The following is a 48329-nucleotide window of genomic DNA, read 5'->3' on the forward strand; positions in this document are numbered from 1 at the left end:
ACCTCGATGGTGCGCCATGCGTTCCGCGTGCTCACGCAGGACAGGGTCGCCACCAAGCTGCTGTGCTTCTCCGACGATATGGATGGGATGCGCAAGATACCCGACAACGTGCCGGATCGCGCGGCACTCGAGCCGCATCTGCACAAGCCGCTGTCTTCGGTCCCCAATCCGTTCGGCGGCGACTATGCGAGCTTCGCCCACCACAACAATGCGATGCTCTGCCGCTTCCTCGACACGTTCGGCTTCGACTACGAATTCGCCAGCGCGACGCAGTACTACAAGTCAGGCCGTTTCGACGCGATGCTGCTGCGCGCCGCCGAACGCTACGACAAGATCATGGCGGTGATGCTGCCGACGCTCGGGCCGGAGCGGCAGGCGACCTACAGCCCGTTCCTGCCAATTTCCCCAAAGAGCGGCCGCGTGCTTTACGTGCCGATGAAGCATGTCGACGCCAAGGCCGGCACCATCACCTTCGACGACGAAGGCACCGAGACCACGCTTTCGATCACCGGCGGCCGGGTGAAGCTGCAGTGGAAGCCGGATTTCGGCATGCGCTGGGCAGCGCTTGGCGTCGATTTCGAGATGTTCGGCAAGGACCACCAGACCAACGCGGTGGTCTATGACCGCATCTGCAACATTCTGGGCGGGCGCGCGCCGGAGCATTTCGTCTACGAGCTGTTCCTCGACGAAAATGGCCAGAAGATCTCGAAGTCGAAGGGCAACGGCCTGACGATCGACGAGTGGCTGACCTATGCGCCGACCGAAAGTCTCGGGCTCTACATGTACCAGCGGCCGCGGCAGGCCAAGAAGCTCTATTTCGACGTCATTCCGAGGGCGGTGGACGAGTATTACACCTTCCTGGGCGCCTACCCCAGGCAGGACTGGAAGGAGCGGCTGGGCAATCCTGTCTGGCACATGCATGACGGCAACCCGCCAGCAATCGACATGCCGGTGCCGTTCTCGCTGCTGCTCAACCTGGTCAGCGCCTCCAATGCGCAGAACAAGGACGTGCTGTGGGGCTTTATCTCGCGCCATACGCAGGGCGTGACGCCAAAGACGCATCCCGAGCTCGACCAACTGGTCGGCCACGCGATCCGCTATTTCGACGATTTCGTGCGGCCGACGAAGACCTTCCGTGCGGCCGACGAGGTTGAGCGCGAGGCGCTTGAGGCCCTGGACGCGGCACTTGGTGCATTGCCGGCGGATGCCGGCGGCGAAGCGATCCAGAACGCTTCGCTCAACGTGGCGCGCAAGATCGAGCGCTATCAGGATCATTCCAAGCAGAGCCCGGAGGGTGGCCCGGGCGTTTCGGGCGCCTTCTTCCAGATGATCTATCAGGTGCTTATCGGCCAGGAACGCGGCCCGCGCTTCGGCTCGTTCGCCGCGCTCTACGGCGTCGCCGAGACCCGCGCGCTCATTCAGCAGGCGCTGGCTGGTCAGCTGGCTTGAGGGCGCCGTCGACCTCTTCCAGGATCGAACCCGGCGCCTGAGGCGCCGGGGCTGGCGCGGGCGGCACCGCCGAGATGCCGGCTAGGTTCGGCGCCGATCCGAAAATGCCCTTCTTTGCGCTTTGCGCCTTTTCACCGGCCTCGACATAGGGTCCGCCCTTGGCGGCACGCGCCCAGCCATTGTCGACCAGCCATTGGCCGACGTCCTGCTTGCCGATCCGGCATTCCGCCGCAATGCGGTCGCGTCCGCCTTCAGGCGGCACCGTGCAGACCACGGCGCGGCCGCGCAGGAAGGAGCGGAACGCCGTGCGCGCACGGATACCGCACGGCCATGACTTGCCGTCGGTGGTGCAGGTCTCGTCCTGCCCGACGACATCGATGCCGGAGATCGCGACCGAATAGCCTTTCGCCTCGATCAGGCCGGCGGCGGTCGCGACCGGCTGGAACAGCTTCGTGCCATTCCAGTCATCGGGCATCTTCGGCTTGGGCGGCATGGCCAGCGCCAGCTTGCTCAGAGGCTCGCGCGGCTCGACCCGCTCAAGTTCCCCGGTGGGCAGTTCCGGCGGCGCGACGACATCTGGATCGATCGCCCGCGAATGCGCCGCCGGCTTTGGCGGCGGCGGAGCGGCGGGCGCGGGAATGGCTGAGGTGGCTGGTTCGTCAGACCCGGCATCGGTGCCGGCCTGAGAGATCGTGTCCACGCCGGGATCGATCTGATCCACCGCGACGGTGCTTTGGCTTCCTTTCAGCGTGCGGCCGCCGGCGACAACCAGGGCCGCCATCACCGGGACCATCAGAACCGCCACAATGAGATGAGGAAACCGCACCAGCCCGACCTACTGGCTTGCCCAGACAATCCGCGCCACCCATTCGACCTCGCGCATGGGAATGTCGCGGTCGGGATGATCGGGATTGAGTGAGACCAGCGCGATCGACTTGACGGTCTGGCGCTCGAGTACCTTGGCCATCACCTCGCCCGATGTGGTCTTGACGACGACGCGATCGCCCTTGCGGGTGATAGCGCCCGGCTCGACGATGAGGACGTCGCCATTGCGATAGAGCGGCAGCATGGAATCGCCCTGCACCTGCAGCGCATAGGAGCTCTCGGTCGATTGCGCCGGCAGTTCGACCAGATCCCAGCCCTGCCCGGCCGGAAAGCCGGCATCGTCGAAGAAGCCGCCGGCGCCGGCCTGGGCAAAGCCGAGCAGCGGCACGGAACGCCTGTGGGCGGGCGCGGCGGCCATGCGGCCTTCGATCAGCCCGGTGAATTCGTCGAGCGAGGCACCCGTCGCCTCGATGATCTTGGCCAGTGATTCGGTCGAGGGCCAGCGCGGCCGGCCATCCGAGGACAGACGTTTCGACTTGTTGAAGGCGGTCGAATCGAGGCCCGCGCGCCTTGCCAGACCTGACGCCGAAAGCGAATAGCGCTCGGCAAGAGCATCGATGGCGGCCCAAACGCGGTCGTGCGAGAGCATGTCGTGCTCTCCTTCCAGACAGGAAAAAATGCCTCTCCTGTCTAACTCGCAACCGCCGGCATGTCCACCGCGCAGGCGACGGATCACGAACAAAACTGTGCCGCAACGACAGTGCCGCACACTCTCCGGACGCGGCTTCAGGCGGGTCCTTTGGCCTGGCGGCGCAGGGCTTGGTGAGATTCCATGAACAGCCGCTCCGCCTCGGTCGGCGGACGCGGGTTCACCGAGGGACCAAGCGCGGCGACGACCTCGTCGATATCGAGAAAGCGGCGCGCCTTGCGATCGTAGACGCCTGCGGTCGTCAGGATCAAGGCAGCCGTCTCGCCATTGTCGAAGACGAAACGGTGCTTGCCGATGACCTGTCTGCCTTCCCAGGTTTCGATGGAAGACACCACTTCGAAGCGGCGCCACAGCCTGATCTCGCGTGCGTAGACCGCCTGCAGCCCGCCCATCATAGGCGCCCAGCCATTCTTGCGCGCCAGCGTGATCAGGCCGGCACGGACGAACAGGTCGATCCGGCCGAGATCGGCCAGCATCATGTAGCGCGCATTGTTGAGGTGGACGTTGAAATCAATGTCGGTCGGCAGGCAGCGAAAGGCCAGGCGGCTTTCATCGCCCATCATATAGGGGCCACGGCTTCGCGCCGTGGCCAGCATGCGCGCCATGCGCGCCCAGACATACATGACCTGCCGTCAGGCGGCCTGTTTCACGTCGCCCTTGGCGTAGGGATCGAAGCGCTGGTAGAAGGTTTCGCCCTTTTCGGCCATGTCGAGTAGCAGCTTGGGCGCCTTGAACTCGGCGCCGTATTTCTTCTGCAATCCCTTGGCGATCTTGACGAATTCCTTGGCGCCGATGCCGTCGATATAGGACAGCGCGCCGCCTGTGTAGGGCGCGAAGCCGAAGGCCAGGATCGAGCCGACATCGGCCTCGCGCGGATCGGTGACGATGCCTTCCTCCATCACCCGCGCCGCTTCCAGCGCGATGGTGACCAACAGGCGCTGCTGCAGTTCCTCGTAATCGACCTTCTCGGGCGCAAGCTGCGGATAGAGGTCCTTCAGTCCCGGCCACAGCTTCTTCTTGGCGGGCTTGGCGGGATAGTCATAAAAACCCTTGCCGTTCTTGCGGCCGAAGCGGCCATGGTCGTCGACCATGGTGTTGATCAGCGCCATCTGCTTGGGATCGACGGCCTTGTCGCCGAGATCCCTGATGGTCTGCTTCATGATCTTCTGGGCGAGGTCGATCGCCGTCTCGTCGGTCAGCGCCAGGGGACCGACCGGCATGCCGGCGGCCTTCGCCGCATTCTCGATCATCGGCGCGGGCACGCCCTCGATCAGCATCTTGTAGGCTTCCGACATGTAGCGCAGCACGCAGCGGTTGACGTAGAAGCCGCGCGTGTCGTTGACGACGATCGGCGTCTTCTTGATGGCGCGGACGAAATCGATCGCGGTCGCCAGCGCCTTGTCGCCGGTCTTCTTGCCCAAAATGATCTCGACCAGCATCATCTTGTCGACCGGCGAGAAGAAGTGGATGCCGACGAAATTCTTCGGCCGGGCCGAATTCTTCGCCAGCGACGTGATCGGAATGGTCGAGGTGTTCGACGCGAAGATCGCGGACGACTTCAGCGCGGCTTCCGCCTGTTCGGTGGCTGCCTTCTTGACGGCCGAATCCTCGAACACCGCCTCGACCACCAAGTCGCAGCCGGCAAGATCGGCATAGTCGGCTGTCGGCGTGATCAGCGACAGGAGCTTGTCCTTCTCCTCCGGCTTGGCGCGGCCCTTCTTGACCTGATCCGAGACCAGGCTGTCTGAATGCGCCTTGCCCTTTTCGGCCGACTCCATGTCGCGGTCGAGCAGCACCACCGGGATGCCGGCCTTGGCCGTGACATAGGCGATACCGGCGCCCATGAAGCCGGCGCCGAGAATGCCGATCTTCTTGAATTTGGTTTCCGGCACGCCGGCCGGGCGGCGGGCGCCCTTGTTCAGTTCCTGCAGCGAGACGAACAGCGAGCGGATCATCGCCGCCGCTTCCCTGGTCTGCATGATCTCGATGAAATAGCGCTGTTCGATCCTGAGCGCGGTGTCGAACGGCACCAGCAGGCCCTCATAGACGCATTTCAGGATGGCGGCGGCGGCCGGATAATTGCCATAGGTCTCGCGACGCAGGATGGCGATAGCCGGCGGCCAGAGATTGAAGCCGGTCGGCGAATAGATCTGACCGCCAGGCAGCTTGAAACCCTTCTCGTCCCAGGGCTGGACGGCTTTCAGTCCGTTCCTGATCATGGCCTTTGCCGTCTCGACCAGCTTGGCCGGCTCGGCGATCTCGTGGATAAGGCCCATGGCCTTCGCCTTCTGCGGCGACAGATTCTGGCCGGAGGTCAGCATCTGCAGCGCCTGCTGCTGATCGGTCAGCCGCGGCACGCGCTGGGTGCCGCCGGCGCCGGGGAAGATGCCGACCTTGACCTCCGGCAAGGCCATCTTGACCTTGTCTGAATCAGCGGCGACGCGACCGTGGCAGGCCAGCGACAATTCGAAGGCGCCACCCATGCAGGTGCCGTTGATCGCCGATACCCAGGGTTTGCCTGATGTTTCGAGCTTGCGCCACAGGCCGCCCATACGGCCGGCATTGTCGAACAGCAGCTTTGCCGCCTTCTGCGGGTCCTTGGTCTTTTCCCTGGCGAACACGGCAAGCATCTTCTGCAACATGGTGAGATCAGCGCCGCCGGAGAAGCTGTCCTTGCCCGAGGTGATCACCGCACCCTTGATGCCGGCGTCGGCCACCACCTGGTCGATGATCTTGTCGAGTTCGCCCATCACCTCCTCGGTGAACACGTTCATCGAGCGATCCGGCATGTTCCAGGTGACGAGCGCAATGCCGTCGGCGTCGGTGTCGAGGGTGAAATTGATGTAGCTCATTGTTCTCTCCCCGTCAGACGCGTTCGATGATCGTAGCGGTGCCCATGCCGGCGCCGATGCACAGCGTGACCAGCGCGGTGTTCAGATCGCGGCGCTCGAGTTCGTCCAGCACCGTGCCGAAGATCATCGCGCCGGTGGCGCCGAGCGGATGGCCCATGGCGATGGCGCCGCCATTGACGTTGATCTTGTCGTGCGGGATGTCGAAGGCCTGCATGTAGCGCAGCACGACCGAGGCGAAGGCCTCGTTGAGCTCGAACAGGTCGATGTCCGACAGCTTCATCTTGGCGCGCTTCAGGAGCTTCTCGGTAACGTCGACCGGGCCGGTGAGCATCAGCACCGGCTCGGAGCCGATATTGGCGAAGGTGCGGATGCGGGCGCGGGGCTTGAGGCCCATGGCCTTGCCGGCCTTCTTCGAGCCGAGCAGCACGGCCGCCGCGCCATCGACGATGCCGGACGAATTGCCGGCGTGATGGACGTGGTTGACCTCTTCCACCTCGGGGTGCTTCTGCACCGCGACCGCGTCGAAGCCGCCCATTTCGCCGGGCATGACGAAGGATGGGTTGAGCGATGCCAGCGACTGCATGTCGGTCGAAGGCCGCATGTGCTCGTCATGGTCGAGTATGGTCAGGCCGTTCTGATCCCTGATCGGAATGACCGAATTCTTGAAGCGGCCGTCGGCCCAGGATTTGGCGGCGCGCTTCTGGCTCTCGACCGCATAGGCGTCGACGTCGTCGCGTGAGAAACCGTATTTGGTGGCGATCAGGTCGGCCGAAATGCCTTGCGGCACGAACCAGCCAGGCAGGCCGACCGAAGGGTCCATGAACCAGGCACCGCCGGAGGCACCCATGCCGACGCGCGACATTGATTCGACGCCACCGGCGATGACGATCTCGTCGGCGCCCTGCGCGATCTTGGCGGCGCCGAAATTGATGGCGTCGAGACCCGAGGCGCAGAAGCGCGAGATCTGCATTCCGGGCGCCTTGGTGTCGTAGCCGGCCTCGAAGGCGGCGGCGCGTGGAATGACCGAACCCGCCTCGCCGACCGGATCGACGCAGCCGAAGATGATGTCGTCGACGGTGCCGGTGTCCAGCCCGTTGCGGTCGCGCAGCGCTTCCAGCGTCCTTGCGGCAAGCCGCACCGCCGGCACTTCATGCAGCGATCCATCCTTCTTGCCCTTGCCGCGCGGCGTGCGCACGGCGTCGTAGACGTAAGCCTCAGCCATTTTCGTGCTCCTTGGGTTTGCCGGTCGCCGCTCTCAGAGCGAGCGGCCGATCAGCAATTTCATGATCTCGTTGGTGCCGCCGTAGATGCGCTGGACGCGAGCGTCGCGGAACATGCGGGCGATCGGATATTCATTCATGTAGCCATAGCCGCCGTGCAGTTGAAGGCATTCGTCGACGACTTTTCCCTGCAGGTCGCTGAGCCAGTACTTGGACATCGAGGCCGTTACCGGGTCGAGGCCGCCATTGATGTGGCGCGTGACGCAGTCATTGTAGAAGACGCGGCCGATGGTCGCCTCGGTCTTGAGCTCGGCCAGTTTGAACTGGGTGTTCTGGAAATCGATGATCGCCTTGCCGAAAGCCTTGCGCTCCTTGACGTAGTCGATGGTCAGCGCCAGCGCGCGCTCGATCATGGCGATGGCGCCGGTGCCGATCTGCAGCCGCTCCTGCGGCAATTGCTGCATCAGCTGGATGAAGCCCTGCCCTTCCTCGTGGCCGAGCAAATTCGAGGTCGGGACGCGCACGTCGTTGAAGAACAGTTCCGACGTATCGTTGGCCTTCAGGCCAATCTTGTCGAGGTTGCGGCCGCGCTCAAAACCTTCGACCTCGTCGGTCTCGACGATAATCAGCGAGGTGCCCTTGGCGCCCTTTTCCGGATCGGTCTTGGTGACGACGATGATGAAGTTGGCCAGCTGGCCGTTGGTGATGAAGGTCTTGGACCCATTGATCCTGTACTGGTTGCCGTCCTTCTCGGCCCGCGTCTTGACGCCTTGCAGGTCGGAACCGGCGCCCGGTTCGGTCATGGCGATGGCGCCGATGAGCTCGCCGGTGGCGAGCTTCGGCAGCCACTTCTTCTTCTGCTCTTGCGAACCGTAGTGAAGGATGTAAGGCGCGACGATCGAATTGTGCAGGCCGATGCCAAAACCGTCGACACCGACATGGCCGATGGCCTCGATGATGGCGCTCTCATGCGCGAAGGTGCCGCCGGAGCCGCCATATTCCTCCGGCATCGAGGCGCAGAGCAGCCCAGCGGCGCCGGCCTTCAGCCAGCTTTCGCGGTCGACCATCTCGTTCTTCTCGAACTCGTCGTAGCGCGGCGCGATCTCCTCCGACATGAAGCGGGTTGCCATGTCGTAGAGCATGCCGACCTCGTCCGCCGCCCAGGCGGGCTTGGGAAGGCCAAGTATTTCGGCGGGACTGGTCATTTGGATATGGTACTCCTCCCAGAGCGCATCGTCAGCGTTAAGGCCGGCGCACGTCACGCTGGCCTCAACCGACCCTCCCCCCGAGGGAGGAGGGCAACTATCTTTAGAACGCTTCCGCGGGCAGGGCCATCAGCGTGTCCGCACCACTCGAAATACGGGCGAGATGGGCCGACGTCTCCGGCATGATCCGCTCCATGAAGAAGCGCGCCGTCACCACCTTGTTGTCGTAGAAGGACTGGGTGCCGTTGGCGCCGGTCTTGCCCTGAGCTGCCTTGGCCATCTGCGCCCACATGTAGCCCAGTGCGACAAGGCCGAAGAGATGCATGTAGTCGGTCGAGGCCGCGCCGGCATTGTCGGGCTTGGCCATGCCGTTCTGCACCAGCCACATAGTCGCCGCCTGCAGATCATTGAGGCCCTTCTTCAACCCCTTGGTGAAGGGCGCCATCTTCTCGTCGGCGCGGTTTTCCTCGCAGAATTCGCCGACCTCCTTGAAGAAGGCCTGGATGGCGCGGCCGCCATTCAGGCCGAGCTTGCGGCCGACGAGGTCGAGCGCCTGGATGCCGTTGGCGCCCTCATAGATCATGGCGATGCGGGCATCGCGCACGAACTGGCTCATGCCGTGCTCTTCGATATAGCCGTGACCGCCGAATACCTGCTGGGCCATGACGGCGTGGTCAAAACCCTTGTCGGTGAGCACGCCCTTGACCACCGGCGTCATCAGGCCGGTGTAGTCGTCGGCCGCTTGGCGGTCCTTGTCGTCTGCGGAGCGATGCGCGATGTCGGACTTGATCGCCGTCCACAGCGCCAGCGCGCGACCGGCCTCGTTGAAGGCCTTCATGGTCATCAAAGAGCGACGGATGTCGGGATGGACGATGATCGGGTCGGCCTTCTTGTCCGGCGCCTTGGCGCCCGACAGCGAACGGCCCTGCAAGCGGTCCTTGGCGTAGGCGACGGCGTTCTGGTAGGCGATCTCCGACAGCGAAAGCCCTTGCAGGCCGACGCCGAGGCGGGCCTCGTTCATCATCGTGAACATCGCCTTGAGGCCGCCATTCTCCTCACCGAGCAGCGTGCCTTCGGCCTCGTCATAGTTCATGACGCAGGTCGAATTGCCGTGGATGCCCATCTTCTCCTCGATCGAGCCACAGGAGAGCGTGTTGCGTTCGCCAGGATTGCCCGAAGCATCGAGCTTGAGCTTCGGCACGATGAACAGCGAAATGCCCTTGACGCCTTCCGGCGCGCCCTCGATGCGGGCAAGCACGAGATGGACGATGTTGTCCGACATGTCGTGTTCGCCGGCCGAGATGAAAATCTTCTGGCCCGAGATCTTGTAGGTGCCGTCGCCGTTCGGCACCGCCTTGGTGCGCAGCAGGCCGAGATCGGTGCCGCAATGCGGTTCGGTCAGGTTCATGGTGCCGGTCCAGGAGCCCTCGACCATCTTCGGCAGCCATTTGGCCTTCTGCTCGTCGGTGCCGTGGGTGATGATCGCCGCGATGGCGCCCTGGGTCAGGCCCGGATACATCATCAGCGACATGTTGGCCGAGACCATATATTCAGCGACGGCGGTGTGCACGGCATAGGGCAGGCCCTGGCCGCCGAACTCGACCGGCGCCGCCAGCCCCATCCAGCCGCCTTCGCGATACTGGTCGAAGGCCTCCTTGAAGCCTTTGGGCGTGGTCACCGAGCCGTCGTCGTGACGCACACAGCCTTCCATGTCGCCGACCCGGTTGAGCGGATGCATGACGTTTTCGGCGAGCTTGGCGCCTTCAGCCAGAATCGCTTCCAGCACGTCCGGCGTCGCGTCGGCAAATCCGGGAAGGTTCGAATAGCGCTGATAGCCCAGCACATCATTGAGCACGAACAGCGTATCCTGGACCGGAGCCCTGTATGTCGGCATGCTTTTTCTCCACCCTGCGGACCTGGTCCGAAAGCCCCCGAATTCATGTCAGGGCAGCATGCGGACCCGTGTTGAAGCCGGGATAGCAAAAATTGACGTTTGCGTAAACGTCAATTTTTTCGATGCGACAAGATTTCCCGCCCAGCCCAGCTTGGTTAAGCTGGCGGCGCGACGCCATGCAGGCCAGCGCCGAGGGAACCAGTTGGGCAGACGCAGGCAACGAAAAAGCCGCGCGGCAGAGCCACGCGGCTTTGATGGTCGAGACTCCGACGGGGTCGGAACCGGTAGATTGCTTTAGCTCGCGACGCTCGCCTGCGGCGCCGTGCGCTCGGCCAACATTTGGCGCACCGCCGACATCGAGCCCGAGAGCTCGTTGATGGCGTCGTCGATCAGCGCCCGCTGCTTCTGCAGGCGGGCGAGCTGCTTCTCCGATTTGTCCAGCGCCAGCCGCAGCTGCTTGGTGTTGGAACCGGTCGGATCATAGAGATCCATCATCTGCTTGACGTCGCGCAGCGAGAAACCGACCTTGCGGCCGAGCAGGATCAGCTTCAGCCGGGCCTTGTCGCGGCGCGTGTAGAGACGGGTGGAGCCGTCGCGCTGCGGGTTGAGCAGGCCCTTGTCTTCGTAGAAACGCAGCGTGCGCAGCGTCACGCCGTATTTCTTGGCCATTTCGCCGATGCGGGCGAGGTCCTCACCGGCTTCGACAGATACATTATTGGTATTGGCCGCGGTCTCGCCGGCCGAGATAAGCTTCATGGTCACTGGCTTTCCCCGTCTGGTGGCGTCGCGGCCCTGGACCATGCGTCGCCTGACTGGAAGCGGGGGCGTGCTTCCGGCCGTGGTTTCGACAAACAAAATCGCAAACAGCACACTCAAATGCGCCTTTTACGTTTACGTCAATTCTATACCGATAGCCGCCTCATGACGCAAGGGGCGTTCTGTGAAGGTGCTTTATGCCGCACCGTGAAAGCGAGAGCTAACTTCCTTCCAACTTCTTAAGCTTGGTTAACGCGTTGTTTACCACGTTGGGGGAAATGTGGGCGCGTCGGCTACCCGTGTTTATCCTGTATCGAATTTTTCACGGTTTTTCGGAGCGCGGGTGAAACCCCGGGAAGCTTGTCTTCCACCGTGGAAGCGCGGTCGCCTTCGTTCCGGCAGGGACTTGGGGAGCTGGTCGAAAGCCGGCCAATCTGAAAGACGGACGCACCGATGAACAGCAAGCGGTCCTATCTCGATACACTCAACGCCGGCAGGCAGCGCAAGCCGCAGACCACGCTCGAGCAACTGAACCGCTCGCTGGAGACGCTGGAACAGCGGCTGGGTCAGACCCGCGAGGAGGTGACGGCCCGGCCCGCTCCGCACCAATACGGCGCCGACCCGCGCTATCCAGCCACCGAACCGCGCTATCCCGCGGTCGACCCGCGTTATCCCGCCGCCCAGCCAACCGCTCAGCAGCGCTGGTATGAGGATCCGCGGCCAGCGGCGCGCCCGCAGACCCCGGCACCGGCCCCCAGCTTCGACCAGAACTACCAGGCCATCGCCCGTGACATCGACCGCGTGCGCGGCCAGGAAGACAGCGTCGCCATGGTCGGCAAGATCGCCGGTGAGTTGCGCGGCATGCGAGAGGAACTGCGCCACCAGATGACGGCGGGTCTGCAACGCGAATTCGATGCGCTGCGCAAGGATATCGACCGCGCCTTCCAGGCCAGCGCCAGGCCCGGCATTGCTGGCAAGGGCAGCGCCGAACTCGGCGTCGAATTCGAACGGCTTTCCGGCGCCATCAAGTCGCTGTCGGAGAAGAGCGACGACAGAAGCGTCAACATGCTGCGCCTGGAGCTCGAGCAGGTGAAGGCTGCGCTCGACACGCTGGCGCGCGAGGAGAGCGTGCAGAAGGTCGACCGCCGCTGGGACGATTTCGACCGCCGCTGGACGGCTTTCGAGGACCGTGTCGACGCCGATCAGCGCAAACGTTCCGACGATCCCGCCCTTGCGGCGCTGACCGACCGGCTGGAGCAGATCAGCAACGCCGTCAACAATCTGCCGGAATCGCTGTCGCTGCGCTCGCTCGAGGAAAAGGTGCGCACGCTGGCCGGCGCCGTCGAACACTTCGCGGGCCAGCAGGACAATCGCGGCAGCGACACGCTTGCCATGATCGACGAGCGGCTGGACGAGATTTCCCGCGCCATCGTTGCCTCGACCGTCGCGGCACAGGCCAATTCGGTCGATCACGAAGCCTTCGATCGTATCGAGAAGCGCATCGACTCGCTCGCCCGGCAGATCGAGGAAGTGGCGCAGGATCGCCCCGGCAACGCGGTCATGGATCGCCTGAGCACGCTGTCGAGCCGCGTCGACGAACTCGCCGGCCGCGCCAATTTGCCCGAAGAGGCGATGGAGCGGCTGGCAAAGCAGATCACCCTCATCGCCGACAAGATCGACCAGGCGCCGGCCATGCCCGACGCCGACTACATCTTCCACGGGCTCGAGCAGCGCTTCGACGTTCTGTCCGGCATGATGGAACGCCGCCAGGGCGATGCCATCGAACAGGGCAACATGCTGTTTCGCGATCTCGAGCGCCGTCTCGACGAGGTCGCCGACCGGCTCGACCAGCGCATCGCGCCGCAGATCGACAGTGCCGGCATCATGGAGGCCATCGACGCCCGCTTCACCGCACTCGCCACGCGTATGGAGACACGTGCCGCCGATCCCGCAGGCGAAGCGGCGATCCGTGGATTGGAAAGCCGGCTCGAGGACATTTCCAGCCGGCTCGACGCATCGGCGGCCCAGGTGGCCGGCATCGATCCGGCGCTGATCCGCAGCCTGGAGGCGCAAGTCGCCGGCCTGTCCGCGCATCTGTCCAGGCCCAGCACGCCGCTGCCGGAATTCGAGGACATCAGCCCGCGCCTCGACGAAATCGAAAAGGCGCTGGCCGGGACCCGCGATTCCATCCTCGGCGCGGCACGCGAAGCGGCCGAGAACGCGGTGCGTTCGCTGGCCGGGTCGGACGCCAATGCGTCGGCGGTTTCCGGACTCGCCCAGGATCTGAAGACGCTGGAAACGCTGACGCGGCGCTCCGACGAGCGCAATTCGCGAACGTTCGAGGCCATCCACGACACGCTGCTCAAGATCGTCGACCGGCTGGGTTCGCTGGAAACCGACGAGCCGTCCGAAGCGGTGAGCGAGCTTCTGGCCACGCGCCAGGACGAGGCGGCCGGCAAACGCCGCACACGGACCACCAAGATGGCTGTCGAAGCGCCGTCGATGGATATCGACGAGCCGATGCCGCTGACCGGCGACATGGCCGATCTCGATGGCCGCGCCGCCGCTATAATGCGCAACGAGGGTGCGCGTGGCGACATGGGTGCGCGTGGCGACCTGGGCACGCGCACGCCGGCGGAAGCAGCAGCAGCCGCCGCCATGGCCGCACTCGGTTCCGATACCATCGCCGAAAAGGACCAGCCGGCAGGCCGCAAATCGATGTTCGGCGGGCTGGCCCGCGCCTTCAAGGGCAAGAAGGCGGCGGCGGACGTCCCGCCGCTGGCCGGCTCGCCGCCGAGCAGCGATATTCCGACTGTCGATCTTGACGAGCCGCTCGACCCGAAAGTGGCCAACCGCCCGCTGGAACCAGGCTCCGGCGCGCCCGACCTCAATGCCATCATGAAGCGGGTTCGCGACGAACGTGGCCAGCCGGCAAAGCTTGGCGAAAGCGACGCCGCGAAATCGGATTTCATCGCGGCCGCGCGGCGCGCGGCGCAGGCCGCCGCCGCCGAGGCCGACGCCCTGAAGCGACAGTCGACGGTGAAAGGCCCGGTGAAAGCGCTCAGGATCGGCGACCTGCTCAAGGCCCGACGCAAGCCGATCCTGATGGCGGCGGCGGCGATCATGCTGGCGCTTGCCGGCCTGCAGCTCGGCAAGGCGTTCCTCTCGGATCCGGTTCAGGTGGCAAACAACGACGCCGCACCGATCTTTGCCGCGCAGCCAGCGCAGACGGCATCCGTCGACACGGCGAGCCAGCCGAAGGCGCAAGCCCAGCCGGCGGCGACGGACAACGCGCCGGCCCGTGCCGTCAGGCAGGCCGAACAATCCGCGCCCATGACCAAGGACGACATGGTGGCGCAGACCGCCATGGCGATGCCGTCGGACACGGACGCAATGGCGAATACGGCGCCGGTCGCAGAGCCCGCCGCGCCTGCTGCTTCCACCGCCTCTTCCGGCCCCACGGCTTCGGCCGCCCCAGCACCAGTTGCGCCTATTGCCACGACCCCGATGGATACGACGGCTTCAGAGCCGGCAGCTGCTACCGGCGGTGCGCAAGCGACGGATACCGATACCCAGCCGGTCGCAGCCCCAACGGCGGCCAACGACGCCATCGCCAAGGACACGACCGGCGCCGTCGCGCCGGCAGGTGCAGCAGTCGCGAACAAGTACGACATTCCGGCCGATGCCGGCCCGGCCGCGCTACGCGATGCCGCCGCGGGTGGCGACGCCAAGGCGCTGTTCGAGATCGGCTCGCGCTACGCGGAATCGCGCGGCGTCAAGGAAGACATGGCCGCGGCCGCCAAATGGTACGAGAAATCGGCGGAACTCGGTTTCGCGCCGGCCGAATACCGCATCGGCAATTTCTATGAGAAGGGCATCGGCGTCGCCCGCGACATCAAGAAGTCGAAGACCTGGTACCAGATGGCCGCCGAGCAGGGCAATGCCAGCGCCATGCACAATCTGGCCGTGCTGTTCGCCATGGCCGCCGATGGCGTGACCGACAATGAATCGGCCGCGCACTGGTTCCAGGAGGCCGCCGATCTCGGCGTCAAGGACAGCCAGTTCAATCTCGGCATCCTCGCCGCCAAGGGCGTCGGCATGAAGCAGAACTTGGAGGAATCCTACAAATGGTTCGCTCTCGTCGCCAAGACCGGCGACAAGGACGCGGCCGCCAAGCGCGACGAGATCGCCAATGCGCTGCGGCCCGAGCAGCTCGAGCGGGCGCGCGCCGCGACCGAATTGTGGAAGGCCAAGCCGCTCAATGCGGCGACCAATTCGGCCGACATTCCCGAATCCTGGCAGGAAGGCACGCCGCAGACGACCGCCGGCATCGACATGAAGAAGGCGGTCAAGAACATCCAGCTCATCCTCAACAAGAACGGCTATGATGCCGGCGGCGCCGACGGCGTCATGGGCGAGAAGACCAAGAACGCGATCATCGCCTTCCAGACCGACAACAAGCTGCCGGCGACCGGCGCCGTCGATGAAAAACTGGTCCGGGCGCTGCTGGCGCACAAATAACAGCGAAGCGTCGTTTCCACGACGCTCTTGCCACACATTTGCCTGTTAACTGATTGAGATATTTTTTGTTTCGGCGCGGCGACGGGGTTTGACCCCGCCGCCGCGTCGGTGCAAGGAAAAATTGGCTTTTCGGTGCGAGACTGCCCGGAACGGCTGCATTCGCCGACAGGCAAACTGATCGAGACTGACGGGTGGGCATCTATCTCCCGATTGCGGAAATTTCCGTCAACGTCTTCGTGCTGCTGGCCATGGGCGCTGCGGTGGGCTTCCTGTCGGGCATGTTCGGCGTCGGCGGCGGGTTCCTCATCACGCCGCTGCTGATCTTCTACAACATCCCCCCGGCGATCGCGGTCGCCACCGGCGCCAACCAGGTCATCGCCTCTTCCGTCTCCGGCGTGCTTTCGCACATGAAGCGGGGCACGCTCGACTTCAAGCTCGGCGGCGTGCTCCTGGCCGGCGGCATCATCGGCTCCACCGCCGGTATCTACGTGTTCGCCTTCCTGCGCCGGCTCGGCCAGCTCGACCTGTTCATCTCGCTGCTTTATGTCGTGCTGCTCGGCACGGTCGGTGGGCTGATGCTGGTCGAAAGCATCAATGCGCTGCGCGCCACACGCAGTGGTGCGGCGCCGGTGCTGAAGAAATCCGGCCAGCACAACTGGATCCACCGGCTGCCGCTGAAGATGCGCTTCAGGGCGTCGAAACTGTTCGTCAGCGTCATCCCGGTGCTCGGCCTTGGCGCCGGCATCGGCTTCCTGTCGTCGATCATGGGTGTCGGCGGCGGCTTTATCATGGTGCCGGCGCTGATCTATCTGCTGAAAGTGCCGACCAATGTCGTTATCGGCACCTCGCTGTTCCAGATCATCTTCACGTCCGCCTACACCACGCTGGTCCACGCCACCACGAACCAGACGGTCGATGTCGTGCTGGCCTTCCTGTTGATGGCGGGCGGCGTCGCCGGCGCGCAATATGGCGCCAAGGCCGGCCAGAGGCTGCGCGGCGAGCAGCTCAGGGCGCTGCTGGCCTTGCTGGTGCTGGCTGTGGCGATCCGGCTCGCCATCGATCTCTTCGTCACCCCGCCCAATCTCTATTCGCTGTCCGCCGCGGGCCTCAACTGATGGAAGGCCCGAAAACATTCGCAGCCGCCATCCTCCTGTCACTGTTTGCCGCCGGCGCACCGGCGAAGGCACAGACGCCGCTGACGGAAGGCATCCAGATCGGTCTCTCCACCGACAATGTCTCGATCACCGCCGGTTTTTCCGGCGCCGACCTGACCATCTTCGGCTCGCTGGAAAATCCCGATCCGCTGGTCGCCCGCCAGGGTCGCTACGACGTCATCGTCGTACTCGAAGGGCCACCCAAGCCGGTCGTGGTGCGCCGCAAGGACCGGGTGCTCGGCGTCTGGGTCAATCTGGACTCCGAAACCTTCGAGAACGTGCCGGTCTCCTATTCGGTGGCGACGACGCGGCCGCTGCAGGACATCACAGAACCGAACAGCTACAAGCAGCTGTCGCTCGGCGCCTCCAATCTCTACATGCAGCCCGCCGACGCCGGCGACAGCCCGGCGACGATCGAGGAATTCACCGCGGCGTTGCGCGAGCGCAAGGGAGCGGCAGGCCTCTACAGCGAGAATGTCGGCGGCGTGCAGTTCCTGTCGCAGAACCTGTTCCGCGCCACCGTCAGGCTGGCACCGAATGTTCCGGTCGGCACCCACAAAGCCCGCGCGTTCCTGTTCAAGAGCGGCCTGTTCATCAAGGAGAGCTCTGCCCAGCTCGAAATCCGCAAGTCCGGCTTCGAGCAGTCTATCTTCCGGGTCGCCCATGACTACTCCTTCCTCTATGGCGTCTTCGCCATATCGCTGGCCATGCTGACGGGCTGGCTCGGCAGGCTGATCTTCCGCAAGGACTGAGACGTCCAAAAGGGGGTTTCCCTTTCCCGCGCCATGCTATAGACCGCACCTCCCCGCCCAACGGGCAAGCACGCACAATTCAATTCGGCAGAGCGGTCCGGTCGCCCGGAACCACAGCGCACGCTTCTCCCGCGAGCGCCGATCCGCTGTCTGCCGCCAATGACAGGAGGCTGCTTTGCGACCAGCATTCGCCGGTATCGATTTCGGCACTTCGAACTCCACGGTCGGCGTGGTCCGCAACGGGCAACCGCACCTCGTCGCGCTTGAAGGCGGCCAGGTCACGCTGCCCAGCGCGGTGTTCTTCAATTTCGAGGACGGCCGCATCTGTTTTGGCCGCCAGGCCATCGCCAACTACACCGACAGCGTGGAAGGCCGGCTGATGCGCTCGCTGAAGAGCGTGCTGGGCAGCTCGCTGGCGCATGAGAAGACGCGCATCAAGGCGCGCTCGATCGGCTTCATGGAGATCATCGGCCTGTTCCTCGGCCATCTGAGGAAGAAGCTTGAAGAAGATGGCGGCGATCTGGTCGAGACCGTGGTGCTCGGCCGTCCGGTACAATTCGTCGATGACGACCCACAGGCCGACGCGAACGCCCAGAGCGACCTGGAAAAGGCCGCGCATGCGCAAGGCTTCAAGCACATCGCCTTCCAGTTCGAGCCGATCGCCGCCGCACTCGATTACGAGCAGAGGGTGACGCGCGAAGAGCTGGCGCTGATCATCGACATGGGCGGCGGCACGTCTGACTTTTCAGTCGTGCGCGTCTCGCCGGAGCGTGCCCGATTGCCGGACCGCAAGGACGATATCCTGGCCAGCCGGGGTGTCCATATCGGCGGTACGGATTTCGACCGGCTGCTCAGCATTGCCCATGTCATGCCGCAGCTCGGCTACTTGACCCCGACCAAGGACGGCAAGCGCAATCTGCCGGCCAGCTACTTCATCGATCTGGCGACATGGCAGCGCATCAACCTGGTCTACACCGCCAAAGCGATGACGCATCTGCGCCAGATCCGCTACGAGGCCGCGCGCGCCGACCTGGTCGACCGCTTTATCCACATCGTGGAGCACCGCTATGGGCACGCTTTGGCGGCATTGGTCGAAAAGGCCAAGATAGAGTTGACCGACCTGTCATCGGCCGAAGTCGCGGTGAGGCTATCCGACGTGGAGTTCGCCGCCGAAATCACGCGTGATGGACTGGACGCCACCATCGCCCGGGACATCGAGCGGGTCACCGCGACGGTGGCTGAGACCATGCGCGATGCTGCGGTCAAGCCGTCCGACATCACCGCGGTGTTCCTGACCGGCGGCTCGACCGCGATTCCGCTGGCAAGACGGGAAATCCTGTCGCTGGTGCCGCAGGCTTCCGTCATCGACGGCGACATGTTCGGCTCGGTCGGGCTTGGCCTGGCTTTGGATGCCCAGCGCAAGTTCGGCTGACTAAAGGTCGCTCCCCTTAGTGTCTGCGCCGAGATGCGCCTTCAGCGCCATTTGGGCCAGGCTTGCCTGGCGGTCGCGGTGGGTGATCATGGCGAAGTCGCGTTTCGGCAGTTCGAGCGGCACGGACCGCAGGCTGCCTTCGGCAACGGCGCGTCCGACGACGAGCTCCGAAATGATGGTGGCGCCGGCACCCGCCTCGACCGCCTGGCGAACCGCCTCGTTGCTTGGCAGCACCAGGAACACCTGCAAATCGGCTAGCGAAATCCCCTCGCGCCTCGCCAGATCCTCCAGCACCTCGCGCGTGCCCGACCCACCCTCGCGGATGATCCAGCGCAGGCCCTTGATGTCGGGACGGCCCGGCGCGGTTTCGACGATTTCGGGATGTGACGCGGCAACCACCAGCATCAACCGGTCGGTGTCGACCTTGGCGCGGCGCAATATGTCGGATTCGGTGCGCCCCTCGACCAGGCCGAGATCGGCTGTTCCATCCAGCACGCTGGCCTCGACCTGTCTTGTGTTGCCGATGCTGACGCTCAGCCGCACCGCGGGGTAGGCCTCGTGGAAGGAGGCCAGCCTTCGCGGCAGCCAGTAGCTGGCGATGGTCAGGCTGGCGGCGATAGAGAGGCTGCCGGCGACCGTCTGCGAGACATGTTCCAGCACATTGCGGGCGGCGGCGGCCCGCTCCAGCACGGCCTTGGCTTCCGGCAGGAACCGGTGGCCGGTCTGGGCAAGCTCTATGTTGCGGCCGACGCGGTTGAACAGATGGACGCCGTGCTGCTCTTCAAGCGCGCGGATGGCGGCCGACGCCGCCGACTGGGAGATACCCAAAAGCTCCGCCGCCTTGGTCATGTGGCCGCGCTCGGCGACGGCGACGAAAATGCGCAACTGATCCAGGGTCATGTCAGCATTAAGAACCAATATCGATCGAATTTACAAGAACAACTGATTAGACGGATCGATAGCTTCATTCTACATTTTCACGCGAAGTTAGAAAAAATTCGCCAGCGGATGGCAGAGACTAAAATGATCGGGCGGTTCAAGTCCCTTCTCGCACATTGGACCCGCGGCATCCGCAGACGGCTGACCGGCGATCGCTACCATCCGGAAGAGCATTACATGCGCGGCCCCGGGCCGAAGACTCGAGCCAAATCCGCCGGCCGCGCGGGCACATCCGGATCATGAGGCATTCACCGCCGCGCGGCGCGAATTCGGCACCATCGCAACGCCCGCTTGCCGACACGCGCGCGCCCGATGAAGGCGACGGCGTCGACACCTCGCCTGGCATTTCCGACAGCGTTGCCAAGACCACCTGCTACATGTGCGCCTGCCGCTGCGGCATCGACGTCCATATCAAGGACGGCAAGGTCCGCTACATCAACGGCAACAAGGACCATCCGGTCAATCGCGGCGTGATCTGCGGCAAGGGCAGTTCCGGCATCATGCAGCATTACAGCCCGGCCCGGCTGAAGAAGCCGCTGCTGCGTTCCGGGCCGCGCGGCTCGGGCGTGTTCCGCGAGATCGAGTGGGAAGAAGCGTTCTCGATCGCGACGGAGCGTCTCTCGGCAGTTCGTCGTACCGATCCGAAAAAACTCGCTTTCTTCACCGGCCGCGACCAGTCGCAATCCTTGACCGGTTGGTGGGCGAGTCAGTTCGGCACACCGAATTTCGCCGCCCATGGCGGCTTCTGCTCGGTCAACATGGCGGCCGGCGGGCTCTATTCGATCGGCGGCTCGTTCTGGGAGTTCGGCGAACCTGACTGGGATAACACACGATATTTCATGCTGTTCGGCGTCGCCGAAGACCATGATTCCAACCCGATCAAGATCGGGCTGGGCAAGCTCAAGGCGCGCGGCGCCAAGGTGGTGTCGATTAATCCGTGCCGCACCGGCTACAATGCGATTGCCGACGACTGGATCGGCATCCGGCCCGGAACGGACGGCCTGTTCGTCTTCGCCCTCATCCACGAATTGCTGAAGGCCGGCCGCGTCGATCTCGACTATCTGCTCCGCTACACCAACGCCCATGTCCTCGTCGTGCAGGAGCCTGGCGCCTCCGACGACGGGCTGTTCGTCCGCGACGCCGACGGCAATCCGCTGGCCTGGGACAGGGTGGCGAAGACCGCCGTCAAGGCAACCGACACGGAAGCGAAGCCGGCGCTGACCGGCAGCTTCGAAGTCGGCGGCCGCCGCTGTACGCCGGTGTTCCAGTTGATCGCCGACCGCTATCTCGATGACAGCTACGCGCCGGATGCGGTCGCCGAGCGCTGCGGCATTGCCGCCGATAGGATCCGCCGGATCGCCGCCGAACTCGCCCATGTCGCCTTCGAACAGGCAATCGAACTGCCGGTGGCTTGGACCGACTGGGCCGGGCGCCGGCACGAGACGATCAAGGGCCGACCGGTTTCGATGCATGCCATGCGCGGTATATCAGCCCATTCGAACGGTTTTCACTCTTGCCGTGCCATCCATCTGCTGCAGGTGCTGCTCGGCACAGTGGATGTTCCCGGCGGCTTCCGCTTCAAGCCGCCCTACCCCAGATCGGCGCCGCCGGGCCCGAAACCCGCGGGCAAGACGGTCAAGCCGATGACGCCGCTGGACGGCATGCCGCTTGGTTTCATCTGCGGGCCGGACGACCTGCTGGTCGACGAAGACGGCACGCCGACCCGCATCGACAAGGCCTATTCCTGGGACGCGCCACTGGCCGCGCACGGCCTTATGCACACCGTCATCCGCAATGCCTGGGCGGGCGATCCCTACAAGATCGACACGCTGATGATGTACATGTCGAACATGGCGTGGAATTCCTCGATGAACACCGTCGAGACGATGCGTATGCTGACCGACCATGACGAGGCGGGCAACTACAAGATCCCCTTCATCATCTATTCCGACGCCTACTATTCCGAGACCGTGCCGTTCGCCGACCTCGTGCTGCCGGATACGACCTATCTCGAGCGGCATGACTGCATCAGCCTGCTCGACCGGCCGATCAGCCATGCCGACGGGCCGGGCGATGCCATCCGCCATCCCGTCGTCGAGCCGGACCGCGACGTCAGGCCGTTCCAGTCGGTGCTGATCGAACTGGGCGCCCGGCTGCGCCTGCCCGGTTTCGTCGACGAGGACGGATCGGCGAAGTATGCCGACTATGCCGACTATATCGTCAGTCATGAACGCACACCGGGCATCGGCCCGCTGGCCGGCTGGCGCGGCAAGGATGGAACGTCGATCGGCAAGGGCGAGGCCAATCCGGACCAGTTGCAGCGCTACATCGACAATGGGGGCTTCTGGCATCACGACTTCGCTCAGGACCAGCGCTACTACAAGATGGCCAACCGCTCCTATCTCGATTTCGCGGTGCAGATGGGTTTCATCCCGAAGGCGGAGCCGATCATCTTCCAGCTCTATTCCGAGCCGTTGCAGCGGTTTCGGCTCGCCGCACGCGGCTATGGCCGTGTTCAGCCGCCGGAGGCCGAGCGCCAGCGCATCGAGACCTACATGGATCCGCTGCCGTTCTGGTACATGCCGTTCGAGGAAGCGGTGGTCGACCTCGAAAAATACCCACTGCACGCGCTGACGCAGCGGCCGATGCACATGTATCATTCCTGGGGCTCGCAGAATGCGTGGCTGCGGCAGATCACCAGCCAGAACCGGCTGTTCGTGCACCACCGCACTGGTGCCGGTCTAGGCCTCGTCGACGACGACTGGGTGTGGATAGAAAGCATCAACGGCAGAGTGAAGGGGCAAATCAAGCTGGTCGACGGGGTGAACGAAAGCACGGTCTGGACCTGGAACGCGATCGGCAAAAGGCGCGGCAGCTGGGGACTGAAAGATGATGCCGCCGAGAGCAATCGCGGCTTCCTGCTCAACCATATCATCGGCGACCAGACCTCGGCCGACGCACAGGGCAAACGCTATTCGAACTCCGATCCTGTCACCGGCCAGGCCGCGTGGTTCGATCTGCGCGTGCGCATCGTCAAATGCGCTGATGAGGAAGCCGGCTTCACCGAGCCGCAATTCGAGCGTTTCAGCCAACCGCCGCATTTCGAGCCGTCGCTCGACAGATTGAGCTTCGGCGCCGAATTCCGCCGGGCAAGAGAGGCAGCCGAATGACCTGTCTTCCCGTCCACAGCGACAAGAAACTTGGTCTCGTCATCGACCTCGACACGTGCGTCGGCTGCCAGGCTTGCGTCACCGCCTGCAAGGAATGGAACACCGGCGGCCACATGGCGCCGTTGACCGACACCGACCCCTATGGCGGCCATGTCGACGGCGTCTGGTTCAACCGCGTGCACAGCTATGAACACACGACAGAGATGGGCGGGCGCACGGTCAACTTCCCGCGCTCCTGCCTGCATTGCGAGACGCCGGCCTGCGTCACCGTCTGCCCGACCGGCGCCTCTTACAAGCGAGCCTCGGACGGCATCGTGCTGATCGACGAGGACAAGTGCATAGGCTGCAAATTGTGCAGTTGGGCATGCCCCTATGGGGCGCGCGAATTCGACACCGATGTCGGCGTAATGAAGAAATGCACGCTATGCATCGACCGCATCTACAACGACAATCTGGCCGAAGAAGACCGCGTGCCGGCCTGCGTCGCCGCCTGCCCGACCAGCGCCCGGCATTTCGGCGATCTCGGCGATCCTCAGTCGGCTGTCTCGCAACTGGTCGCGGAGCGCGGCGGCGTCGACCTGATGCCGGAACTCGGCTATCACCCGACCAACAAATATTTGCCGCCGCGCGCCCATACGCAGCGCGCCGCATCGGTGCCCGCGAAGGCGCTGGAGCCGGTGCGGGCCGAAGGCGGCTTCCTCGGCTGGGTCGACCGCATGCTTTCGAACTGACCATGCATCCAGCCTTTTCCGTCGTCTTCTTCACCACCGCCACCGGTGCAGGCTACGGCCTGCTGGCGCTGCTTGGGGTGCTGGGTGGGTTGCAGATCGTCCCCGCCGACTTCTGGCTCGGCCTCGTCGGCCTGGGGCTGGCGCTTGGCCTGATCGCGGCGGGACTGTTGTCGTCGACCGGCCATCTCGGCAGACCCGAGCGCGGATGGCGGGCGTTCTCGCAATGGCGCAGTTCCTGGCTGTCGCGCGAAGGCGTGGCCTCGGTCATCACCTTCATCCCGGCGGGACTGTTCGGCCTCGGCTGGGTGTTCTTTGGCCGCACTGAGGGCTGGGTGGCCATTGCCGGATTGCTGGCCGCCATCGGTGCGATCGTCACCGTCTGCACCACCGGCATGATCTACGCGTCGCTGAAGCCGATCGCGCAGTGGCACAGCCGCTATACTTTGCCGGCCTATCTGATCTTCGCCGCCATGACCGGCAGCGTTCTGTTGAACGCGCTGCTGCAGGGCTTCGGCATCGGTTCCACGGGCGTGCTGGTATTGTCGCTGCTTGCCACTCTTGCCGGCTGGGGCTGGAAGCTCGCGACCTGGCGGCACAATGACCGACTCGAGATCCCGACCACCGCCAACACCGCGACCGGTTTGGCTGGCGGCACGGTGCGCTCCCTGGAATGGCCGCATACCGAGGAAAACTACCTGCTCAAGGAAATGGGTTTTCGCATCGCACGCAAGCACAGTGCGAAGCTGCGCATGCTCGCACAGGCATTGGCCTTCGCCCTGCCCGTCCTGCTGATCGCCGCCACCTTCGCCTTGCCCTGGCCCTATGCGGCGGTGCCGTCGGTGCTCGCCGCGATCGTCCAGTTCGCCGGCATGCTGGTCGAGCGCTGGCTGTTCTTCGCCGAGGCAAAGCACACCGTCACTCTGTATTACGGCAGATAGGCTGCTCAGCCCGGCCGCAGCATCGAGCGGGAGATGGCGAAGATGCGGTCGGCGCCAAGCATATAGGCCATCAGCGATTCCAGCCGGAACAGCCCGGCATAAGCGCGATCGAGCACGTTGAGCGAGCCGGTATAGGCGCCGAAGGCCGGCATGATCATGCGGCCGCCATCGCCGGCAAAGCAGCGCCGACGCACCGAACGGCCGCGCTGGACGATGCGCGCGCAGGGATGGAGATGGCCCGCGATCTCGCCCTCGACGCGCACTTTCGACGGCTCATGCCGGAACAGCAGCGAGCCTATGGCCAGTTCCCGGACCGTTTCACCGGGCAGATCGGCCGGCGCTTCCGGATCATGGTTGCCGGCGACCCAGAACCAGTCGCGGCCTGCCATCAGCGCTTCCAGCCGCTCGCGAAAACTCGCATGCATGCGCTCGGCGCCGCCGCCATCGTGAAAGGAATCGCCCAGGCTGATGACGATCGACGGCTGGTAGTCGGATATGACGGCCTGCAGTCTGAGCAAGGTCGCGCCGGTATCATAGGGCGGGATCAGCGCGCCGCGCCTTGCCAGCGACGAGCCTTTTTCCAGATGCAGGTCGGAGACCGCCATCAGCCTGAGCTCGGGAAAATAGAGCACGCCGCGCGGATCGCAGACCGCACGCTCGCCGGCGATGCCTATCATGTCGGCCTCGGCAATCAGCGACGTGCGCGCCAGCGAAAAATTCATCCCTCACTCATTTCCGGCCCCATGGCCTCTTCGACCAAAGTCGCCGCATCCATCAGCAGTGTTTCATCGGCTTCGCCGTTCACCGGCATCTTGCCGATCTCGAGCATGATCGGCACGGCTAGTGGCGAAATCTGCTCGAGATTCTTATGCATGATTCTACCCTGGACGCGCGAGAGCATGTCGGCAAGTCTGCTGACATCGAGCAGACCGGCCGCCGCATCGGAGCGTGTCGCCTGCAGCAGGATATGGTCCGGCTCATGGCTGCGCAGCACATCGTAGATCAGGTCGGTCGACACGGTGACCTGACGGCCGCTCTTCTCCTGGCCCGGATGGCGTTTCTCGATCAGTCCCGAAATCAGCGCGCAATTGCGGAAGGTGCGCTTGAGAAGCCAGCTGTCGGCCAGCCAGGCTTCGAGGTCGTCGCCCAGCATGTCCTCGTCGAACAATGCGCCGAGAGACGGTTTCCTGGCTTTGAACATCGCGCCCATATCGCCCAGCGACCATATGGCAAGGGCGTAATCGGTGGCGACAAAGCCAAGCGGCCTGGCGCCTGCCCTGTCGAGGCGCCGGGTAAGCAACATGCCGAGCGTCTGGTGGGCCAGCCTGCCCTCAAAGGGATAACCGACCAGATAGTAGCGGTTGCCGCGTGGAAAGGTCTCGATCAGCAGGTCATCGCGTTTGGGCAGAACCGATTTGTCGGCCTGGAATCGCAGCCAGTCGGCCACCTGCTCCGGCAGCTTCTTCCAGCGCTGCGGATCGTCCAGCATCATGCGGACCTGCTCGGCAAGGTAGGTCGAAAGCGGGAACTTGCCGCCGCCATAGTAGGGCACCTTGGCGTCGCTGCCGGGCGCGTTCGACACGAAGCATTCATTCTCGCGAATGCCTTCGAAGCGCAGCACCTTGCCGGCGAACATGAAGGTGTCGCCATGCGTCAGCGTTTCGAGGAAGGCCTCCTCGATCTTGCCGAGAACGGCCCCGCCGCGTGTAGCCGAGCCTTTGCTGCCTGCTTTGACGTAACGCACGTTGAGCGCCGGCACTTCGATGATGGTGCCGACATTCAGCCGATATTGCTGAGCCACGCGCGGGTTGGAGACGCGCCACAACCCGTCCTTGTTCAGGCGGATACGAGCATAGCGCTCGTAATTCTTCAGCGCATAGCCGCCGGTGGCGACAAAATCGATGACGCGGTCGAAGGTAATCCTATCGAGGCTGGTGTAGGGTGCCGCCGCTCGCACTTCCTCGTAAAGATCGTCGGCACGGAACGGTGCGCCGCAGGCACAGCCGAGTACGTGTTGCGCCAGCACATCGAGGCCGCCATCGACCAGCGGCGGCGTGTCCTGCGCGCCAAGATAGTTGGCATCGAGGGCAGCCCGGCATTCGAGCACCTCGAAACGGTTGGCAGGGATCAAGATCGCCTTGGACGGTTCGTCCATCCGGTGGTTGGCACGGCCGATGCGCTGCGCCAGCCGGCTCGCCCCCTTCGGCGCGCCGACATGCACGACCAGATCGACATCGCCCCAGTCGATGCCGAGATCGAGCGTCGATGTCGCGACAATGGCACGCAGCGCGTTCTCGCCCATCGCCTTCTCGACGCGCCGCCGCTGGCCGACATCGAGAGAGCCGTGATGAAGCGCGATCGGCAAGGTGTCCTCGTTGACCCGCCACAATTCCTGGAAAAGCAGTTCCGCCTGGCTGCGGGTGTTGACGAACAGCAGGGTCGTCTTGTGGCGCTTGATCTCGCGGTAGATCTCCGGCGTGGCATAGCGCGCCGAATGCCCCGCCCACGGTACACGCTCTTCGGAATCGAGAATGGAGATTTCGGGTTTAGCTCCCCCTGTGACCACAATCAGTTCGGACATGTCTCCTGGTGGATTCTGGCTGACCAGCCAGCGCCGCAATTCGTCCGGTTCGGCCACCGTCGCCGACAGGCCGATGGTCTGCAGGCCGGGCACGTAGTTGCGCAGCCGCGCCAGGCCGAGCGCCAAGAGATGGCCGCGTTTCGAGGTCACCAGCGAATGCAACTCGTCGAGCACGACATAGCGCAGATCCTCGAAGAAGCGTCTGGCGTCGGGGGCGGCGATCAGCAGCGCCAGTTGCTCGGGCGTGGTCAGCAGAATGTCGGGCGGCACCAGCTTCTGGCGCTGGCGCTTGTGGGAAGGCGTGTCGCCGGTGCGCGTCTCGATGCTGATCGGCAGACCGATTTCCTCGACCGGCTTGCCGAGATTGCGCTCGATGTCGACGGCCAGCGCCTTGAGCGGCGAGATGTAGAGCGTGTGGATGCCGCGCTGTCCCTGCCCCGGCTTTCGCCTCGGCCTGACCGCCAGTTCCGTCAGCGAAGGCAGGAAGCCGGCCAGCGTCTTGCCGGCTCCGGTCGGCGCGATCAGCAGCACCGATTGGCCGCTTTGAGCCTTCGCCAGCAATTCGACCTGATGGGCGCGCGGCGACCAGCCTTTCTCGCCGAACCATCTGAGGAATGGCTCGGGCAGGGCAATGGCGGTATTCTGCTCGGCAAGGCGCGGCTCAACTGTCACGCGCCAGAGGTAGCGCGGCTACGGGCAATCGCCAAGGAAAATCGGAACAAAAGGGGATCGTGAAAGCTCTTCCCTTCTCCCCCTGTGGAGAAGGACAGGCGCTTGTGCTACGGCCTGCGAAACCCGGTCGGGCCGCCATAGAGGTAGCCGATGCGGGCGATGGCGTCCTTCAACCCTTCGCGCGAGACCAGCATGGTGTGGCCGTTGGCGTGGATCATGGTCTCGGCGTCGGTCATGACAGCGACATGACCTTTCCAGAAGGCGAGATCGCCCCGGCGCAATCCGGCATAATCCGGACCCGGCTCGAGCGGCTCGCCGATGCTTGCCGCCTGCATGTCGGAATCGCGCAGCACGTTTTTGCCCGCCATGCGCATCGCCAGTTGCACCAGGCCGGAACAATCGATGCCGAAGCCGGATGTGCCGCCCCACAGATAGGGTGTGCCAAGAAACGTCTCGGCAACCGCGACGTAGTCGGCGGCAATTTCTCCGATTGGCCTGAGGTGACCAGCGATGATCGCTTCGCCCGATGGCAGGACAGCATAATGTGTGCCGCGCGTCTCGGCGGCGCCCGTCACCGTCACCGTCGACCCCATCGACAGCTGTCCCGCGATCGGAAAGCGCAGATCCGGACCGGGATAGAGAAAGGTGCGGGGCACCGAGACGATATGGGTGGGCGCATGGTCGCGCCCGCCCAGCATGGTGTTGGCGACATAGCCGACATAGCCGTCGCGTTCGGCCTGGATCCAGGCCCAGCCTTCGGCATCCTCGAAAACCAGCACATCGTCGCCGAACAGAGCCTGCGTGTTGACGCCGGCATCCGCACGCGGCGCCTTGCGGATGTCTGCCACCGAGGCCGAAATCCGCGCCGGCCGGCCGGCGACAAAACGGTCGGCAGAAACCTCGCCTTTCAGCCTTGCGTCGGCAAGGTCGGAACGGAAGGCGTGGAGACGGGCATCGTGAGCAGTCAAAATCGGTAACCCTGCTGTATGGGCAAAACGGTCAGATGGGCAGTTCGTGAGCCCTGGCGATGATACCATCGCCGAAGCGCTCGACAAAGAGCGCCCCCTCGACCGTGCGCTTGATCAGCACGTTGCGCTTGTCGAGTTCGTCGCGATGGCGCGACACCAGCTTCAGCGCGCCCATGGTGTCGAGCGCGCGCGTGATCACCGGCTTGGTGACATTGAGGCGGGCGGCCAGCCCGCGCACCGTGTGCGGCGGCGGATCGAGATAGATGGTGAACAGGATCGCCGTCTGGCGCATGGTCAGGTCGGGCGCATCGTCGCGCACCTGCGACAGCATGACTTGCTGCCACAGTCGCAAGGCCTGGCTCGGGCGCATCGCAATCGACATCGCGCCAGCATGACGGCAAATTGTTTCGGTTCCGTTTCAGTTTCAGCGATTTGCCGGCTCTGCTTGCCGCCTTCAGCCAAAGCGTGTCGAGATGATCCGCTCCAAGGCGCGAATGCCTTGTGCCTCGCCGCCGGCAGGCCCATGCGCACGGTCGGCGGGGTTCCAGGCAAAGATGTCGAAATGCGCCCAGCTCGCCGTCTTCTCGACAAAGCGCTTGAGGAACAGTGCCGCCGTGATCGAACCGGCGAAACCGTCCGAGGTGACATTGTTGATGTCGGCGACCTTCGACGACAGTTTCGCGTCGTAAGGCCGCCACAGCGGCAAGCGCCACAGCGGGTCCTCGACCGCCAGCGATGCCTCGGCGAGGTCCGAGGCCAGCGCCTCGTCGCCGGTATAGAAAGGCGGCAGATCGGGGCCAAGCGCGACACGGGCCGCCCCGGTCAGCGTCGCCATGTCGACCAGCAGCTGCGGTTCCTCGTCATCGGCCAGCGCCAGCGCGTCGCCGAGCACGAGCCTGCCTTCGGCGTCGGTGTTGCCGATCTCGACAGTGATGCCCTTGCGGCTCGCCAGCACGTCGCCGGGTCGAAAAGCGTTGCCGGCGATCGAGTTCTCGACCGCGGGTATCAGCACGCGCAGCCGCACGTTCAACCCGGCGGCCATGATCATCGAGGCCAGGCCAAGCAGATTGGCGGCGCCGCCCATGTCCTTCTTCATCAAGAGCATGCCGGATGACGGCTTGATGTCGAGACCGCCTGTGTCGAAGCAGACGCCCTTGCCGACCAGCGTAACCTTCGGCGCGCCCGGTTGCCCCCAGATCATGTCGATCAGACGCGGCGCGCCGGTCGAAGCACGGCCGACGGCGTGGATCATCGGGAAGTTCTGAGTCAGCAGCTCGTCGCCCTTGATGACGGAGACTTCGGCCTTGTGAGCCGCGGCCAGGGTGCGCACCGCCTTCTCCAGATCATCCGGTCCCATGTCGCTGGTCGGTGTGTTGACCAGATCGCGGGCCAGGAAGACGCCATCGGCGATGCGGCGAACGCGCGCCGCGTCGACGCCGGCCGGCACGTCGAAACGCAGCGCCTTGCCCGGCTTCTTGCCGTAACGGGTAAAGACATAGCCGCCGAGCGCCAGCGCGATTGCCGCGAGTTCCGGCTCGGCAGGAATGGAGGCGAAATGCCAGTCGCCTTCCGGCAGGGTTTTCGACAGTGCACCGAGCGCAAGTGCGCCTTCCCCGTCGCCTGTGCCGAACAGGGCGCCGGCAAGTGCGCCGTTTTCGCTGGGCACGGCGAGCGTCCTGCCTGCCTCACCGGAAAAGCCGTTGGCCTTGGCCCAGGCGACAGCAAATGGCGCAAGGCCCGCGGCCTCCAGGCCGTCACGGGCCACCAGATGCACCGGCAGCGCACCTTGCAATTTCGTCTCGACGAGTTCGACAGGCATTCGATGTTCTCTCCTGCCGACCCTTCGCGAGTCGGCGTTTCTTAACTCTCCGTTAGGGTTAACAGAATATTTCTGCGGGAGGGAAGATGGCCACGCTATGGCCGCGCGCATGAATGGAGGCTTAGGTGTCGATGCCGACCAACCGCACAGTGAATGCCAGAGGAAAACGGCTCGCCACCACCGCCCTCATGCTGGCGCTCGCCGCGGGCGTCGCCGGATGCGGAACCAGCAGGATGACTACCGGCTCGATCGAACGTACCAGCGGCAAGCCGCTGGAGAGCATGTCGGCGGGAGAAGTGCACAATGCCACGGCCGCTCTCGGCCAATCCTACTCAAAGAATCCCAACGACAAGCGAATCGCAACCAACTTCGCGGCCGCGCTGCAGATGGACGGCGATGCCGACCAGTCGCTGGCCGTGATGCGCAAACTGGCGATCGCCTATCCCAAGGACCGCGACGTGCTCGCCGCCTATGGCAAGGCGCTGGCCGCCAATGGCCAGCTCGAGGCAGCGCTCGACGCCGTGCGCCGCGCACAGACGCCGGAATATCCCGACTGGAAGCTGGTGTCGGCGGAAGCGGCCATCCTTGACCAGCTCGGCCAGAAGGACGATGCACGCCAGCTCTACCGCAAGGCGCTCGAACTCAAGCCGAACGACCCCTCGGTTCTCTCCAATCTGGGCATGTCCTATGTGCTGGAAGGGGATCTGCGCACCGCGGAAACCTATATGCGTTCGGCCGCCCAGCAGCCCAACGCCGACAGCCGCGTGCGCCAGAACCTGGCGCTGGTCGTCGGCCTGCAGGGCCGCTTCGACGAAGCCGAGAAGATCGCCTCGCAGGAGCTCTCGCCCGAGCAGGCACAGGCCAATGTCGCCTATCTCAGGCAGATGCTTGCGCAACAGAATGCCTGGGGACAGCTCAAGGATCAGGACAAGGCGAAGCCTGCAACCAACTGAGGGCGACGATCTGCAAAGGTCCCAATTGAACGAAGAAGCCGCGCTGAGCTCAGCGCGGCTTCTTCGTTTATCTCCGCGTGCCCCGCGGCTACTTGGCCGATGATGACGGATGATCGGTGCCGAAGATGCCGCGCTGGCTGACCTGGATGCCGGCAGGGCCCAGGATGATGGCGAAAAGCACAGGCAGGAAGAACAGGATCATCGGCACGGTGAGCTTGGGCGGCAGGGCTGCGGCCTTCTTTTCGGCGGCGTTCATGCGCTGGTCCCGGCTTTCGGCGGCAAGCACGCGCAATGCGTGCGCCACCGGCGTGCCGTAGCGTTCGGCCTGGACGAGCGCCTGCGACACCGATTTGACCGATTCCAGACCGGTACGGTTCGCAAGATTCTCATAGGCCTGCTTGCGTTCCTGCAGATAGGAGAGCTCGGCGTTGGTCAGGATGAATTCTTCCGCCAGAGCCACCGACTGCGCGCCGATCTCGTCGGCGACTTTGCGGAGCGCGGCTTCCACCGACATGCCCGACTCCACGCAGATCAGCATCAGGTCCAACGCATCCGGCCACGCCATCTGGATCGACTGCTTGCGCTTGGTGGCGCGGTTGTTGACATAGACGACCGGCGCGTAGAAGCCGCCATAGGCGACCAGGATGCAGACGAACAGCCGGATGACCAGGGGTTTGTCGGGCAATCCTCCGAGCACGAATATGTAGACCAGCCCCAGCGCGAAGCCGACAAAAGGCAGAACGAGGCGGAAGAAGAGAAACCGCGTCAGCGGGTTCTGCCCGCGAAAGCCGGCGACCTTGAGCTTCTGCAAGGTGCTCTCGTCGGCCAGCGCGCGCCGCAGGTCGAGCCGATCGACAATGTTGCGCATACCGACCGACTGTTGCTCGCGCAGGCCCTTACGGCGGCGATCGGCCTCGCTCGCAAGCCGCGCGCGCTGCTTGGCGCGAAGCTCGTCGCGCTCCAGCGCGACCGACTTCATGCGCGACTTGAGCTGGTTTCCGCCGAATGCCGGCAGCAATGTAAAGACCGTCGCGAACACGGCGATGGCGACCAGCAGCGCGATCAGCAGGCTGGGGTCCGTCAGTGATTTGATGACTTGTTCGGTCATGCCGCGGCCCTAGACTTCGAAGTTCATCATCTTGCGCATGACCAGGATGCCGATCGACATCCAGACAGCGGCACAACCCAATATCAGATTGCCAACGCTGGTGTTGAACAGCGGCATCAGATAGTCGGGGCTGGAAAGATAGACGAGAAAAGCAACGATGAAGGGCAGCGCGCCGATGATGGCTGCGGACGCCTTCGCCTCCATGGACAGCGCCTGCACCTTGGCTTTCATCTTCTTGCGATCACGAAGCACGCGTGAAAGGTTGCCCAGCGCCTCGGACAGATTGCCGCCGGCCTGCGACTGGATCTGGATGACGATGCCGAAGAAACTCGCCTCTGTGCACGGCATGGTTTCGGGCATACGCAAGGTCGCATCGGGGATCGAAATGCCCATCTGCTGCGAATCAACGATGCGGCGAAACTCCGCCTTCACCGGCTCGGGGGATTCGTTGGCGATGAGGCGCACGGCATCGTTCAGCGGCAGGCCGGACTTGACCGCGCGCACGATGATGTCGAGTGCGTTTGGAAATTCGTTGAGGAATGCCTTGACCCGGCGCGCGCGGCGAAACGATACGAACCAGCGCGGCAGGCCGAGCGCGCCGGCCAACAGCACGCCGGGCAAGACAAGCATCGGCGCGCCGGCCACGAATGCGACCACCGTCAGCGCGAGACCGCATATGGCGGAATAAATGTAGAAACGCTCGATTGGGACCTTCATCCCGGCCTGCCGGAGTTGCGCCTTCAGCGGCGGCTTCTTGATGGCGCTGTCCTTGGTCTTCTGCTTCTCGTCGAGTTCCTTCAGCGAATCCTGCACGGATTTTCGACGCTTGGCCGCATCCGTCGCGCGGTCGCGGGAGGCCTTGACAACCGACCGGTCCGTCTCCGCGGCCTTGATCGTCTCCAGCCGCTTGCCAGCCTGCTTCTCGTTGCTGATCTGGTTGAACAGGAATGCATAGGCGACCGCGCCGGCGCTGAAGCCGGCGAGCACGACAAACGCCAATACGGTGCCGTCAATTCCAAACATCGACCAGAACCCTCAACGCCGCGTCAGTCAGCGCGTTTCTCCATTGCCTCGAGCGCAACGGCGAGGCGCTGCTCCTCGCCGTAGTAGCGAGCCCTGTCCCAGAAATGCGGGCGGCCGATGCCGGTCGAGACATGCTCGCCCAGCAGCCTGCCGTTGGCGTCCTCGCCCTTGATGTTGTAGAGGACGATGTCCTGCGTGATGATGACGTCGCCTTCCATCCCGATCACCTCGGTGATGTGAGTGATGCGGCGCGATCCGTCGCGCAGACGCGCCGCCTGGATGATCACGTCGATGGAGCCGACGACGATTTCACGCACGGTTTTCTGCGGCAGCGAATAACCGCCCATGGCGATCATGGATTCGATACGATTCAGGCATTCGCGCGGGCTGTTCGAGTGGATCGTTCCCATCGAGCCGTCATGGCCGGTGTTCATCGCCTGCAGAAGATCGAACACTTCGGGTCCGCGCACCTCGCCAACGATGATGCGCTCGGGCCGCATACGCAGGCAGTTCTTGACCAGGTCGCGCATCGTTACCTCGCCTTCACCTTCGAGGTTGGGCGGGCGGGTTTCCAGACGTACGACATGCGGCTGCTGCAGTTGCAGTTCGGCCGAGTCCTCGCAGGTGATGACGCGCTCGTCGCGGTCGATGTAGTTGGTGAGGCAGTTGAGCAGAGTCGTCTTGCCGGAGCCGGTGCCGCCCGAGATGACGATGTTGCAGCGAACACGACCGATGATCTTGAGGACTTCGGCGCCCTGCGGCGAGATGGCACCGAACTTGACCAGCTGATCGAGCGTCAGCTTGTCCTTCTTGAATTTGCGGATGGTGAGTGCGGTGCCGTCGATGGCGAGCGGCGGAGCGATGACGTTGACGCGAGAGCCGTCGGGAAGGCGGGCGTCGCAGATCGGGCTGGATTCGTCGACGCGGCGACCGACCTGACTGACAATGCGCTGGCAGATGTTGAGAAGCTGCTGGTTGTCACGAAAGCGAATGCCGGTCTGCTCGACCTTGCCATTGACTTCGATGTAGACGTTCTTGGAGCCGTTGACCATGATGTCGGCGATGTCGTCGCGGGCGAGCAATGGCTCGAGCGGCCCGTAACCAAGCACGTCGTTACAGATGTCCTCGAGCAATTCCTCCTGCTCGGCGATCGACATTGCGAAATTCTTGATCGCGATGATGTCGTTGACGATGTCGCGGATTTCCTCGCGCGCGGTCTCCGGGTCGAGCTTGGCCAGCTGCGACAGGTCGATCGTGTCGATGAGCGCCGAGAAAACCTGGCTCTTGGTGTCGTAATAGGTTTCGCTCTTTTCGCGCTGGGGCCGCTTCGCCTCCGGCGCGATCGGCGGCGCCTCGACGGCGCGGCGAGCCGGCGGCGCCACAGGCGCGCTTGGCTGCAGCGGTGCCGCGGGCCGGGCAAGAACCGCCGTATCCGTCGAACCCGCGGGCGGCGGCGCGCCCGGCGCCGGTGCCGGCTGGCGGAATTCCGGCGTGAACCGGTTGCCGTCGTCGTTGCCTCTTTTACCGAACATGATCGACTACCGGTTCCAAAAACGTCACTTCTTGTTGCGCGAGAGCTTGCCGAGCAGACTGCCCAGGCCAGCCTTCTTTTTCGTGCGGATTTCGCTTCGCCCGGTCAGCACGTGCGCAATCTCGTTGATGATCGCGACAACCGGGTTCTTGGCGTCCATCTCGCCGAGCATCCGCCCGTTGTTGGCGGCATTGCCGAACAGCAATGGATCGAAGCCGATGACCGACATCGGCGTCAGGCCGAGCGGCTCGGCGAAATCGGACGGCGAAATTTCCGGCCGCTTGGGAACGCCGGCCTGGTTGATGATCAGCTTCGGCGGCGGGTCGTTGGGGCGAAGCCGCTTGAGCATGTCGACCATGTTCTTGGTGTTGCGCAGATTGGCCAGTTCCGGGGTCGCCGTGATGACGATCTCGTCGGCCTTGACCAGCGTGTTCTTGGCCCAGCCCGTCCAGACATGGGGGACGTCCAGGACCAGAAGCGGCACGCTGCGCTGCGCGGTATCGACAAGCTGCGCAAAGGCATCGGGATCGAAGTCGTAGACGCGTTCCAGCGTCGAGGGCGCGGCAAGCAACGACAAATGCTCGGCGCACTGCGTCAGCAGCCGGTCGAGATAGACTTCGTCGACACGTTCGGGCGAGAAAACCGCTTCGGCGATGCCCTGTGCCGGATCCTGGTCGAAATTGATGTTGGCCGTGCCGAAGGCGAGATCGAGGTCGGCGACGACGACCTCGGATTTGAACAGGGAGGACATTGCCCAGGCGACATTGTGGGCGATGGTCGAAGAGCCCACACCGCCCTTGGCGCCGACAAAGGCGATCGAACGGCCGATCGGTTCAGCCTCCGGATCGACGAAAATCGACGACACGACACTGACGATGTCGGCCATCGAAACGGGCGCGATGACATATTCGGAGATGCCGGAGCGGATGAGTTCGCGATAGAGACCGACATCATTGTAATGGCCGATCACCACCACTTTCGAGGATGGATCGCAGTACTCAGAGAGCTGGGCGAGTTGCTCCAGCAATTGCTTGGGTTCGCTGCGTGACTCCAGCAGGATCAGGTTCGGGGTCGGCGCCGACTGGTAGAACTCGATCGCCGTGGGAATGCCGCCCATATGGACCTTGAGATGGGCCTTGGTCATACGGCGGTCCTCGCCGGCGCGCTCGACCGGATTGGCAACGCCCTCGGTCTCGCAGAATGCCTGGATCGAGATGCGCGGAACCGGCCGCAACGCCTGCATCGCGGCGATGTCCTGCGGCGATGTATCACCGCCGTCCACGGTGGCGTCATAGGCAAGATTGCTCATGGTCATGCTCTTTTCCGTGGCCTTTTTCTTTCCGTGGCGTCTCTTTCCCGAAGGTGGCTTAGTAGGTCACTTCTGAATTGCCCAGGAATTCACCCGAAATGCCCCTGGCGCGGTAGACATCGATCACCGCGCCGCGATTTTCCGCGTCGATGGTGCTCTGTTTGCGCGGCCCGAGCAGATCACCCGGGTTGGCCATCTGGGCAGCGAGATTGTTCTGATAGGAGCAGCCGAAGTCGGCATAATGCTTGTTTTCCGACGTCTCGAGCAGATCATCGGGCCAGCGCCCGCATTTGTCTGTCTGCGCCCTCACCGCGATATAGGAGACGCGAACCGGAGCCGATGTCTCGCTCGATCCGGCCTGATAGGAGGTGACGACGATGCGGTTGCGTTTGATACCGCTGGCGACCGCGAGCCTGGCGAAATCACGTCCGGCCGCCGTCGCGGCAACCTCGTTGGCCGATCCGCTCGGTATCTGGATGGTCAATGACGGAGCGGCACTCTTGTCATAGCCGTCAAGGAAACCCAGCAGCGTGTCGCGCTGCGAACCGGTCATGCCGCGGTCACCGGCGCCGACAGGCAGGTCGATCTTCTGGTTCTTCTCCGCGATGACGATCGGATGGTTGGTGCGATAGTCGTCCGGAATGGCGCCGACGGTGATGCTGTCGCGCTGGGCGCAGCCGGCCAGCAGGGCGGTCATCGCTGCCGCCAGAACCGGCAGCACCCGCAGGCTGCTCCGCGAATGGCTGGCGCGCATCGTCGTGGCGATGGTCCTTGTCTTCAACGCTGACTGAGACATGTCGGCTTCCCCATTCACTTGTAGATGTAGCCGACAACGCCGTGGTAACGGCCGTTGGGCTTATCGGTCTGCATGGTGCCGTAGACGCGATTGACCTTGCCAAGGAAGTTGGCGGCGCCGTCGCTGGCAGGGTTGAAGTTGTCGTCTGGCTTGGCGAGATCGTTGCGTGCCACCGGCTTCGCCAGATAGGGCGTGATGAAAATCACCAGCTCGCTTTCGTTGCGCACGAAGTCCCGGCTGCGGAACAAGGTGCCAAGGACCGGTATCTTGGCCAGACCTGGCAGTCCGGAGACCGCTTGTCGCACGTCGTCTCGGACCAGACCCGCAATCATCATGGAGCCGCCGGAAGGCAACTCGACCGTTGTGTCAGCCAGGCGCTTGCGGATCGACAACAATGTGGTTCCAGGCAAGTTGCCCGCGCCTTCGACGGTGGTGGCGCCTTCCGTCGTTGGCTCCGACACCGAGGTCCTGACCTTGAGGCTGATCCGGCCGGCCGACAGCACGACTGGCTGGAACTCGAGGCCAATGCCGTATTCGATCTGCTGGTTGGTGTAGGTAATCTGACCTGTCTGGTTCTGCTGTGAAACGTTCTGTGAGCGCTGGGTAATGATGTTGAACTCACCGCCGACCTTGAATGTCGCCTTCTCACCCGAGACCGCCGTCAGCGTCGGCTCAGCCAGGGTTTTCATGACTCCCGACTGTTCCATCGCATTTATGTAGGCCTGAAAGGGCGAGCCTGGGTTGCCGAGGCCAAAGCCTGAGTACTGCGATAGCGGTTTGCCCAAGCCGTAATTCTGCGAGCCCAGCGCATTCCAGCTGATACCGTTGCTGTTGCCGCTGGCGATCATGTTGACGCCGAGCTGCTTCATCACGGAGCGACTGACTTCAGCGACGGTCACCTTGAGCGTGACCTGGTCGTCGCCGATGATCTGCAGAAGATTGACGATCTTCGAGACGCGTCGTTCCTGGTCGGGGTTGTTGATGTCGACGCCGCCCTGGGCCGAGCCGCCGGCCGCGGTCTGCGAATACTGTCCGGTCGTTGCTTCACCGCCGGAGACGAAGATCGTCGCCAGGTCGACCGCCCGCTTCGCGTCCAATGGTGTATCGACCATTCCGGTCAAGACGACGTTGTCGTTCAGCAGTTCCACCTTGACGTCCGAGGTCGGAAGGAAACGCTTGATATAGTCCTCCAGGCCGGCGACGTCGCGTTCGACTGCCAGGTCCAGGCTGGCGATCTGTTCGCCGTTCGGACCGAAGACGAAAATGTTGGTCTCGCCGACCGATTTGCCGAACAGATAGATACGCCTTGCGGTGCGGGTCACCGCATCGGCAACGGTCGGGTTGGCGACGAGAATGTCGTAGGCATCGCTCGGCAGGTCGATGACCACCGATTTGTTGAGGCCGAGCTTGACGCGCTGCGTGGCTGTCGTGGCCGATACCTGCGTGCTCTTCGCCTCGACGACGCCCTGCACATTCGTTCCGACGAGCAGCAGGCCCAATGCCGCGGCTGCGATTGCCGGCAGTTTACCGCTTAGCCTCATTTCCTTGCCCCTACTTCGGAGACTTCGCCCGACTTGATCAGTCTCACCGTTCCCTTGCGGCCATTGCCGGAAACGAGATAGTCGGCCTCGCCCACATTCTTTTCCTGGGTGTCCGCGACCGCGCGCAAGGCCAGCGTCAGGCGATCCGCCATCTGCTGGGCGACGGTGATGATCTCCGCCTGCTTGGGCGTCAGCTCCAGCGTGGCGGTCTGGCCCACCCTGGTCTTCTTGCCCTCCTCGTCTTCCTGGATCGTCTGGTCGATTGCCAGGACGCGGATGTTCTTGAGGATGGTTTCGGTGTTGAAGCCGGTGCTGCCGCTGTTGGCATCCGCCCTGCGGGTCATGATGACGTCGACGAAATCGTTGGGAAGGATGAAGCCGCCGGCCGAAGTGTCGGCCGAGATGGTCGTGGCGACCGCCCGCATCCCGGAGGGCAGGATGGACGACATGAAGCTCTGCCCCTCGCCGATCAGCTTGGAACGCCGCACCGGCTCACCGGCATACATCGGCACACGGGCGATCGATCCCTTCAATTTCTCCAGGGCGTCGGGAGCATTGGCCTTGGTGATGAAATTCGCGTTGACGCCGTCGGCCGGCCAGGATTGCCAGGAAATGTTGTTCTGAAGCGCGTTGCCCATCGCGACATCGCCCGAGAGCACAAGCACGTCCTGCAGGGGCACGGCGGGAGCTTGGGGGCCGGAATCGACCACGATCTGCGGCGGCGGCGCTGCGACCATGTTCTTCGCGACATAGCCAGCGCCACCCGCCGCGGCCACCGCCACGCTCAGAATAATAAGTCGGGATGCTGGCATCTGTCCGAACCTCGCCCTTGGCAAACCACGTAGCCAAGCCGGACTTTGCAGCGGCAATCGTCAAAACAAGGTTAATGTAATGCTTACGATCGTGATTAATTTAAGGTTTACATAAATTAGCTGGATCGTGCCGCCACGGATTCAAGGGGCCTGGCCAAGGCTCATTTCAAAGCCGGCCTGGCAATGCGGTCGGGGAAATGGAAAACAGATCGCGTTCAGCTCGCAAGCCTGGCCAGCGCCCACACCATCAAAGGCGAATCCGGATAGGTCAGCAGCCCGCCAAGGCCGAGCGCGATCCCGTAGGGAATCCCGACCGACTCTTCCGCGAAATGGCGCAGGAACGGATTGCGGCCCGTCATAACCGCCAGCGGCGACTTCCGGTACAGCAGGATGGCGATCGTCAGCAGGCCGCCGATGAGTGTCGAGACCACAAGGTATTGGACGAGCTGGATGTTCAACCCCATCCACACGGCCGTTGCGGCCAGCAGCTTGGCGTCGCCGCCTCCCATGCCACCCATCGCGAACAGGCCGAACGTCACGGCAAGGACCAAGGCGCCGGCGGCGAAATGCCAGCCATAGGCTGCCCATTCCATACCCGTCAGCGGCGCGACCAGCGCGAACACGACGACAAGCAGCACCGACACGCGATTGGCAATTGTCATCGACAGCATGTCGGAGATCGCTGCAAACAGCATGCAGAACGGAAAGACGACGAAGATCAGGGCTTCAAGCATCGGCGCCATGCCTATTGTTCACGGGCTCAATCTAGAATGGATCGATTAACGATTGATGAGGTCTGGGATGAACACGCGGCTCTGTCGGCCGCGACTTCGACAAGCAACAATAAACAGGGGCCGCCCATATGGGCGGCCCCTGTCAGAAAGACAATCTGAACGTTCAGCAATAAGCGGATTAGCTGCCGCTGGAGTTCAGGGTGTTGCCGATGTTGGAGAACTTGGCATTGATTGCATTGCCGAGGGCGCCGGCGCCGGTGATGATGGCGAGCGCGATGAGGGCGGCGATCAGACCATATTCGATAGCGGTCGCGCCGGATTCGTCCTTCACGAAACGTGCAAAAAGGTTAGACATTCGAGAGCTCCTACTCCACGTGTTACAGCACTTCCGTCAACTTCTGTGATGGTTGATCGGATGCTGCCAATCTAGGGAGAAGCTCTTTCGATCGGCTTAATAAACAGCCTTACCGATTCCTTTCCCGGCTCGAACGGAGCGCGTGGTTAACCCGACGCTAAGCGCTGGCTAATGTACTGTTTCCCAAGCCAATGCCGCAAAAGGCGAGGGATTTGGCAAAGCTTGCGACCGGCGCGGATCCGGCCATGTGAACAGCCACGCCGATCGTCACATCCGGCGTCGGCAAGCGGACTTAACCGTTGGTTCACCAATCTCGTTCATGTTCCGTTGAACAGTTTGCTTGCGGGAGCGCATCGATGGCCGTGCAGAGATCCTCAATCCTGATTGCCGTGCTTCTTGCCGCCACGAGCTTGATCACGCCAGCCATGGCCGCCGCCGATATCGAAGTGACGATGAATCAGGCCAAGATCGTGAAGTTGTCGCGTCCCGCCGACACGATCGTCGTCGGCAACCCGGCCATCGCCGATGCCTCCGTCCAGGACGCCTCCACGATCGTGCTCACCGGCAAGGGTTTCGGTGTCACCAATCTCGTCGTTCTCGACCAGGAGGGCAGCCCGATCGTCGACGCGCAGGTTACCGTCGTGCGGCAGGCGGCCTCGTCGGTTCGCATTTACCGGCGTGCCGAGGTCCAGACCATGTCTTGCACGCCCTATTGCGAAAGCTCCTACAAGAGCGAGGCTGAAAAATCCTCCGAGGCCGAGATGAGCGCAAGCAAGTAGGCTGCGCGCCCCACCAGCCTGTCCAGGTTACCGGCCGGTTAAGGCGCCCGCGCCGACTTTAACGATCATTCAAACCGGGCCTCAATTGGTTTGCGCTAATACACCTGTCGGAACCGTCCAGGGGTGGCAGGAACAGGACATGGGCAACGAATTCAGCTCGACAGATCAGCACAAGGCGGAGCGCGCCGGGTTTCTGACGCGCTTCGTTCGCAATCGCCGTGGCAGCACGGCCATCGAATTCTCGATACTTGCATTGCCGTTCGCCCTCCTCGTATTCGCCATCCTTGAAAGCTGCATCTCGTTCGCCGGCCAGGAAGTGATGGCCAACATCACCGACGATGTCGCGCGTCAGTTGCGCACGGGCCAGCTGCGGCCGGCCGATGTCGCCGGGAGCAAATTGACGACCCTGATCTGCGGCAGGCTGCAGATCATCGTCTCCACGGATTGCCCGCAACAGCTGCTGGTGGACCTTCGCGAGTATCCGACCTTCGCGGACGCGGCCACCGCGACCTTCAAGATCCAGAACGGCGATGTCGTGCTGATGCAAGGCACGAACTCACAGACTTTCGCAAACACGCCTGGCCTGGCGGAATCGAAGAACATGCTGCGCGTCTTCTATAAATGGCCTGTCATGACCGATCTGATGGCCAAGTCGATGGCCAATCTGAGTGGTGGCAGGACGCTGCATTTTGCGTCGGTGACCTGGCAGAACGAGCCGTTCGACAATTGAGTTCGGAACTACCAACAAGAAAAAGGCAAATGCCATGATGCGTGCGGGGGCACATCTGAAAATTGCGGAGTCCTGGAGCAGGGCGATCGGATTCTGGTCTAACCGCGAGGGCATCGCGGCGGTCGAGTTCGCTCTTATCGTTCCGATTCTGCTGGTCATGTATTTCATGACCATGGAGGCTTCGCAGGCGATCGAGACCAGCAAGAAGGTCAGCCGCATCGGCAGCATGGTTGCCGATCTCGTCACGCAGCAGCCGACCATCGTCAAGGCGGATCTCGACGCCATCATGAAAATCGGCACCTCGACCATTCAGCCCTACAACCGCTCGACGCCGAACATCACCATCACGGCAATACAGGTCACCACCGATACACCGCCCAAGGTCCTGGTCGTGTGGTCGCGCAAGGTTGACACTGGCGTCTATAGTGCCGCGGCCGCCGCGGGCACGGCCACAACGGTTCCGGCAACGCTCAAGGTGGCCGGCACCTTTCTCATCCGCGTCGACAGCAATCTGAGCTATACGCCGATCATAGGCTGGACGACGGACACCCAACAAAAGCTTGGGCTGACCAAATCCCTCACCACCACGATCCCGATGGGCGAGACCTACTATCTGCGTCCGCGCAGAAGCCTGACCATCCCGTGCGGTGATTGCTGAAGCCTTTTACTGCCGGCCACCATCGGCCGACACCTGGCGCACGATGGCCTCCGCCGTCGCATAATCCTTTCGGGCCACGGTCAGAAAGCCGCCGGAGTGCTTCGATTCCAGGAGATCGTAGACATCCGGCGTCGTCGATTTGAGGTTGGTGAGGAACACGGTCAGCCGGCGCCTGGCTTCCGGGTCGAGATCGCTGCGCACGGCATGGGGACCGTATCTCAGCAGGCTCGACATCCACACGACCTGGAGGGCCGACGGCGAAAGGCCGGCCGCTTCGAGCCTGGCCTGCGTGCCACCGGACAGCAGCGGCTGGCCGTCGGCCGCGGCCCTCACCCAACCGAACGTGGCGTCGGCCTGGCCGTCGACAAGCATGGCTTCCGCCGCGGACGCCGTATCGGCATGGATGAGAAACGGGGCATCCTCGGCTATCTCAGCGTGTTCGGCGGCCAGCTCCGTCAGCGGCAAAAGCGAGCCCCCGATGCTGTCCACCGGCGGCATGGCGATCCGGTGCGTCTCCATCGCCGCCAGGCCGGACAGCTTGCCGTCCCGGGTCAACAGCACGGAGCGGATGCCGGCCGCACCATCGGAATCGACCGGAGCCACAAGCGGTTCGACACATCCGCAACGCTGCAGCGCCGTCGCGTAGGCCGTCGCCGAATAGATGGCATACTCGATCCGGGCGTTGGCCTGCGCCTCGATCAGTGCCGCGTAATCGCGCGCAACGACGAACTCCACCTTCATGCCAAGGGCGTTGGTAAAGGATTGCGTCAGCAGCGCCAGTCCCGGAACGGTGTTGCCGGCGCCGGGCTCGGCGACGATGCCAATGCGGAATGTGCCGATATCGTCGCGCCAGTCGGCCCGCGCCGGACCACAGCAGAGCGCGCCGTGCATAACCACAAGGGCAGCACATGTCTTCAGCGCGGCGTTCATGACAAGACCGTCCTGCGTTTCCTTCGATCCATGCCCAAGCCCGTGCGTCGTGACGCTTTACATGTCGGATTGGGCCTGCCGTCGTTGCCCCAAACCTGCGCGCGCTTATGGGCGACATGCTCTCTTGGTTTGTCCATGTCGTTGACCCAAAACCGCTGCGCACTTTCGGGCGACATGGACAGGACTATCGCGCCAAGCCGTTGCCGTTTGGTTTCCGAATTGCCAATGCCGCCTTGGAACCCTATGTCTGGGCGTCCAAACTGGCAACAATGACCCGATGGCGCGCGCTTTCCTCTTCGTCCTGGACTCTTTCGGCATCGGCGGTGCGGCCGACGCCGAACGCTATGGCGACGCCGGCGCCAACACGCTGGCGCATATCGCCGAAGCTTGCGCCGAAGGGCGCGCGGATCGCGAGCGGCTTCGGCAAGGGCCGCTGTTCGTCCCGCATATGGCGTCGCTCGGGCTTGGCAAGGCAGCGGAGACGGCGACAGGGTTGGGTTTTGCCCATTTCGGGACGGATCTGGTCGCCAACGCCTTCCATGGCGCGGCACAGGAAGTTTCGAGCGGCAAGGACACGCCCTCCGGCCACTGGGAGATCGCCGGGCTGCCGGTGCGTTTCGACTGGGGTTACTTTCCGGATACGGTTCCCGCCTTTCCGGCAGATCTGACCGCGGCGATGATCCGCGAGGGCGAGGTGCCAGGCATTCTCGGCAACTGCCATGCGCCGGGCACCGAGATCATCGAACGGTTCGGCGAGGAACACATCCGTACCGGCAAGCCGATCTGCTACACCTCCGTCGACTCGGTCCTGCAGATCGCCGCGCATGAAGTTCATTTCGGGTTGGATCGGCTTTATGAATTCTGTCAGGTGGTGCGCCGGCTGGTTGATCCGCTCAGAATCGGGCGCGTGATCGCACGGCCGTTCGTCGGCGAGACCGCCGCCACCTTCCAGCGGACCTACAACCGCCATGACTATGCCGTGCCACCGCCGGAGTCGACCTTGCTTGACCGGCTGACGGCGCGGGGAAGCCGCGTCATCGCCGTCGGCAAGATCGGCGACATCTTCGCCCATCGCGGGATTTCGGAAGTGCGCAAGGCTGCCGGCAACATGGCCATGTTCGACAAGGCGCTCGGTGCGATGGACGATGCCGGCGACGGCGATCTCGTTTTCGCCAATTTCGTCGATTTCGACACCGAATTCGGCCATCGCCGCGACGTCGCCGGCTATGCCGCCGCGCTCGAGGCCTTCGACCGACGGCTGCCGGAAGCATTCGCCAAGCTGCGGCAGGGCGACCTGCTCATCCTGACGGCCGACCACGGCAATGATCCGACCTGGCGAGGGACCGATCACACGCGTGAACGCATCCCGGTGATCGGCATGGGACCGGGTCTGGCAGGTGGCGACATCGGACTGAGAACGACCTTCGCCGATATCGGCGAAACCGTCGCCGAACACCTCGGGCTGGCGCCTGGCCGCCACGGCACTTCTTTCCATGCGATGATTGGCGGCCATGCCTGAATTGCCCGAAGTCGAAACGGTCCGGCGTGGCCTGCAGCCGGTCCTGGAAGGTGCCCGTCTGACCAGGGTCGAGGCGCGTCGGCCAGACCTGCGGTTTCCCTTTCCCGAACGGTTTTCGGAAAGGCTGACCGGCAGGACCATCACTGCACTCGGCCGCCGGGCCAAATATCTGACCATGCATGTGCAGGACGGCCCGGTGCTGATCTGCCATCTCGGCATGTCGGGCTCCTTTCGCATCGAGACCGGCGACGACGGCGAGACACCCGGCGTGTTCCACCACGAGCGCTCGAAAAGCACGGCACACGACCATGTCGTGTTCGATGTGGTCGGTGCCGACGGCGCCCGGTCACGCGTGATCTTCAACGACCCGCGCCGCTTCGGTTTCATGCTGTTTGCGGAAGGATCGCCGGAGACGCACCCAATGCTGGCCGGACTGGGCGTCGAGCCAACGGGCAATACGCTGGACGGCGCGCTGCTCGCCTCGTTGCTGCAAGGTCGCGGATCGCCGCTGAAGGCAGCACTTCTTGACCAGAAGCTGATCGCGGGACTTGGCAATATTTATGTCTCGGAGGCGCTTTGGCGCGCCGGTCTGTCGCCCTTGCGCGAGGCGGGCACCATCGCCAAGCCTGGCAAGAAGGCCAGACAACAAAGCGAACGCCTCGCCGAGGCGATCCGCTCTGTCATATCGGACGCCATCGCCGCCGGCGGGTCTTCGCTGCGCGACTACATGCACACCGATGGATCGCTGGGCTATTTCCAGCATTCCTTCGCCGTCTACGACCGTGAGGGCGAGCCCTGCCCGAAGCCCGGCTGCGGCGGCCATATCGAGCGTGTCGTGCAGAGCGGACGCTCGACCTTCTATTGCCGGACGTGTCAGAGCTAGTTAGACCGGGGTCGAGCGAGGAGAAGCAGCCATGGCCTATGAAACGATCATCACCGAGACGCGCGGCAAGGTCGGACTGGTCACTCTGAACCGGCCAAAGGCGCTCAATGCGCTGAACCTTCAGCTACTCGCCGAACTGGTCGCAGCCGTGAAAGACTTCGATGCCGACGCCGGCATCGGCGCCGTGGTCATTACAGGTTCCGACAAGGCCTTTGCCGCCGGCGCCGACATCAAGGAAATGCAGGCAATCTCCTTTGCAGATGCGTATCTGCAGGACCTGTTCGTCGGCTGGGAAGAGCTGACGCGGGTGCGGAAACCCGTTATCGCCGCGGTGGCCGGCTACGCGCTCGGCGGCGGATGCGAGTTGGCAATGATGTGCGACTTCATCATTGCCGCCGACACGGCCAAATTCGGCCAGCCCGAAATCACGCTCGGCGTCATTCCCGGCATGGGCGGGTCGCAACGCCTGACCCGGTTTGTCGGCAAGTCGAAGGCGATGGACATGTGCCTGACCGGACGGATGATGGATGCGGCGGAAGCCGAGCGCTCAGGCCTGGTGTCGCGGGTCGTGCCCGCCGCCGAGCTTGTCGAGGAGGTGGTCAAGGCGGCGGCCAAGATCGCCGACTTCTCGCTTCCGTCGGTGATGATGGCGAAGGAAGCCGTCAACCGTTCCTATGAGACGACGCTGGCCGAGGGATTGCGGTTCGAACGTCGTCTGTTCCACTCGCTTTTCGCGCTCGAAGACCAGAAGGAAGGCATGGCGGCCTTCGCCGAAAAGCGGAAGCCGAATTTCGCCAACCGGTAGAGCCGTGCCCGCCCGCGATCGAAACCCTGAGGCGTCGGCCAAAAAGAACGCCAGGCAGCGTTGACGCGCCGGAAAAGCTGAACTATAAGCCGCACCAACCGAGGCGGCCCTGTGGCTGCCCGTTTGTTTTTTGCGCCCTGCGGCATGCCGCGTGCGCCGACCAGATCAGAAGAGAGGCATCATGGCCAACACATCCTCGGCCAAAAAGGCAACGCGCAAGATCGCCCGCCGCGCAGCGATCAACAAGAACCGCCGCTCGCGCGTGCGCACCTATGTCCGCCAGGTCGAGGAGGCGCTCGCCTCCGGTGACAAGACTGCCGCGCAGGCCGCCTTCAAGGCCGCCGAGCCGGAATTGATGCGTGCCGCAACCAAAGGCGTCATCCACAAGAACACAGCGTCCCGCAAGGTCTCGCGTCTGGCTGCACGACTCAAGGTGCTGTCGGCCTAACATCGCCTATACAGACTAGCTTGTCTAAAACCCGGCCGATTGTGCCGGGTTTTTTTCGTTTGCCGGCAAGTACTTAAAAAGAATGCTCGGAGACGTCGCCCAAGGCGGATTCCAAGCTTCGAAATGCTTTGCCGGCACATACATGCCCGCTGATGGTTGATATGCTTAAAAAGTGCCGCTCTAGAAATTCTCGACTATCATAAATAAGCAATATTTTTCAGATAGTTACTCACGGTCATCCACAGCCTGTCCACAGCACCCCAAAGGGACGGGAGGACAACTGCCTGTCAAGCGAATTATTTCAGAATATTTCGTATCGCCCCGGCTTTTTCATATTCGCCGGAAAAGGGTTTGAATCACAATGGCTTTGTCAAAATACGCGGCTGCGGTATGGCGCCCGAAGGCGCCGGAGGTAACCAGATTCCTTAAAAATCCGTTAGACGTGGCCTTGCCCTATCCACAGCGATTTCGGTAATGTCCATCCATCGAAGGGGACGGGCCTCTGGCCCTTAACCCAGCCTGACGCGGCCAGCTTAAATTGGCGGGATTTGCGACGCGGATCAAGTCCGCGGACGGCTTTGGTTTGCTCTTTTCGATACGGTAGGGGACTGGCGTAACGAGACATGGCAGGTTGACAGCGCGCCGGCGTTTTTCGCCGGACGATGTTGTATTGCCCTGACATACCCAACGCGGACTGGCTTCCATGGGCCGGCACCGGTTTCCTCCGATACTGGGCGACGTTCATTGCCGGCGGCGGCAACGGGCATCGTAGCGAAGACACAGTCGCTGGAAACAAGGATGCAGGAGGCGCATCCCCGGCGAAAAAAC

General features: G+C 63.5%; 40 protein-coding genes (1 of these 40 running past the window's edge). 16 read left to right on the forward strand and 24 right to left on the reverse strand.

Annotated elements, in window-relative coordinates; genetic code table 11:
- Window positions 1–1449 carry the 3' portion of a lysine--tRNA ligase gene (locus JG747_RS32360; RefSeq protein ID WP_202360899.1) on the forward strand. Its footprint begins 198 nt before the window's first position, so 1449 of the gene's 1647 nt are visible here — the last part of the coding sequence; the start codon falls outside the window, past its left edge; it ends in the stop codon at window positions 1447–1449.
- Here JG747_RS32360 and JG747_RS32365 read toward each other — a convergent pair.
- From JG747_RS32365 to JG747_RS32400, 8 genes are all read right to left on the reverse strand, one after another.
- On the reverse strand, window positions 1415–2275 hold the full coding sequence (locus JG747_RS32365) for a thermonuclease family protein (RefSeq protein WP_394811821.1): 861 nt from the start codon (window positions 2273–2275) through the stop codon (window positions 1415–1417). The genes JG747_RS32360 and JG747_RS32365 overlap by 35 nt on opposite strands.
- A 9-nt stretch (window positions 2276–2284) precedes the next feature.
- Entirely contained in the window at window positions 2285–2923 is a 639-nt protein-coding gene (locus JG747_RS32370; protein ID WP_019863126.1) for a S24 family peptidase, read from the reverse strand.
- A 137-nt stretch (window positions 2924–3060) separates the two neighbouring features.
- Entirely contained in the window at window positions 3061–3606 is a 546-nt protein-coding gene (locus JG747_RS32375) for a thioesterase family protein (protein WP_202360900.1), read from the reverse strand.
- Between the two features lie 9 nt (window positions 3607–3615).
- On the reverse strand, window positions 3616–5835 hold the full coding sequence (locus JG747_RS32380; RefSeq protein ID WP_202360901.1) for a 3-hydroxyacyl-CoA dehydrogenase NAD-binding domain-containing protein: 2220 nt from the start codon (window positions 5833–5835) through the stop codon (window positions 3616–3618).
- A 13-nt stretch (window positions 5836–5848) separates the two neighbouring features.
- On the reverse strand, window positions 5849–7057 hold the full coding sequence (locus JG747_RS32385) for an acetyl-CoA C-acetyltransferase (protein WP_202360902.1): 1209 nt from the start codon (window positions 7055–7057) through the stop codon (window positions 5849–5851).
- Between the two features lie 33 nt (window positions 7058–7090).
- The gene (locus tag JG747_RS32390) at window positions 7091–8260 is read right to left on the reverse strand and encodes an acyl-CoA dehydrogenase family protein (RefSeq protein WP_081296125.1); all 1170 of its coding nucleotides are present in this window, start codon (window positions 8258–8260) and stop codon (window positions 7091–7093) included.
- A gap of 103 nt (window positions 8261–8363) precedes the next feature.
- On the reverse strand, window positions 8364–10154 hold the full coding sequence (locus JG747_RS32395) for an acyl-CoA dehydrogenase (protein WP_019863121.1): 1791 nt from the start codon (window positions 10152–10154) through the stop codon (window positions 8364–8366).
- A gap of 294 nt (window positions 10155–10448) precedes the next feature.
- Complete coding sequence (locus tag JG747_RS32400) at window positions 10449–10910, reverse strand: MerR family transcriptional regulator (RefSeq protein ID WP_081296132.1); 462 nt, start codon at window positions 10908–10910, stop codon at window positions 10449–10451.
- Window positions 10911–11363: 453 nt separating this feature from the next.
- On the opposite strand from JG747_RS32400, the gene JG747_RS32405 reads away from it, so the two are divergent.
- The 4 genes from JG747_RS32405 to JG747_RS32420 all read left to right on the forward strand — a co-directional run bounded on the left by JG747_RS32405 (window position 11364) and on the right by JG747_RS32420 (window position 18769).
- Entirely contained in the window at window positions 11364–15431 is a 4068-nt protein-coding gene (locus JG747_RS32405; RefSeq protein WP_202360903.1) for a peptidoglycan-binding protein, read from the forward strand.
- Between the two features lie 191 nt (window positions 15432–15622).
- Complete coding sequence (locus JG747_RS32410) at window positions 15623–16546, forward strand: sulfite exporter TauE/SafE family protein (RefSeq protein ID WP_019863118.1); 924 nt, start codon at window positions 15623–15625, stop codon at window positions 16544–16546.
- The gene (locus tag JG747_RS32415) at window positions 16546–17337 is read left to right on the forward strand and encodes a TIGR02186 family protein (RefSeq protein ID WP_019863117.1); all 792 of its coding nucleotides are present in this window, start codon (window positions 16546–16548) and stop codon (window positions 17335–17337) included. Before JG747_RS32410 ends, JG747_RS32415 begins: the two co-directional genes overlap by 1 nt.
- A 175-nt stretch (window positions 17338–17512) precedes the next feature.
- Entirely contained in the window at window positions 17513–18769 is a 1257-nt protein-coding gene (locus JG747_RS32420) for an Hsp70 family protein (RefSeq protein WP_019863116.1), read from the forward strand.
- Here the strand turns inward: JG747_RS32420 and JG747_RS32425 are convergent, their stop codons facing one another.
- Complete coding sequence (locus JG747_RS32425) at window positions 18770–19669, reverse strand: LysR family transcriptional regulator (RefSeq protein ID WP_069090953.1); 900 nt, start codon at window positions 19667–19669, stop codon at window positions 18770–18772.
- Between the two features lie 278 nt (window positions 19670–19947).
- Between JG747_RS32425 and JG747_RS32430 the strand changes: the two genes are divergently transcribed.
- The 3 genes from JG747_RS32430 to JG747_RS32440 are packed head-to-tail and all read left to right on the forward strand — an operon-like array spanning window position 19948 to window position 24547.
- Complete coding sequence (locus JG747_RS32430; protein WP_202360904.1) at window positions 19948–22878, forward strand: molybdopterin oxidoreductase family protein; 2931 nt, start codon at window positions 19948–19950, stop codon at window positions 22876–22878.
- Complete coding sequence (locus JG747_RS32435) at window positions 22875–23609, forward strand: 4Fe-4S dicluster domain-containing protein (RefSeq protein WP_069090951.1); 735 nt, start codon at window positions 22875–22877, stop codon at window positions 23607–23609. The genes JG747_RS32430 and JG747_RS32435 overlap by 4 nt, the downstream gene beginning before the upstream one ends.
- Before the next feature lie 2 nt (window positions 23610–23611).
- Window positions 23612–24547 (forward strand): dimethyl sulfoxide reductase anchor subunit family protein, encoded by a 936-nt coding sequence (locus JG747_RS32440; protein ID WP_064984643.1) that lies wholly within the window; start codon window positions 23612–23614, stop codon window positions 24545–24547.
- A 5-nt stretch (window positions 24548–24552) separates the two neighbouring features.
- Here the strand turns inward: JG747_RS32440 and pdeM are convergent, their stop codons facing one another.
- From pdeM to JG747_RS32465, 5 genes are all read right to left on the reverse strand, one after another.
- A complete protein-coding gene (gene pdeM, locus JG747_RS32445; RefSeq protein ID WP_202360905.1) occupies window positions 24553–25269 on the reverse strand; it encodes a ligase-associated DNA damage response endonuclease PdeM in 717 nt (238 codons plus the stop codon).
- A complete protein-coding gene (locus tag JG747_RS32450; RefSeq protein ID WP_202360906.1) occupies window positions 25266–27800 on the reverse strand; it encodes a ligase-associated DNA damage response DEXH box helicase in 2535 nt (844 codons plus the stop codon). The genes pdeM and JG747_RS32450 overlap by 4 nt, the downstream gene beginning before the upstream one ends.
- 107 nt (window positions 27801–27907) lie before the next feature.
- Window positions 27908–28768, reverse strand: coding sequence for a C40 family peptidase (locus JG747_RS32455; protein WP_202360907.1), 861 nt, complete (start codon window positions 28766–28768; stop codon window positions 27908–27910).
- Window positions 28769–28799: 31 nt separating this feature from the next.
- Window positions 28800–29150 carry a MarR family winged helix-turn-helix transcriptional regulator gene (locus JG747_RS32460; RefSeq protein ID WP_010913361.1) on the reverse strand — a complete coding sequence of 117 codons (351 nt, stop codon included), beginning with the start codon at window positions 29148–29150 and terminating at the stop codon, window positions 28800–28802.
- Window positions 29151–29222: 72 nt separating this feature from the next.
- Window positions 29223–30587, reverse strand: coding sequence for a leucyl aminopeptidase family protein (locus tag JG747_RS32465; protein ID WP_202360908.1), 1365 nt, complete (start codon window positions 30585–30587; stop codon window positions 29223–29225).
- A 131-nt stretch (window positions 30588–30718) separates the two neighbouring features.
- Here JG747_RS32465 and JG747_RS32470 point away from each other — a divergent pair, with 131 nt between their 5' ends.
- Entirely contained in the window at window positions 30719–31540 is an 822-nt protein-coding gene (locus JG747_RS32470) for a tetratricopeptide repeat protein (RefSeq protein ID WP_038644404.1), read from the forward strand.
- Window positions 31541–31628: 88 nt separating this feature from the next.
- On the opposite strand, the gene JG747_RS32475 is transcribed toward JG747_RS32470, so the two are convergent.
- The 9 genes from JG747_RS32475 to JG747_RS32515 all read right to left on the reverse strand — a co-directional run bounded on the left by JG747_RS32475 (window position 31629) and on the right by JG747_RS32515 (window position 40749).
- Window positions 31629–32648: a type II secretion system F family protein gene (locus JG747_RS32475; RefSeq protein WP_019863105.1), complete on the reverse strand. Its 1020-nt coding sequence runs from the start codon at window positions 32646–32648 to the stop codon at window positions 31629–31631.
- A 9-nt stretch (window positions 32649–32657) separates the two neighbouring features.
- Window positions 32658–33671, reverse strand: a complete 1014-nt coding sequence (locus tag JG747_RS32480) for a type II secretion system F family protein (RefSeq protein WP_019863104.1) — start codon at window positions 33669–33671, stop codon at window positions 32658–32660.
- Between the two features lie 23 nt (window positions 33672–33694).
- On the reverse strand, window positions 33695–35203 hold the full coding sequence (locus JG747_RS32485) for a CpaF family protein (protein ID WP_202360909.1): 1509 nt from the start codon (window positions 35201–35203) through the stop codon (window positions 33695–33697).
- A 24-nt stretch (window positions 35204–35227) separates the two neighbouring features.
- Window positions 35228–36517 carry an AAA family ATPase gene (locus JG747_RS32490; protein WP_020629131.1) on the reverse strand — a complete coding sequence of 430 codons (1290 nt, stop codon included), beginning with the start codon at window positions 36515–36517 and terminating at the stop codon, window positions 35228–35230.
- Between the two features lie 52 nt (window positions 36518–36569).
- Window positions 36570–37307, reverse strand: coding sequence for a CpaD family pilus assembly protein (locus JG747_RS32495; protein WP_202360910.1), 738 nt, complete (start codon window positions 37305–37307; stop codon window positions 36570–36572).
- A 14-nt stretch (window positions 37308–37321) separates the two neighbouring features.
- Window positions 37322–38848 (reverse strand): type II and III secretion system protein family protein, encoded by a 1527-nt coding sequence (locus JG747_RS32500; RefSeq protein WP_027047728.1) that lies wholly within the window; start codon window positions 38846–38848, stop codon window positions 37322–37324.
- Entirely contained in the window at window positions 38845–39660 is an 816-nt protein-coding gene (cpaB, locus tag JG747_RS32505; protein WP_010913352.1) for a Flp pilus assembly protein CpaB, read from the reverse strand. Before cpaB ends, JG747_RS32500 begins: the two co-directional genes overlap by 4 nt.
- Before the next feature lie 215 nt (window positions 39661–39875).
- Complete coding sequence (locus tag JG747_RS32510; RefSeq protein ID WP_027047727.1) at window positions 39876–40394, reverse strand: A24 family peptidase; 519 nt, start codon at window positions 40392–40394, stop codon at window positions 39876–39878.
- A 178-nt stretch (window positions 40395–40572) separates the two neighbouring features.
- Window positions 40573–40749, reverse strand: a complete 177-nt coding sequence (locus tag JG747_RS32515) for a Flp family type IVb pilin (protein ID WP_019863098.1) — start codon at window positions 40747–40749, stop codon at window positions 40573–40575.
- Between the two features lie 356 nt (window positions 40750–41105).
- Between JG747_RS32515 and JG747_RS32520 the strand changes: the two genes are divergently transcribed.
- The 3 genes from JG747_RS32520 (at window position 41106) to JG747_RS32530 (ending at window position 42916) form a co-directional block, all read left to right on the forward strand.
- A complete protein-coding gene (locus JG747_RS32520; protein ID WP_019863097.1) occupies window positions 41106–41528 on the forward strand; it encodes a pilus assembly protein N-terminal domain-containing protein in 423 nt (140 codons plus the stop codon).
- A gap of 139 nt (window positions 41529–41667) precedes the next feature.
- Complete coding sequence (locus JG747_RS32525; protein ID WP_019863096.1) at window positions 41668–42258, forward strand: TadE/TadG family type IV pilus assembly protein; 591 nt, start codon at window positions 41668–41670, stop codon at window positions 42256–42258.
- Window positions 42259–42292: 34 nt separating this feature from the next.
- Window positions 42293–42916, forward strand: a complete 624-nt coding sequence (locus tag JG747_RS32530; RefSeq protein WP_019863095.1) for a TadE/TadG family type IV pilus assembly protein — start codon at window positions 42293–42295, stop codon at window positions 42914–42916.
- A 6-nt stretch (window positions 42917–42922) separates the two neighbouring features.
- On the opposite strand, the gene JG747_RS32535 is transcribed toward JG747_RS32530, so the two are convergent.
- Entirely contained in the window at window positions 42923–43846 is a 924-nt protein-coding gene (locus JG747_RS32535) for a phosphate/phosphite/phosphonate ABC transporter substrate-binding protein (RefSeq protein ID WP_019863094.1), read from the reverse strand.
- A 277-nt stretch (window positions 43847–44123) separates the two neighbouring features.
- Here JG747_RS32535 and JG747_RS32540 point away from each other — a divergent pair, with 277 nt between their 5' ends.
- The 4 genes from JG747_RS32540 (at window position 44124) to rpsT (ending at window position 47501) form a co-directional block, all read left to right on the forward strand.
- On the forward strand, window positions 44124–45365 hold the full coding sequence (locus JG747_RS32540; RefSeq protein WP_019863093.1) for a phosphopentomutase: 1242 nt from the start codon (window positions 44124–44126) through the stop codon (window positions 45363–45365).
- The gene (gene mutM, locus JG747_RS32545) at window positions 45358–46248 is read left to right on the forward strand and encodes a bifunctional DNA-formamidopyrimidine glycosylase/DNA-(apurinic or apyrimidinic site) lyase (RefSeq protein ID WP_019863092.1); all 891 of its coding nucleotides are present in this window, start codon (window positions 45358–45360) and stop codon (window positions 46246–46248) included. Before JG747_RS32540 ends, mutM begins: the two co-directional genes overlap by 8 nt.
- 31 nt (window positions 46249–46279) lie before the next feature.
- Complete coding sequence (locus JG747_RS32550; protein WP_019863091.1) at window positions 46280–47053, forward strand: enoyl-CoA hydratase; 774 nt, start codon at window positions 46280–46282, stop codon at window positions 47051–47053.
- 181 nt (window positions 47054–47234) lie between these two features.
- Complete coding sequence (gene rpsT, locus JG747_RS32555; RefSeq protein ID WP_019863090.1) at window positions 47235–47501, forward strand: 30S ribosomal protein S20; 267 nt, start codon at window positions 47235–47237, stop codon at window positions 47499–47501.
- The last annotated feature ends 828 nt before the right edge of the window (window positions 47502–48329 follow it).

It is taken from the genome of Mesorhizobium sp. 131-3-5, from assembly GCF_016756575.1.
GTDB classification, from domain to species: domain Bacteria; phylum Pseudomonadota; class Alphaproteobacteria; order Rhizobiales; family Rhizobiaceae; genus Mesorhizobium; species Mesorhizobium jarvisii.

Coding starts and splice junctions, on each gene's coding strand:
- JG747_RS32530 (WP_019863095.1), top strand. CDS start 42,293: ATGATGCGTGCGGGGGCACATCTGAAAATTGCGGAGTCCTGGAGCAGG.
- JG747_RS32510 (WP_027047727.1), bottom strand. CDS start 40,394: ATGCTTGAAGCCCTGATCTTCGTCGTCTTTCCGTTCTGCATGCTGTTT.
- JG747_RS32540 (WP_019863093.1), top strand. CDS start 44,124: ATGGCGCGCGCTTTCCTCTTCGTCCTGGACTCTTTCGGCATCGGCGGT.
- JG747_RS32385 (WP_202360902.1), bottom strand. CDS start 7,057: ATGGCTGAGGCTTACGTCTACGACGCCGTGCGCACGCCGCGCGGCAAG.
- JG747_RS32495 (WP_202360910.1), bottom strand. CDS start 37,307: ATGTCTCAGTCAGCGTTGAAGACAAGGACCATCGCCACGACGATGCGC.
- JG747_RS32550 (WP_019863091.1), top strand. CDS start 46,280: ATGGCCTATGAAACGATCATCACCGAGACGCGCGGCAAGGTCGGACTG.
- JG747_RS32500 (WP_027047728.1), bottom strand. CDS start 38,848: ATGAGGCTAAGCGGTAAACTGCCGGCAATCGCAGCCGCGGCATTGGGC.
- JG747_RS32415 (WP_019863117.1), top strand. CDS start 16,546: ATGGAAGGCCCGAAAACATTCGCAGCCGCCATCCTCCTGTCACTGTTT.
- JG747_RS32425 (WP_069090953.1), bottom strand. CDS start 19,669: ATGACCCTGGATCAGTTGCGCATTTTCGTCGCCGTCGCCGAGCGCGGC.
- JG747_RS32465 (WP_202360908.1), bottom strand. CDS start 30,587: ATGCCTGTCGAACTCGTCGAGACGAAATTGCAAGGTGCGCTGCCGGTG.
- rpsT (WP_019863090.1), top strand. CDS start 47,235: ATGGCCAACACATCCTCGGCCAAAAAGGCAACGCGCAAGATCGCCCGC.
- JG747_RS32525 (WP_019863096.1), top strand. CDS start 41,668: ATGGGCAACGAATTCAGCTCGACAGATCAGCACAAGGCGGAGCGCGCC.
- JG747_RS32430 (WP_202360904.1), top strand. CDS start 19,948: ATGAGGCATTCACCGCCGCGCGGCGCGAATTCGGCACCATCGCAACGC.
- JG747_RS32390 (WP_081296125.1), bottom strand. CDS start 8,260: ATGACCAGTCCCGCCGAAATACTTGGCCTTCCCAAGCCCGCCTGGGCG.
- JG747_RS32400 (WP_081296132.1), bottom strand. CDS start 10,910: ATGAAGCTTATCTCGGCCGGCGAGACCGCGGCCAATACCAATAATGTA.
- mutM (WP_019863092.1), top strand. CDS start 45,358: ATGCCTGAATTGCCCGAAGTCGAAACGGTCCGGCGTGGCCTGCAGCCG.
- JG747_RS32490 (WP_020629131.1), bottom strand. CDS start 36,517: ATGACCATGAGCAATCTTGCCTATGACGCCACCGTGGACGGCGGTGAT.
- JG747_RS32460 (WP_010913361.1), bottom strand. CDS start 29,150: ATGTCGATTGCGATGCGCCCGAGCCAGGCCTTGCGACTGTGGCAGCAA.
- cpaB (WP_010913352.1), bottom strand. CDS start 39,660: ATGCCAGCATCCCGACTTATTATTCTGAGCGTGGCGGTGGCCGCGGCG.
- JG747_RS32395 (WP_019863121.1), bottom strand. CDS start 10,154: ATGCCGACATACAGGGCTCCGGTCCAGGATACGCTGTTCGTGCTCAAT.
- pdeM (WP_202360905.1), bottom strand. CDS start 25,269: ATGAATTTTTCGCTGGCGCGCACGTCGCTGATTGCCGAGGCCGACATG.
- JG747_RS32520 (WP_019863097.1), top strand. CDS start 41,106: ATGGCCGTGCAGAGATCCTCAATCCTGATTGCCGTGCTTCTTGCCGCC.
- JG747_RS32515 (WP_019863098.1), bottom strand. CDS start 40,749: ATGTCTAACCTTTTTGCACGTTTCGTGAAGGACGAATCCGGCGCGACC.
- JG747_RS32380 (WP_202360901.1), bottom strand. CDS start 5,835: ATGAGCTACATCAATTTCACCCTCGACACCGACGCCGACGGCATTGCG.
- JG747_RS32535 (WP_019863094.1), bottom strand. CDS start 43,846: ATGAACGCCGCGCTGAAGACATGTGCTGCCCTTGTGGTTATGCACGGC.
- JG747_RS32435 (WP_069090951.1), top strand. CDS start 22,875: ATGACCTGTCTTCCCGTCCACAGCGACAAGAAACTTGGTCTCGTCATC.
- JG747_RS32405 (WP_202360903.1), top strand. CDS start 11,364: ATGAACAGCAAGCGGTCCTATCTCGATACACTCAACGCCGGCAGGCAG.
- JG747_RS32440 (WP_064984643.1), top strand. CDS start 23,612: ATGCATCCAGCCTTTTCCGTCGTCTTCTTCACCACCGCCACCGGTGCA.
- JG747_RS32485 (WP_202360909.1), bottom strand. CDS start 35,203: ATGTTCGGTAAAAGAGGCAACGACGACGGCAACCGGTTCACGCCGGAA.
- JG747_RS32375 (WP_202360900.1), bottom strand. CDS start 3,606: ATGTATGTCTGGGCGCGCATGGCGCGCATGCTGGCCACGGCGCGAAGC.
- JG747_RS32480 (WP_019863104.1), bottom strand. CDS start 33,671: ATGTTTGGAATTGACGGCACCGTATTGGCGTTTGTCGTGCTCGCCGGC.
- JG747_RS32470 (WP_038644404.1), top strand. CDS start 30,719: ATGCCGACCAACCGCACAGTGAATGCCAGAGGAAAACGGCTCGCCACC.
- JG747_RS32370 (WP_019863126.1), bottom strand. CDS start 2,923: ATGCTCTCGCACGACCGCGTTTGGGCCGCCATCGATGCTCTTGCCGAG.
- JG747_RS32475 (WP_019863105.1), bottom strand. CDS start 32,648: ATGACCGAACAAGTCATCAAATCACTGACGGACCCCAGCCTGCTGATC.